A 41185-nucleotide genomic window follows, 5' to 3' on the forward strand; every position below is an offset into this window, starting at 1 on the left:
CGGCGCCGTGCCCCGCGGGCCCGGACGGCGGCGGCGCACCGGGATGCGCGGAGGACGGCCCGGGGGGCGGGGCCGATGCGGCAACCCGGCGCTCGCGCTCCTCCTGCGCCTCCCGTGCTTCCCGCTGGAGCTGCCGCTCGGCCTCGCGCGCGGTCTCGACCCAGCGTTCGGCGACGCGGACGATCGCCTCCGTCGCCGCCTCCCAGGACGCCTCCTGCTGACGGTGCGGCCCCGTCGCGAGGGACAGGACCACGCCGGCCGCGCGCAGGGCGAGCTCGGTCGGATCGACGCGGCGGGCGAAGACCCGATGCCACGTGCCGATCGCCTCCTCGACCTTCGCCTGCGTCGAGGCGGAGATGCGGCCGCTGCTGCCGTAGTCCGCGAGGACGCTCAGATGCGCGAGCAGGCAGGCGAGGTCGTCGGCCCGCCGGCCCGGCCCCACGGTGTCGATGTCCAGGACGCCGACGACCGCTCCCTCGTGCACGAACAGCTGCGCCTCGTAGAAGTCGCCGTGGACCACGTCGTGCGGACGCAGGTCCACGCGTCGCCCCACGGCGGCGAGACCGTCGCGGATCCCGCGCACCAGGGTCTCGATGCGCGGTCCGAGCGCCGGCACGGAGGAGCTCACGACCCCGGCGTAGAAGTCCGCGGACTCGGTCCACGGGGCACGCAGAGGGAGCGTGTAGAGAGAGGCCGGGAGCCGGTCGAGGGTGGCCACGAGCTCCTCGGCCCGGCAGGCCTCGGATCCCTCCTCGACCACCGCATGGGCGAGCGGCCGGCCCGGGAGCTCCTCCATGACGACGAGCCCCTGGGAGTGGGCGATGACCTGCGGGACGGGCACGCCGGCGGCGAGCAGCCTCTCGTGCCGGTCGACGATCTCGCCGCTCTTGTGCGGCTGCATGATCTTGAGGAACACGGCCCGGTCGGCCAGGCGCGCTCGCAGGACCGCGCGGCGTCCGGGACGGTAGGAGACGACCTCGATCGGCACCGGGAGGGACGGGTCCGTGCCGGTGTCGACCCCGAGCTCGGCGAGGGTCGTGCCGAGGACGTCGGGGTAGCACACGCGCGGCAGCATCGGCAGCCACGGATCGTGGGGGTAGCGCCAGACCCGCACGTTGATGTCGCCGTCGGTCATCACGAGGGACTGCTCGGCCCCGGCGACGTGGCGCTCGGCCTCGCCGATGTGGGCGCTCGCGCCGAACAGCTCCTCGCGGGCGGGAGCGGCGGGCCCGTCCAGCTCAGGCCAGGCGACCGTGGTCCGGTACAGCGCCTTCGTGGAGCGGCCGGGCCGATGGTCGACGTGGTCCAGCTCCCACGAGCGCAGCACGCCCCCGGCATTGCTGACAGCGGAGTTCAGCAGGCCGCCGGCATCGGGCCCCGTGAGCAGCTCGGAGCCGTCCCGTGAAACAGACATGCGACGTTTCTACCAGCTGGCGGCGCTCGCGGCGAGGCGGACGCGGGACCCGTAGCATGCCGTCATGGCTGAGAACACCCTGCCCGTCGCCGCGAACAATCTGCTGGGGATCCCCCCGACCCTCCTCCCGGAGGACCACCCGGACACCGAGGTCTCCTCCGGCCTCGAGGCCGGGACGGATCTCCGCGAGCTGGCGGCGCGCTTCCCCTCCTCGTCCCTGGTCTGGGCGGAGCTCGCCCGGGAGGCGCTCGAGGACGAGGACGTCATCGCCGCCTACGCCTTCGCGCGCACCGGCTACCACCGCGGCCTCGACGCGCTGCGCCGCGCGGGCTGGCGCGGCCAGGGCCCGATCCCCGCCTCGCACGCCCCGAACCGCGGCTTCCTCCACGCGCTGGCCCTGCTCGGGGAGACCTCCTCGCGGATCGGCGACGAGGAGGAGGCTGAGCGCGTGCGCTCCTTCCTCGCCGAGGCGGACCCCACGCTGCTCGCCTGAGCGAGCATCCCGCGCCGGCCCGGGCGGGGACAGCGGTCGGCCCTCCCGGTCTGGACGCGGCGCGGAGACGCGCTTGGTAGGATCGCGCCGGTCTCCTGCTTCCAGGAGGTCGGCCGGCGCCCCGGACGCCGACCCGTCCGGCCGGCGGCTCGCGCCCGCTCGTCCCCGTTCTTCCTAGGAGTCGCCATGCCTGCCGTCGTGATCGTCGGAGCCCAGTGGGGCGACGAGGGGAAGGGCAAGGCCACGGATCTTCTGGGCGAGAGGGTCGACTACGTCGTCAAGCCCAATGGCGGCAACAACGCCGGGCACACCGTGGTGGTGCACGGCGAGAAGTTCGAGCTCAAGCTCCTCCCCGCCGGCATCCTGTCCCCGCAGGTCACCCCGGTGATCGGCAACGGCGTCGTGGTCAACCTCGAGGCGCTCTTCGACGAGATCGGCGTGCTCGAGTCCCGCGGCGTGGACACGGCGCGGCTGCGCGTGAGCGCGAACGCCCACGTCGTCGCCCCGTACCACCAGACCCTCGACAAGGTCACCGAGCGCTTCCTGGGCAAGCGGGCCATCGGCACGACCGGCCGCGGCATCGGCCCGGCGTACATGGACAAGATCGGCCGCCTCGGCATCCGTGTCCAGGACCTCTTCGACGAGTCGATCCTGCGGCAGAAGGTCGAGGCCTCCCTGCGGCAGAAGAACGAGCTGCTGGTCAAGGTGTACAACCGTCGCACCGTCGAGGTGGAGGAGATCACGCAGATCCTGCTCTCCTACGCGGAGCGCCTGCGGCCGATGGTCGTGGACACGACCGAGCTGCTGAACTCTGCCCTGGATCGCGGCGAGGTCGTCCTCATGGAGGGCGGCCAGGCCACCTACCTGGACGTCGACCACGGCACCTACCCGTTCGTCACGAGCTCGAACCCGACCGCGGGCGGTGCCTGCACGGGCACGGGGATCGGCCCCACCCGCATCGACCGCGTGATCGGGATCGTCAAGGCGTACACCACCCGTGTGGGCGCGGGCCCCTTCCCCTCCGAGCTGTTCGACAAATGGGGCGAGTTCCTGCAGACCACCGGCCATGAGGTGGGCGTGAACACGGGCCGCCCGCGCCGCTGCGGCTGGTACGACGCGCTCATGATCCGTCATGCCGTGCGGATCAACGGCTTCACGGACATCGTGCTGACCAAGCTCGACGTGCTCACCGGCATCGAGGAGGTGCCGATCTGCACCGCCTACGACGTGGACGGCGTGCTCCACCGCGAGATGCCGATGACGCAGACCGAGTTCCATCACGCCGTCCCCGTGTACGAGACCCTGCCCGGCTGGACCGAGGACATCTCGACCTGCCGACGCGTCGAGGACCTCCCGGAGAACGCGCGCCGCTACGTCGAGCGGCTCGAGGAGCTCGCCGGCTGCCGGATCAGCGCGATCGGCGTGGGCCCGGACCGCGAGGACACCATCGCGGTGCATGACCTCCTGCCGGAGACCGTCTGATCGTGTCGCCCACCCGCCGCACCGATCCCGTCGCAGGCCAGGAGGCGCTCGAGGCCTGGGCGCGGGACCCTGCCGCCGCCGCGTCCGCGGGCCGCCGCGTCCTCGCACCGGCCGTGCGCCACACGCTCGAGCTGCTCGCGGAGGAGAACCCGGGCGGCGCGGTCGAGCTGCGCGTTCCCCCCTATGCCGCCGTGCAGGCGATCGCCGGGACCCGCCACACCCGCGGCACCCCTCCCGCGGTCGTCGAGACGGATCCGCTGACCTGGCTGGGCCTCGTCTGCGGCGACGTGACCTTCGCGCAGGCGCGCGCATCCGGCGCCCTGCACGCGAGCGGGGAGCGCTCGGACATCTCCGCGCTGCTGCCGCTTCCTGGCCCGCGCCGCCTCGCCGCGGCCGCCCGGGCCGCCGCAGGCACCCCCGACCCGGAGGAGGGCCGATGAGCCTCGCCGTCGAGATCACCGTCGAGGACCTGGCGGGCCTCGAGATCGCCGCCCGTGCGGGCGCCGACCGCATCGAGCTCGCGAGCGACCTCGACCACGGCGGCATCACCCCGGGCCCGGCCCTGGTCGAGGAGGCCGTGTCCCGCAGCCGTGCGCTCGTGGGCGCGCACGAGGCGAGAGCCCACTTCGGCGTGCACGCCCTGATCCGTCCGACGGCGAGCACCGGGGACTTCCTGGGGCGCCCGGAGGAGTTCGCGGCCGACCCCCGCCTCGTGGAGCGGATGGCCCGCGAAGCCGCCGCCGTCGTCGAGGCCGGTGCCGCCGGCGTCGTGATCGGCGTGCTCACCGAGGACGGGGAGCTCGACGTCCCCGCGCTCACGCAGATCCGCGACGCCGCGCTGGGCGCCGCCTCCCGCGCGATGCGCGGCATCGACGTGACCCTGCACCGCGCGGTCGATGCGATGGCCGGCCGCGAGCAGCGCGTCGAGGCGACTCGGCTCGCGCTCACCCTCGGCTTCGCCCGCATCCTGACCTCCGGCGGGGCCGCCCGCGCCCTCGACGGGGCGGAGGACCTCGCGGCGATGGTCGAGGCTGCCGAGGGCGTCGTCGAGATCATGGCGGGCTCCGGCGTCCGTCCCGTGGACATCCCCGACCTCGCACGGCGCGCCCGCGTCGATGCCGTGCACACCTCGGCCCGCAGCCGCGCGCAGGATCCCCAGGCGCCGGCCCTCACCCGCACGGACGCCGCGATCGCGCAGGCGGCCGTCGACGCAGCAGGAGCACTGTGATCACCCCGCCCGAGAACGACCAGCCGACCCCGTCTGCGCCGGCCGACGACGCCGCACCCCTCGAGGCCGACCCCTCCCCGGCAGGGTCGGCCCCAGATGCCGAGGACCCCGCGGCGGATCCGGTCCCGGTCCCCGAGGGCACCGTCCTGCTGGTGCGTCGCGAGCGCGCGCCCACCCTCGGCTTCTGGGTCGTCCTGGCCATGATGGTCGCCGCCGGGATCGGCGTGATCGCCGCGGTCGTGACCGACACCCTCTTCGTGTCGGGGATCCTGCGCTTCGCCGCCACGAGCGCGGTGTTCATCGGCCTCCCGCTCGCGGCGATCGCCGCCGTGGCCGACTCCGTGCGCCATCGCCGCCGGGAGCGTCGCCGCTGAGCGGATCGGGACCGCCCATGCCTCCTTCACCGGCTCCCGCGGCCGCCCGGAACGCCCGGCCCGGCCCACCGGTGCTGTGGCATGATGAACCGGTGGCACGCGGCGGACGACTCACCCCCGACCTCCCGCCTCGCCGGGACGCTCCCCAGGACCCGCGCGGCGGCCTCGCCCGCGGCACGAGCGCCCTCCCGCCGGCTCCCGGCCCGCCCCGGACGCGGCGGCGTCGCCCCCGCGGCGCCGAAGGACCCGCCTCCCCGAGCAGCCTGCGCCACCGCAGAGCGCCCGCCCTGTCGCACCCCGTCGTGCCCCACCCCGAGAAGAACGAGGTCCCCGCGTGAGCGCACCCGCCCCCCAGCCGATCACCTACGCCTCCGCCGGCGTCGACACCCATGCCGGCGACAAGGCCGTCGAGCTCATGAAGGAGGCCGTCGCCGCGACCCACGGCCCTGAGATCCTGGGCGGGGTCGGCGCCTTCGCGGGCCTGCTGGACGTGTCCGCCCTCAAGGACTACGAGCGCCCCCTGCTGGCCTCGAGCACGGACGGCGTCGGCACCAAGATCGCGATCGCGCAGGCGCTCGACGTGCACGACACGATCGGCCAGGACCTCGTGGCCATGGTCGTGGACGACATCGTCGTGCTGGGCGCGAAGCCGCTCGCGATGACGGACTACATCGCCTGCGGGAAGGTGGTCCCCGAGCGCATCGCCGACATCGTCCGCGGCATCGCCGAGGGCTGCCGCCTGGCGGGCTGCGCCCTCGTGGGCGGGGAGACCGCCGAGCACCCCGGGCTCATGGGCGAGCACGACTACGACGTCGCCGGAGCGGCCGTCGGCGTCGTCGAGGCCTCGCGCGTCCTGGGCCCGGAGCGCGTCCGTGCGGGCGACGTCGTGATCGGCATGGACTCCTCCGGGCTGCATTCCAACGGATACTCCCTCGTGCGCGCCGTGATCGCGAACGCGGGTCTGGGCTGGGACGCGCACGTCGAGGAGCTGGGCCGCACCCTGGGCGAGGAGGCCCTCGAGCCCACCCGCATCTACACCCGCGACCTGCTGGACCTGCTCGAGACCCCGGCCGGCGAGGGCGTCCACGCCCTGTGCCATGTGACCGGGGGAGGGCTCGCCGCCAACCTCGCGCGCGTCGTTCCCGGCGGGCTCGGGGTGCGCGTGGACCGCGGGACCTGGGAGCCCGCGCCGATCTTCGAGCGCGTCCGCAGCTGGGGCGCTGTCCCGCTGTCGGACCTCGAGGCGACCCTGAACATGGGCCTGGGCATGGTGGCGGTCGTCGCGGCGGAGGCGGCGGAGGCGGTCATCGCGCAGCTGAGCGGCTCCGGCCTGCCCGCGCGCGCCATCGGCGAGGTGCTCGCGGCCGATGCGCTGCCGCAGCCGCGGGTCGGCTCCGCGGATGTGCTCGTGGCCGGGACCAAGGGCGTCGACGGCGGCGCCGTCCTCATGACCGGCATGCACCCCGGCTGGAGCGCCTGACCGGGGCCCGGACATGACGAAGGCGGCCCCTGCAGGGGCCGCCTTCGTCATGCGGTGCCTGTGCGGCGGATGTCGCCTCCGCCGTGCGGTGCGCCGGGAGCCGTGGGCGAGGAGGCGCGGGCGTCAGCGCCGGTGCGCCTTCGCGGGCTCGTCGTCGGCCCAGTCGTCGCTCGCCTCGTCGTCCCAGTCGCCGGGCGCCTCGTCGGCGGAGGCCTGCGACTGGAGCTCCCGCTGGAGGGCGGAGAGGTCGGTGGGCGGACTGTAGTACTTCAGGTCTCGAGCCACCTTGGTCTGCTTGGCTTTCTGTCGGCCACGACCCATGGATCTGACCCCCTGTGCGTCGGGTACGGGCGATTCGGGCCCGGAAGATGGCAGTGTTTTCGGATCCCGATCCTACATCGATCCCGCGAGAGGGCGGTAACCGGCCCGGCGTGAGGTCGCGCTCACGTCCACGGTGCGGGACGGGATCGTCTCAGCGGAGTGCTGGGCGTCGAACCCGCTGCGACCAGGCCCCTCCCCGCCGCAGGACGGGCGTGCAGATCGGACCCGCGGCCGGTCGCCGCGCCCGTCGGCAAGCGTCATCCCGAGGCGTAGACGCCCTCTCTCCGACGCGGCCCCCTGTGGCTAGGCTGAACCGGAACCCAGGCTGCGAACAGAGAGAGGGGTCCACCCCGATGGCTGCACCCGTGGAACGACGCACCGTGGAGACGGCGACGGCCGGGGGTCTCATGACCCCGGCGGAGGTCGCGAAGCTCTTCCGCGTGGACCCCAAGACGGTCACCCGCTGGGCGCAGTCCGGGAAGCTGTCCTCGCTGCGCACCCTCGGCGGGCACCGCCGCTACCGCCGTGACGAGGTCGAGCGGCTCCTGCGCGCGAACCTGCAGGCAGAAAGCGTCTGACATCCCTGTGGTCCGGCGCCCGGCGCCGCCTGCGCGATGAGCACCCGGCGCTGGCATCCGGACGTCCTGGGGGAGGGGTTCCGGGGCCGGATCCTCGACCTCGGACGTGACGAGGAGGGGCCGGTGCGGGCGGTCGCGATCCGCTGCGTCCCGGGGCCTCCCTCGGAGCCGGTCCCGGCGGAGCTGGACCGGCGCGTGCCGCTCCTGCTCGTCCACGGCTGGTCCGACTACGTCCTCGACGGCGATGTGATGCGGCGCTTCTTCGCGCTCGGACTGGATGTCTGGGGCGTCGACCTGCGCAAGCACGGACGCAGCATGCTGCCGGGGCAGACTCCCACCGCCGTGCGGGACCTCGACGAGTACGACGCGGAGATCACCGCCATGCTCGAGCTGATCGGCCCCCGCCGGAAGCCGATCATCCTCGCTCACTCCACCGGCGGCCTGACCGCGGTCCGCTGGGCCCAGCGGAGGCCGGGAACCGTCCGCGCGCTCGTGCTGAACTCCCCCTGGCTCGAGTTCCAGGGCGGCGCGGCCCTGCGCCGGGCGCTCGCGCCCGCGGTGCGCGGGCGCGCCGAGCGGGCCCCGACCTCGCGCATCCTCCCGCATGGCCAGGACCACTATGCGCGCACGACGCATGCCCTCTACGGAGGCGAGGCGGACTACTCGCTGCGCTGGAAGCCGCCGGGCGGCCATGCGTTCCCGGCCTGCACGATGCACGCCGTGCTCGAGGCGCAGGCGAAGCTGCGCAGCGGCGGGCTGCTCACCGTCCCCACTCTCGTCCTGCACTCCGACCGCACCCGCTTCTCGCTGCTGCGCTTCCATCCGGGCATGGCGCGCGCGGACACGGTGCTGAGCGTCCGCTCGATCGCCTCCGCGGCCCGCCGCCTGGGGCCGATGGTCCGCGACGTGGCGGTCCCCGGCGCCCGCCACGACGTGTTCCTGTCCGAGGCCCCCGCCCGCACGCGCGCTCTCGCGCTGGTCACGGACTGGTTGAGGCAGCTCCCGGACGTGGGCCCTACCATGGCCGCGCAGGGCCCCGAGGACGAGAGGGCCACGGCGCAGGACGGTGCGGAGCGTACCGGGCGGGACCCGGCGCAGGGCGACGAGGTGAGGAGCGACGGCGATGGGCGCTGGAGGGCCGGAGACGGCGCTGCGTGAGCTCGCCGCCGCCCAGGGACGGGCGGCGGACCGCATCACCCTGCTCCGCCTGCGGCTCGCGCGGGTGCTGTCCTCCGCGGCGGCGACCGGGCCGGAGGGCGGTCGTCTCCAGGCGGACTGGCTGCATCGCGTGTACCCGCGCCTCGGGGAGCTGTCGCGGGCTCTGCGGGTCTCGCAGGAGGACCTGCGCCGTCATGCGGACCGCCTCGAGCGGGGCCGGGGGCGGCGACTGGGCGGGTACGCCGGGGCCGGGTTCCTGGGACGCGGGGACCGAGCGCGGGAGCAGGTGCGGCAGGTCGCCGCGGACGGCGGATTCCGCGGGCACAGCCTCGGGGCGAGCATCGGCGGCTACCCGCTGGGGGCCGCGCGCGTCCGCCCGGCTCTGCCGCACCCCTCGGAGGCCCTCGGCGTGGGCACCCCCGTCTACGAGGACGAGGACGGCCCGTCCGAGGAGCGCTGAGGCCGCAGAGCTCCCGCCGCCGCGGCGATCCCTCCGCCGAGCACGGGGACGAGCAGCGTCGAGACCATGAGCAGGAGGGTGGCGGCGGCGGCATCGGCCCCCGGCACGCCCAGGGCGACGAGGCCTGCGGCGCTCACGGCCTCGGTGATCCCGGCACCGCCCGGGGTGAGCGGCACGAGCGCGAGCATCCGCCCGAGCGCGAAGACCGCGACCACCACGGCGAGGGGGACGTCCGCGCCCAGGGACCGCAGCGCGGCGAGGAGCACGAGGAGCTGCAGGAGCCGGGACGCGACGAGCAGGCCCAGCAGACCGGCGCCGCGGCGGCGCAGCAGGCCCATCAGCGCGTCCCGGATCCCCAGGGCGGAGGCGGCGGCGGGGATGAGCGGGGCGAGGCGCTCGATGACCGAGGCCAGCACCGGACGGGAGAGCACGAGCGCGATCCCGCCGACGACCGCGGCCGCTCCCAGCACCGCGACCGCACCCGCCGCCAGGGTCCCGGGCAGCTCGAGCCGCGCGCCGGCGAGGACGTAGGCGACCAGGCCCGCGAGCGGCACGAGCACGGAGGAGACCGCCATGTCGGCGAGGGAGAAGCCCAGCAGCCCGATGATGATCGTGCTCGCGGCGAGACCCTCCCGCCGCAGCCACCAGCCCAGCAGGCCGGTGCCCAGCAGACCGCCGCCGGGGACGGCGAGGCCGAGCGCGGTCGCCGCGGCGCCGGCCGGGGCGATGCGGAGCAGGCGGCTGCCCGGGAGCATGAGGTGGAGCCCGGCCGCCTCGGCGGCGAGGGACAGGAGCCCGAGCAGCACGGCGAGCAGCACGAGGGGTGCGCCCAGACGCGAGAGCGCGGCGAGGATCTGGGCCCAGTCCGCGCCGGCGAGCAGCGGCAGCCCCGCGCCGATGAGGACGAGCAGCAGGACGAGGGACGCGAGGGCCCCGGCGATGCGACGCCGGCCCGGCCGCGGCCGGCTCTCGAGCCGACGGGCGAGGTCCTCGGGGAGCGCGGGCTCCGCGGGACGGGCGGGTTCGGGCATGCCTGTGATTCTCGCACGCGGATGCGCCGGGAGCCGGCCCGGGACCGTGATCCTCCAGCTCCGGCACGTAAGCTGACACCATGTCAGCTCTGATCGGGATCCTCGTCGTCCTCCACATCCTCTGCTGGGCCACCACCTTCGGCGTGTGGGTCGCGGCCGCCAAGACCAAGGAGCCCAGCAAGGGCATCTTCCACGCCGCCGCGGGCGCCGTCGTGATCGGCCTCGTCCTCATGGGCCTGGGCATGGCGACCGGAGGGGGCGGCCACCTCTGGTACACCCTCAAGCTCGTCTTCGCCCTCGTCGTCGCGGCCGCGTCCTTCATCGCGATGCGCAAGGGCCCGCATACCCCGGCGGCGGTCTGGTACGCGATCCCCGCGGGCATCGCGATCAACGTGGTCGTGGCCGTCTTCGGCATCGGATTCTGATCCCTCGCACCGGGCCCGGCGGACGCCGCTCCGCCGGGACCCGCGCCTCGCGGACGTCCTCGCGGGGCCTCGTCCGTCCCTCGCCCCGCGTACCCTGAGGGGGCCATGAACACGCTGTTCGACGATTTCTCGCTGCCCGATGCCTTCCGCCGTCTGGACGGTGTCCGCGCCGACCCCTCCGACCCCCGTCCGGGCGCCGCCCTCGCCGCGGACGAGCTCCCTCCGCCCGAGGACGACCTCGCCCCGCCGGAGGACCATCTGGCCCCGCCCCCGGAGGACGAGCTGCCCCCGCCGCCCGAGGACGCGTGGGATCGGCCTGCGCCGAAGGACGTCGCCTTCCCGTCCGGCGCGCGGCAGGGCTCGTGGGCCGGCGGTCCGTCCGGACCGCGCGGGGCATCGGCCGCGGACCTCGCCGGACTCGCGGAGCTGGTCGACGGTCTGAACCCGCCCCAGCGCGAGGCGGTCGAGCACCGCGGCAGCCCGCTGCTCATCGTCGCCGGCGCCGGCTCCGGCAAGACCCGCGTCCTCACCCGGCGCATCGCGCACCTGCTGCGCTCGCGGGAGGCGCTGCCCGGCGAGATCCTCGCGATCACCTTCACCAACAAGGCCGCGGCGGAGATGAAGGAGCGCGTGGGCGAGCTGGTGGGTCCCGTCGCCCGCAGCATGTGGGTCTCGACGTTCCACTCGGCCTGCGTGCGGATCCTGCGCCGCGACGCCCAGGCCGCCGGGCTGAAGAGCTCCTTCACGATCTACGACTCCGCGGACTCGCTGCGTCTGATCACGAACATCGCCAAGGACTTCGAGCTCGACGTCAAGAAGAATCCGCCGCGCGGCATCGCCAGCCGGATCTCGACGCTCAAGAACGAGCTCACCGACCCGATCGACTTCGCCGATCAGGCGGAGACCTCGAAGAACCCGTGGGACCGCTCGATCGCCCAGATCTACACCGCCTACACGGAGCGCCTGCGCCAGGCCAACGCCGTCGACTTCGACGACATCATCGGCCTCACCGTGGCCCTGCTGCGTGAGAACCCGGCGATCCGCGAAGGCTACCGGCGTCGCTTCCGCCACGTGCTCGTGGACGAGTACCAGGACACCAACCCCGCCCAGTACGCGCTCGTGCAGGAGCTGGTGGGCGAGGACCCGCATGCGGACCTCACCGTCGTGGGCGACTCCGACCAGTCGATCTATGCCTTCCGCGGCGCGACCATCCGCAACATCGTCGAGTTCGAGCAGGACTTCCCGACCGCGCGGACCATCGTCCTCGAGCAGAACTACCGCTCGACCCAGAACATCCTCACGGCAGCGAACGCCGTCATCGAGGAGAACCAGGGGCGGCGCAGGAAGAACCTGTGGACCGACCACGGCGAGGGCGAGAAGATCACCCTCTACGTCGCGGATGACGAGCAGTCCGAGGCCCGATACATCGGCCGGCAGATCGACGCGCTCGTGGACGCGGGCCGCACGGCCGGGGACATCGCGATCTTCTACCGCGCCAACGCCCAGTCCCGGGCGCTCGAGGACCAGCTGATCCGCGTGGGGCTGCCCTACCGGGTCATCGGAGGGACCCGCTTCTACGAGCGGCGCGAGATCAAGGACGCGATCGCCTACCTCCGGGTGCTCACCAACCCGGCCGACGAGATCAACCTGCGCCGCATCCTCAACGTGCCCAAGCGCGGGATCGGCGACCGGGCGGAGGCGGCGATCGCGCTGCTGGCCGAGCAGGACCGGATCAGCTTCGGCGAGGCGCTGCGCCGGGCCGAGGACGCTCCCGGCATCGCCACCCGCTCGCTGTCGGCGGTGCGCCGCTTCGTGGACATGCTCGAGGAGCTGGGTGCGGTCCTCGCCGGCGGCGCCGGTCCCGCCGAGGTCATCGAGGCCATCCTGCAGAAGTCCGGATACTACGAGGAGCTGCAGAAGAGCGACGACCCGCAGGACGAGTCGCGGCTGGAGAACCTCGCGGAGCTCGTGAGCGTCGCCGCCGAGTTCGAGGCCCAGATGGAGGCCGTCGCCGCCGCGGGCAGCGAGTTCGAGGACGTGGAGGCGGACCGGATCGAGGACCCCGATGCGCCCGGGAGGCCCGCGCAGGCGGATCGGCCCGGGACCGCTGCCGGGACGGCGACGGGAGGGTCCGCGGCTCCGCCTGCTGCAGGCAGCGACATCGCCGCCGATGCCGCGCTGCTCGCGGACGACGACCCCGAGGGCACCCTCGTGGACCAGTTCCTCGAGAAGGTGTCGCTGGTCGCCGACGCCGATCAGCTCCCCGACGGGGAGGACCAGTTCGTGACGCTCATGACCCTCCACACCGCCAAGGGCCTCGAGTTCCCGGTCGTGTTCCTCACCGGTCTCGAGGACGGGACGTTCCCGCATCAGCGGACCCTCACCGATCCCGAGCAGCTCGAGGAGGAGCGGCGCCTGGCGTACGTGGGGATCACGCGCGCCCGCGAGAAGCTGTACATCACACGGGCGCAGATGCGCGCGACCTGGGGTGCTCCGCAGTTCTTCCCCGGCAGCCGCTTCCTGGACGAGATCCCGGAGCAGACCCTCGACGTGGCGCGCGCGGGGTCGACCCTCTCCGGCGCCGGGTACTCCGGCAGCGGCGGCGGGTATGGGGGCTCGGGCTACGGGGGCTCCGGGTACGGGGGCGGTCGGCGCGGTCCCTCGGTCACCGGGATCGGCGTCGGCGGGGGCCGGCGGGATGTCAACCGCCCCTCCCTCGGCTCCGGCCGGACGCCGACGCCCACCGCGAAGCTGCCCTCCCTGGCCGTGGGAGACCGCGTCACCCACGACTCCTTCGGCCTGGGCACCGTCACCGAGGTCTCCGGGAGCGAGGAGAAGACTCAGGTCGAGGTGCAGTTCAAGGAGCCGCACGGCCGCAAGCGCCTGCTCCTGCGCTACGCCCCGATCACCAAGCTCTGATCCTCGTCGGCTCCTCCCCGGCCGCCGCGGGTCCGGCACGCGGCGGCCCGGGCGGGGCGTGCCCGGCGGCGCCTCGGCCGGCACGTCCCCGGCCGCCGAAGACGTCGGGAGCCTGAGGGGCGACACGCCGATCCTGCTCCGGCAGACGTCCCTGAGGCTCCGGAAGTCTTCGCTCCACAACCGGCGGGCTGCCGGGGCTGCTGCGCCTGCCGGGGGATTCCACGTCCGTCGGGGCCGCCGGGATCAGACGGAAGCGACGACCTCGACCTCGAAGCCCTCCGCGTTCTCGGCGTACCAGGCGATGTGCTCCGGCCCGCCGGCATGGGGGTAGGCGGCGGGGAACAGCTCGGACCAGCCGTGTGCCGCGCCATCCTGACGAAGCCGGTCCAGCGCCTCCCGGTCCGTGCAGGTCAGCGCCACATGGTTCATGCCCGGCGCGAGCCGGTCATGCCGGTCGCCGTGCCCGTCCGCGGACTGCTCGAGCACCAGGTAGAGCCCGCTGCCATGGCGCCAGATGCGTCCCAGCGGCCAGCCGTCGACGCGCTCAGCCGACCAGCCCAGCTCGCCGAGCAGCCAGCCGAAGGACGGCTCGGAGACGGCGAGGTCATGGGTCCACAGCTCGAGGTGATGGATACCGGTGCCGGTGGACGCCCTGCCCGGGGCCGGGGGCGTCATCGGCGGCGGCTCCGCCGAGAGCCGTCCGCCCGGGTCCCCGCGTGCTCGCCCGCAGCCCGGTGCTCGCCGGCATCCTCGACCTCGGCGACCTCGTCCTGCGTCCCGTTCTCGTCGCGGTTCTCGTCGCGCAGGGCCCGGAGGTCCTCGAGCAGCACCCAGCCGAAGCGGACCGCCATCACCACGAGCACCACCACCAGCACGGCCTGCACCGGGATCTTCACGCCGGTGGCCGAGACGATCATCCAGATCACGAAGATCGACAGACCCATGAGCAGCGCGTCGCGCAGCGCGGCGAGCAGGCGCCGCCCCAGGTTCGCACCGCGGATCCGCCGCTGCGCGACCACCGCGTAGGCGGCGGCATCCCGGCGCGCGTTCGTGCGGGACTCCCGGGTCCCCTCGTCGAGCGCTCGACCGGCGGCCCGGGCATAGTCGCCCGCGCGTGCGGTGCTGCGGCGCGTGGACTCCTTCGCCTGCCGCGCCAGATCAGGCGCCTGCTTCCGAGCGGTGTTCTGCGCCGCCTTGACGTAGGTCTTCCAGTCAGCCATGGTCTCCTCCGGGGCCTGCGGCGATGCCGGGAATCGGCTCAGCGGCGCGCATCGTCGTCACGCCAGCGGATGTCCCCGCCGCCGCGCGGAGGCGGGACGGGCCGGGAGGCCTTGTGGTCGGCGTAGTACGACAGCGCCACGTTCAGGCCGATCGTGATGACGAGCGAGAGGACGAAGCCCGGGATCGTCGCCTTGAGCCCGACCAGCTTCAGCAGCATGAACACGACCAGCAGCGTGACGAGGCTGAAGCCGATCTGGTCACGGATGCGCTGGGCGAGGCTGCGGGGTCGTCGGGGCACCCGCACATGGTAGCCGTGCCGGATCGGGTGCGCCTGGGCGCCCGCCGCGGACACCGCCCGCCGGTGCCCGGCCGATCAGGGGGCGACGACCAGCAGCGCCATCGCCCCGCGCTCCATCGCGGCCATGTCGTGGTCCACGATCGTGTACGTGCCCGGCTCCGGGAGCACCATCTCCACGAAACCGCCCTGGGCGGGGGAGAGCGACAGGGCCTGGGCGCCGCCGGCGGTGACTGCATCGGGCCGCAGCAGGTGCTCTCCCTCACGGAACACGGTGTCGAACACGGCCCCGACCACATGCAGCGACAGAGGCCGCGAGGGGCCCGCGGCCACCGCCCAGATCCGCACCCGATCACCGGCCCGCGCCGTGAGCGGCGCGTGACGGTACTGGGTGGCGTGACCGTTGAACACCGTGAAGTCGGGGCTGCCCGCCGCGATCTTCTCGCCGCTGACGGCATGCGCCGCGGTCCCGTCGCCGGGCTCGAGGTGGATGTCGGAGGCGACCAGGACGTACTCCCGCTGCACGGGCGCGAGGTCCGGGGGCGGCACGATCAGGGCCCCGAACATGCCGGCGCTCAGATGGTGCGTCATGGGCATGGTCGAGCAGTGGTACAGCCAGGCCCCGGCATGGTCGGTCGTGATCTCGTAGTCGAGGCTCTGCCCGGGAGCGATGGTGCGCATCGCCCGGTCCGGGGAGACCTGCCCGGCATGCAGATCCAGGGAATGCCCCATCGAGGCGTCGTTGACCAGGTGCACGCGCAGGCGCCCGCCCAGCTCGCTGCGCAGGATCGGCCCCATCACGGCGCCTCCGTAGGTCATCGCCGCCATGGTCACGCCCGGGGCGACCTCGAGCTCGGGCTCGGTGACCGTGAGCGTGATCTGCTGGTCGAGGGGCGGGGCCGGGGGAAGCTGCGCATCGCGCACGAGGACGCCGTCCCCGGGCGGAGCCTGCAGATCCGCGGTGACGCGGGACAGCGGATCGGCGGGAGAGGCGGCCCCGTCCTGAGCGGTCGCGCCGTCCTGCTCCGTCCCGCCGCCCTGCCCGGCCGCCCCGAGCACGCGGACGTGCAGGACCATCCCCATCGCCCGATGCCCCACGATCGAGCACCAGCCGTCGACATCGCTCGTGATCACGCCCGCGTCGACCCGGGCGCTCGCCCCGGGGGAGAGCCGCCCCGAGGACGGGCCAGTCGCGAGGACGAGGTCGTGGACGTCGGCGTCGTCCGCATTGGTCAGCGCGATGACGAGCCGGTCCCCGGCCGGGACCTCGAGGGTCTCCGGGGTGAAGCGCATATCGGCCATCGACACGGCGATGGTGGTGGTGCGTCCGGTCGTGGGGACGTCGGCGGCGCCGGATCCCGCCGTCGTGCCCGCTGCGGGAGCTCCGGAGAGCGAGCGGTCGACGGCGCTGCCCGCCGCCGTGACCGACAGCATCGTGCCCAGCCCCAGCAGCACGCCGGTGAGATGCCGACGGTCCAGCCCCGGGGGCGCGATGCCGGGCGCGGTCCGCGGAGCGGCCGATGCCGGTATCCCCAGCTCCGCGGGACGCCGTGTCACGGCCGCCGTCTGCTCCGTCGGCGAGGGGATCGGAGCGGGGCCGACCGGAGCGGAGCTGGCCGCGGCGGCGCGCCGGGCGCGCACCCCGACCGCGACGGCGCGCCCGAGCAGCACGATGTCGGCGATCATCACGCCGAGCCCCAGCACGGACACGAGCACGCGGGTGATGCTGCCGACCGCCTCGAGGTCCGTGGTGCCGAGCGTGAGCGCGGCGAAGAGGGCCCGGGCGGCGGTCGAGCCCTCGGGGGCGAGGGTGAAGACGGCGACGACGACGTTCCAGATCGTCACCCGCAGGACGGCGGCGCGGGACGTCTCCGCGAGCGCGGCCCGCAGCGCCGCCGGCCCGCCGCCCAGCATGGTCGGCATGAGGTAGCTCATCGCTCCGAACAGGAGCTGGATCAGGAATCCCGCGATGAGAGGCACGGTGAGGGTCGTCGTCGCGTCGCCGCCCCACAGAGCGATCATCCCCAGCACGCTGATCGCGAACCAGACGAGCGCGCTGCCCATCGAGGCGATCGCGAAGACGGGTCGGGGCACCGGGGACGGCAGGGCGGTCCGCGGACGCGCCGCCCTGGCCAGACGCGCGAACTCGGCGAGCAGCGTGCCGAGCGCGGCCGCATACACGAGCAGGGAGCCCCTGCCGAGCCAGGGCCAGCCCGCGAGAGCGCCCGCGCTCGCGCCGAGCACCCCGATCAGCAGGGCGATCATGACCGTGCCGATGCGCCTCTGCATCCCGGGCCGGATCCTGGTGCGCAGCAGCGTCGGCCACAGGGTGACGAGCGTGGCGCAGGCGGTGATCCCCGCGAACCCGAGGACGTTCACGAGCTGGTGGGCCAGCAGGAGACGGCCGTGCCACGGCTCGGGCGGGCTGAAGGCGAGCACCGCCCCGAAGCCCGCGCCGAGGGGCAGCAGACAGGCGGCCACGAGATAGGACCGCACGACGACCGCGAAACGGGGCGCGATCGCGGCCCGCAGCTGCGCCCCGAGAGCCTGGGCGTACCACAGCAGCATCGCGCCCACGAGGACCGTCCCGCCCACGACCACCCAGGGCGCATCCAGCAGCATCCCCGCGCAGACCGTGACGATCCCCCCGGTCAGCAGGCGGATCCGCAGCACCTGCCGGGGCCGGGACTCCTCGCCCAGCCGGGTCTTCAGCAGCGCCTCGGTGAAGTGCTGGCCCCAGATCATGATGGAGGTGGTCACCAGCCCCAGGGTGACCATGTGCACCAGCAGCCATCGCCACTGCGGGACCACGGGGTGCACGGCCGAGAGCACCAGCAGAGCCAGGATCCAGCCGGTCACGGGCCGGGAGGCCCGCCGATGCCAGGACCTCCGGCCCATCGCGCCGGAACGGGAGGGGGCGGAGGCGGGCAGGTCCATGATCCGAGGGTAGTGAGCGGCTGGGGGGACGTGCAGGGGCGAAGGTCCCGGGCGGCTAGAGTGGAGGCGTACCCAGGGACGGCTCCCCGGGCCGAAGGCGGCCCGCCGTCCGCTGTCGACAGCGAGAGGACGAGAATCCCGTGGACCTGTTCGAATACCAGGCCCGCGACCTCTTCGAGAAGCACGGGGTCCCTGTGCTCGGAGGAGTCGTCGCGGAGGATCCTGCACGCGCCAAGGCTGCAGCGCAGCAGCTCGGCACCCCGGTGGTGGTGGTCAAGGCGCAGGTCAAGACCGGAGGCCGCGGCAAGGCCGGCGGCGTGAAGGTCGCGAAGTCGCCGGAGGAGGCGGAGGCGAAGGCCGCCGAGATCCTCGGCATGGACATCAAGGGCCACACCGTGCACCGCGTGATGATCGCGGCCGGTGCGGACATCGCCGAGGAGTACTACTTCTCGCTGCTGCTGGACCGGGCGAACCGTCGCTACCTGGCCATGTGCTCCGTCGAGGGCGGCATGGAGATCGAGCAGCTCGCCGTCGAGCGCCCCGAGGCCCTGGCGCGCGTGGCCGTGGACCCGAACACGGGCATCGACGAGGCGAAGGCGCAGGAGATCGTGGAGGCCGCCGGCTTCGACGCGGAGACCGGCGCGAAGGTCGCCCCCGTGCTGCAGAAGCTCTGGGACGTCTACCGCGAGGAGGACGCCACCCTCGTCGAGGTCAACCCGCTGGTCAAGACCGGGTCCGGGGAGATCGTGGCGCTGGACGGCAAGGTCACCCTCGACGAGAACGCAGAGTTCCGCCACGAGGACCATGCGGCCCTGGTCGACACCGCCTCCGAGGATCCGCTCGAGGCGAAGGCCAAGGTCCTGGACCTCAACTACGTCAAGCTCGACGGCGAGGTCGGCATCATCGGCAACGGCGCGGGCCTGGTCATGTCCACCCTCGACGTCGTCGCCTACGCGGGCGAGGCTCACGGCGTGAAGCCCGCGAACTTCCTGGACATCGGCGGCGGCGCCTCGGCGGAGGTCATGGCCAACGGCCTCGACGTGATCCTCGGCGACGAGCAGGTCTCCGCGGTCTTCGTGAACGTGTTCGGCGGCATCACCGCCTGCGACGCGGTCGCCAACGGCATCGTCGGCGCGCTGAAGAAGCTCGGCGACGCCGCGACGAAGCCGCTCGTGGTCCGTCTCGACGGGAACAACGTCGAGGAGGGCCGCGCCATCCTCGCGGACTTCGCCCACCCCCTCGTCACCCAGGCCGACACGATGGACGGCGGCGCGGCCAAGGTCGCCGAGCTCGCCGCCGCAGGAAAGTGAGCAGCACCCGACATGTCTATCTTCCTTGATGAGAACAGCAAGGTCATCGTCCAGGGCATGACGGGCTCGGAGGGTATGAAGCACTCCCAGCGCATGCTCGCCTCGGGCACCAACGTCGTCGGGGGAGTGAACCCCCGCAAGGCCGGCACGAGCGTCGAGTTCGAGGGCGGCGCGTCCGTGCCCGTCTTCGGCACCGTCGCGGAGGCCATGGAGAAGACCGGTGCGACCGTCTCCGTCGTCTTCGTGCCGCCGAGGTTCGCCAAGGCCGCCGCGATCGAGGCGATCGACGCCGGCATCGAGCTGCTGATCGTGATCACCGAGGGCATCCCGGTCAAGGACTCCGCGGAGTTCTTCACCTACGCCCAGGCCAAGGGCACCACCCGCATCATCGGCCCCAACTGCCCCGGCATCATCAGCCCCGGGAAGTCGAACGCCGGCATCATCCCCGCGAACATCACGGGCGCCGGGAAGCTGGGCCTCGTGTCGAAGTCGGGGACGCTGACCTACCAGATGATGTACGAGCTGTCGGACATCGGCTTCACCACCGCGATCGGCATCGGCGGCGACCCGGTCATCGGCACCACTCATATCGACGCGCTCGAGGCCTTCGAGAAGGACCCGGACACCGTCGCCGTGGTGATGATCGGCGAGATCGGCGGCGACGCCGAGGAGCGTGCCGCGGCGTACATCGCGGAGAACATGACCAAGCCGGTCGTCGGCTACGTCGCGGGCTTCACGGCCCCCGAGGGCAAGACGATGGGCCACGCGGGCGCGATCGTCTCCGGCTCCGCCGGCACCGCGCAGGCGAAGAAGGAGGCCCTCGAGGCCGCCGGCGTCAAGGTCGGCAAGACCCCGACCGAGGCCGCCGAGCTCATGCGGGAGATCGTCGCCGGGCTCTGACCCGGTCCGTATCGCGGAAGACGCCTGCACGGCGCCCCGGCAGCAGCTGCCGGGGCGCCGTGCTCGTCCCCGGAGCGCCGCGCAGATCTCCTCCCTTCGGAGGGCGTGCGCGTCGTCGTGCCCTGGAAGCGTGGAGGCATGACCGGACCCCGTCGCCCCGCTCCCGCCCCGCCCGCTTCTCCCGCCGTCGCGGGACCGGCCCGCCGCGGCCGTGACCGTCCCGTGGTCGTGGCGGTGCTCGCCGCGATCTTCGCGGCCTCGATCGCGGCCACGATGCTGCGCAGCCCTCACGGCGTCATCGGCTCCGCGGATCCCGGCTACGCGCCGACGCCGGTGCCGCTGCTGCTGGTCCCGGCCCTGCTGTGCATCGGCCTCGTCCTGCTGCTGCCGCGGGGGAGCGGAGACGGATCCGTCGCGGTGGTGCGGCCGGACCGGGCACGGGCGGAGGCCGGGGCGCTGCTCGCCCTCGTCCTCGCCTTCCCCCTGCTGGTGCCGCTGCTGCCGCTGCCCGAGGACTACGTCCTGCTCAAGCTGCTCCTGTTCCTGCTGCTGCCCTGCCTGGGGCTGTGGCTGTCCGGGCGGCGCGAGGGCCCCGCCGTCCGCGCGGACCGGCCCCGCATCGGACCCTGGGCGCTGGTGCCCGCTCTCGTGCTCGGCGTGCTGAGCACCGTCGGACCCTTCTCCGGAGGGCTGCCCTCGAGCTGGCCGCCGCCGGCGACGCTCCTCGTGGCGGCGACGGCGACCGCGATCACCGCGAGCTTCGGGGAGGAGCTCATGTACCGCCGCTTCCTGCAGACCCGCCTCGAGGCGCTCACCGGGCCGTGGACCGGCATCCTCCTCACCTCGCTGGTCTTCGCGCTCATGCACGTGCCCACCCACGGGGAGGGGCCGCTGCCGGCCGTCCTCGCGCAGGCGATCGCCCTGCAGGGGACGTTCGGCCTCGCCGTGGGGGTGCTGTGGGCGCGCTATCGCCGCCTCGAGCTGTGCGTGCTCGCGCATCTGCTCGTCAACGGCCTCGGGGTGGCGCTGCACCTGGTGGGGCTTGTCTGAATCCCGCAGCAGTCGGCCCCGGTCCGGGAGAGCGCCGGGCCGAGGGTCGGTGCGGCGACGTAGGATCGGATCGACGAGCTCCCTGCGGGGAGCGGCGGAGCGGCGAGGCAGGCAGGTGGGAGAGCACACGTGAGCAACGATCTGATCGACACGACGGAGATGTACCTCAAGGCGGTCTTCGAGCTCGAGGAGGCGCACATCCCGCCGATGCGGGCCCGCATCGCCGAGCGTCTGGGCCACAGCGGGCCGACGGTCTCGCAGACGGTCGCGCGCATGGAGCGCGACGGGCTGCTGCACCTGGACGAGGAGCGCCATATCCGCCTGACGCAGCTGGGCTGGTCGAAGGCGACCTCCGTGATGCGCAAGCACCGCCTCGCCGAGCGGCACCTCCTGGACCATCTGGGGCTGGAGTACGCGCTCGTGCACGAGGAGGCATGCCGCTGGGAGCACGTCATGAGCCTCGAGGTCGAGCGTCGCATCGCCGAGCGCCTCGAGCCCCCGTACATCGACCCCTACGGGAACCCGATCCCCGGCCTCGCCGAGCTGGGCGTGGACGGGGTGAGCGTGGAGACGGGGGTCACGGACGAGGGTAAAGACCATCCCAAGCGCCTGAACGTGCTGCTGGCCGATGCCCCCGACGGCGCGACCCTCGATGCGTCACTGGTGCGGATCGGCGAATGGGCGCAGAGCGAAGCCGATGTCCTGGGCGAGCTCGCACGTCACGGGCTCCGGCCGGGCGCCGAGGTGCATGTCGAGCGGATCGGCGACATCTACGCGCTCACGGCGCAGGACGGCGCGACCCTCGAGATCTCCGAACGCATCGCAGGTCAGCTCGCTGTGAGGCCGCTCACACAGGGGTAAAGGGTGGGTCAAGCTCTTCTCCAGACCCTGTAGCGCAGGCAGGTTCCCGCGACCGTGCCGCATAGTCTCGTGGGCGTGCCCGGGCTCCGTCCCGGTCATCCCCGCCGGAAGCCCACCGCGCACCGGGCCGGGGTCCACCTCGGTATCAGCGCGGGAGCGGATCGCTCGGGCAGGGGAGCACATAGCGTGTCGAACACTGCGAAGAACACCCACCGCCGCCAGATGCGGACGGTCACTCCGGCCGTGCGCGCCGGACGCGCCGCCGCCGGGGCTGCCATCGCGGCGGGCATGCTGTTCGGCGGTGCCGCCGCGGCGACCGCCGACGGCGATTCCGCGACCGAGAACCTGCAGGCCGACGCCGCCGCCGCCCCCGCCGTGATCGCCCCTGCCGCCGCTCCGGCCGTCGGCATCCCCGCGGTCGCCGGAGCCGAGGACGCAGCCGCCACCCCGCTCGCATCGCTCTCCGCCCCGGGCCTGTCCGCCTCCGTGCCGGAGCCCGAGCCCGAGGTCGTCCCGGAGACCCCGGTCGAGGCCGACGCCTCCTCCGCCTCCGAGGAGACCGACGAGGACTCCAGCTCGAGCCGCACCGAGACCCGCGAGGACGACTCCCGCGCCGATCGCTCGCAGGAGCGCTCCTCCTCGGACGAGTCCTCCTCGGAGGAGTCCTCCTCGTCCTCCTCCGAGGACGATTCCACGGAGTCGAGCTCCTCCTCGAAGAAGGAGAAGAAGAAGGAGTCCTCGGACGAGGACTCCTCGAAGGACGAGTCCTCGGAGGAGTCCTCCTCTGCTCCCTCGTCCTCGAACGGCAGCAGCATCCTGGCCACCGCCCGCTCCGGGATCGGCGTCCCCTACGTGTACGGCGGTTCGGACCGCAGCGGCTGGGACTGCTCCGGCTTCGTGGCCTGGGTCTACGCCCAGCACGGTGTCTCGATGCCGCATTCGGCCGGTGCACAGGCCGATATGGGGACCCGCATCTCCCGCTCCGAGGCCCGCCCCGGTGACCTCGTCTACAAGCCCGGCCACATCGGCATCTACGCCGGCAACGGCAAGTTCGTCGACGCCGGCAACTCCCGCGTCGACACCTCCGAGCGCAAGATCTACTCCGGCGACTGGTCGTTCTACCGCATCGGCGGCTGACCCGCTCGCCCCCAGCGGCCCTGCACCGAGCACGGTGCGGGGCCGCTGTGCATCCGCGGAGGGGCGTGGTGCCCGCGGCCGGGTGAGGGCGCTACCGTTCTTCCATGAGTTCACTGCGTGACGTGCTCGCGACGGTCCTGCTGATCGCCGCCACCGTGCTGGGGGCGCTCTGGCTGCCCTCGATCTGGGTCGCGGACAACGTCGTCGACCAGGACGGGTTCCTCGCGATCACGGACCCGCTCTCCGACGATCACGAGTTCCAGAGCTCCATCACGGATTCCGCCATCGAGGCGCTGCTCGCGGACGACCGCATCCCGGAGTGGCTCGCCGACCGCATCGAGCCCCTCGCGAAGGACCAGGCATCCCGCTTCGCGCAGACCGATGCCTACGCCGAGATCTGGCGGGCCACGATGCTCGACATCCACACGGGCCTGCTCGAACCGGGCCCCTCGGAGGTGGTCGTGGACGTGGCGCCCGCAGGAGCGGCGCTGCTCGGCTGGGTCGAGGAGCTGATCCCGCTCCCGGGCATCGAGGCCCCCGCCTCCCTTCCCATCACGGTCGCCACCATGCCGGCGGTCGGAGCGCTCGAGAAAGCCGCGGCCCTCGCGCCGTGGGCGGGGCGCCTCGCCGTGATCGCACTCGTCCTGGTGGCCGCGGCGCTCCTGGTAGCCGCGCATCGCCGGGCGGTCCTCGTGGGCGCCGGCGTCGGCATCATCGTCGCGGGAGCCGTCGCGCTCCTGCTGAGCTGGCTGATCGAGCCGCTGATCCCCGATGTGCTGGACCGCATGGACTTCGTGGGTCCGCTGCTGCAGGTGTTCGAGCAGCAGTTCAGCGCCGATCTCGCGCCGCAGGGGCTGATCCTCGCAGGCGTCGGGGCCGCGGTCGTCGTCGCGGGGATCCTCGCGCTCGCGCTGCGTCCGGCCGCGCGCGAGGGCGTCTCCGCCGGATCTGATCACCTCGACACCCTGGCGGCGGGGAACTAGGCTCGGCCTGCGAACGAGCTGCCGCATGCGCAGTCCGAGAAGGAGCGCACCATGGCAGAGGAACGCAGGCTCACCTACTTCGTCGCGGCGACCGTGGACGGCTTCATCGCCGGACCCGACGGGAGCGACCCGTCCGGTCCCGGCGGGTTCTGGCCGGTCACCGATGACTACATCGCATTCCTCGCCTCGGCGTATCCGGAGACGCTGCCGGTCGCCGCCCGGGAGGCCCTCGGCATCTCCGGGGAACCCGAGCAGTTCGACACCGTGCTGGAGGGGCGCAGATCCTACGAGATCGGGCTCGCAGCCGGGGTCGCGGATGCCTATCCGCATCTGCGCCACCTGGTGTTCTCGACCTCGCTCGAGCAGCTCCCGAGCGCGGAGGTCGAGCTGGTCCGCACCGATCCGGTCCAGCGGGTCCGTGCCCTGAAGGCGGAGGCGGGGCGCGGGATCTGGCTCGTCGGGGGAGGGACGCTCGCGTCCGCGCTCCGAGCCGAGATCGACGAGCTCATCGTGAAGCTGAGCCCCATCACGATCGGCGCGGGGATCCCGCTGTGGGGAGGTGGCGCGGCATTCGGCGTCGAAGCCTGGACGAGGAGCGATGTCACCGCTCTTCCTGGCGGAACCACCGTCCTCCGCTACGCACGCACGCGCGAAGAGTGAGGTCCGCTCCGTCGTCTGGGCAACGTCTGCGGGCAGCGGACCGCCCGAGCGGCGGTCGGGACAGCGTCTATCGGCGGCGGACCGCGCCTGTGGCGGACGGCCGCTCCACCGGACAGTGCCCCCGGGCAGATTCGAACTGCCGACACCCGCTTTAGGAGAGCGGTGCTCTATCCCCTGAGCTACGGAGGCGCGGCTCGCGCGGGGAGACCCGCGGCGCACCGTGGACCATCGTAATGCACCGGCGCCGGGGCCGATGCCGCCGAGGTCCCGGTCGGGACCGGGGGAGGGGTGGTAGAACTCTCGGCATGGATCGCGCACGGCACGTCCCGGCTCCGCCCCCCGCGGGCGGGCCACATCCGCGGACGGCCACCATCGTGCTCGCGGGCGGCCGATCGCGCCGGATGGGCGGTGTGGACAAGACCCGCCTCGCGGTGGGCGGGGCGTCCTCGCTCGAGCGGGTGCTCGCCGCGGCTCCGCTCGGTCCGCGGATCATCGTCGGGCCCGGGGACGGGGTGCCCGCCGGGGTCGTGGCGGTGCGCGAGGACCCGCCGTTCAGCGGGCCCGTCGCCGCCCTCGAGCGCGGGGTCCGCGAAGCCGAGGCGCTGCTCGGCGCCGCGGTGGCCCCGGCCTCCGAGGTCGATGTGCTGGTCCTGGGCGGGGACATGCCGCTGCTGGAACGCGGGGCGCTCGAGATGCTGCTCGGGGCCGCCGGGCCTCCGGATCCCGCCGCCGCAGCGGCCGAGCGCTCGATACGGCCTCTCGCCGCCGCGCCTCCGATGCGGCCGGTCCGCGTGGCCGTCGTCGAGGACGGCCACCGCGAGTTCCTGTGCGCCGCCTGGCCGCTGCCGCTGCTGCGCGCCTGCCTCGACGAGGTGCGCGGCGGGGAGGGGGACTGGCGTGATCTGAGCCTGCGCCGGCTGTACGCGCGGATCCCGGACGAGCTCCTGTGCGAGGTGCCCCTGCCAGGGCATGTCACGGCCGACATCGACACACCGGAGACCCTCGCCACGGCCCGGGCCCGCGCGGCCGCCCACGACCCGGAGTTCCCCAGCTCCGGGATCTAGAGTGCAGAGCCGTGAGCACCGCGAACCTCTCCGTCTTCCGTCGTCTCCTCGCCGCCCTGGGCCTGGCCGTCCTCGTGCTCGCCGCGCTGCTCGGCGTCGCGAGCCCCGCGCTCGCCCATGACCACCTGGTCTCCTCCGACCCGGCCGACGGCGCCCAGCTCGAGACGAGTCCCGAGCAGATCACGCTGACCTACTCGGCGGAGCTGATGGACGTCTCCCCCCTCGTGCGGATCCTCGACGGCACGGGAGAGACGGTCCTCGAGCAGGCCCCGACGATCGAGGGGATCACGGCGACGGTCCCGCTCGAGGAGCCCCTCATCGCCGGGGACTACACGGTCCAGTGGCGCGTGGTCTCCTCGGACGGCCATCCGATCGAGGACTCGTTCACGTTCTCCGTCGCCGAGGGCGCCGGCGCCCCGGCGACCGGCGGGCCCGATGCCGAGGATCCCGCCTCCGCGGAGGCGACGACCGCCGCGCCGGAGCAGACCTCGGCTCCCGCGGCGACGCCGGAACCCGCCTCGACCGACACCTCCAACGCGCTCCTTCCGGTGTTCGTCGGCATCGGCGCGATCGTCGTGATCGGCGTGGTCATCGCGCTGCGCGCCGGCCGTCGCGACCCGAACGGGCCCTCCGGCCAGCACTGAGCCCGTCCGGCGGTCCCGCCCCGGGCACGAGCGGGCATGAGACGGCCCCCGATGCGAGCGCATCGGGGGCCGTTCCTCTGCTCGGGGCGGCTCAGTTGCCGCCCAGGCCGAGCTGGTCGCGCGCGGCGTCCGCGCCCTGGTCGACGAGGCCGTCGACCTGATCGGGGGTCTTCTCCTGGATCTTCTCGGTCGCGGTCTCGATGACCGCCTCGACCTGCTCGGAGTTCTCGGAGGCGAGGTCCTTGGCCTTGTTCAGTGCATCGTCGAACTTCATGGGCTTCTCCTTCGTCGGAAGTGACCGGTCGGTATCGACCGCCGTGACCACCGTAGGTCACGATCCGGTCTCGAACAACAGTGGGGCGCCCGCGTCCTCGATCCCGCATACTGGAGGATCGGAGGGCACGCCGGCGGAAGGACGCGGAATGCTGGACAAGAGCTCGAGGTGGGATCACGTGCTCGCCATGCTCGCGCGGGACAAGCGGCTGGGCGTCAGCGAGGTCGCCGAGGAGCTGTCGATCAGCGAGTCCACGGTCCGCCGGGACTTCGTCGAGATGGAGCGCGCCCAGCTCGCACGCCGCACCCACGGCGGGATCGTGGCGATCGATGTGGCCTACTCCCTGGCGATCAACAGCCGAGCCGGGGACGAGGGCGCCGATGCGCGCGAGCGAGTCTCCGACTTCGCCGCGACCCTCGTCCAGCCCGGCCAGATCGTCGGCTTCAACGGCGGCCGCTCGACGACCGCGACGGCCCGCACCGTCGTCGCCCGCCCCGACATGGACTCGCGCGACGGCCGACCCGGCCTGACCGTGGTCTGCGCCGCCCTCAACATCGCCATCGATGCCGTGCTGCGCCCCGCGATCCGCACGGTCGTGCTGGGCGGCGTGGCCGAGCCGCACTCCTTCGAGCTCACCGGGCCGATGGCCACCGCGACGATGCGCGACCTGTGGCTGGACATCATGTTCGTCGGCATGATCGGCCTGGACGTCCAGGCCGGGCTGACCTGTCACTCCGATGCGGAGGCCGGGGTGACCCGGACGATGATCGGCCATTCCCGCCGCGTCGTGGGTCTCGCGACCGCGGACAAGATCGGCCAGCGCGCGCTCGCGGGGATCTGCCCCGTCGGAGCGCTCACGGATCTGGTGATCGCCGGGGAGCTCGATCCCGGCATGCGCCGCCACCTCTCCGACACCTCGGTGCGGCTGCACGAGGTGTGAGCTCGGCGTCGGTCGTGCCTGACGCGGGGACGGCGCCGGGAACGGTACCGTCGAGCCATGTGGAAGAAGCGGCGCGCGAGGAAGCTGACGGGGCGGTCCGCCCCCTCGGCCCGGTCGGACGGTCAGAGCAGCTCGGGCTCCGCGCCCGCCCCGGCGGAGGGCGGTGCGCCGCACCGCGCTGAGAGCCCCGCGAGCTCGATCTCCGCAGGGACCCCCGCCTCCCCGGCGTCCCCCGCATCGCCGTCCCCCACGGACTCCGGCACGGCCGCCTCCCCGCCTTCGCCCGCGGAGCCGGGGACCCGCCGCGCCGTCCCCGCACGACCCGAGGCCGACGTCGAGTACGCCGTCCGCCACCGCAGCGGACCCGCCCTCCCGCACATCGCCCCGGAGCAGGAGGAGGACGACGTCCCCCCGCGTCTGCGTCACTTCGCCCCGCTGAGCCGCGCCGACCGGGTCGGCGACGCCCTGGACCGCTGGTCGCTCGAGATCACGGGCACCACCCGCGGCCCGTCCTTCCTCACGCACATGCGCGCCGGCGACCACGTCCTGGACCTCTCCCACTCGCATCCCTCGGGCCTCGCCCAGCTGCTCGCCGGGCGCGGCCCCACGCGACTGTCCTCCCTGGTGCGGGAGGTCGGCGCGCTCGCCGACGCCCGCGCCCACGCGCGGGCGATCCGGGAGACCGCGGAGCGCCAGGCCGAGGAGATCGGCCTGACGACCTGCCATCTGGGCATCGGCGAGGCGACCTGGGTGCCGGTCGAGGGCGGACGTCCCCTGCACGCCCCCGTGCTCGTGCGCCCCATCACGCTGCGGCTGCGCGGCAACGCCCGCGAGGACGTCGACCTCGACCTCGACGCGACCGTCGAGCTGAACCCGGTCCTGCTGCGCGCCCTGCGCGAGTCCGGGGTCGCGGTCGACAGCCGCGCCCTGCTCGCCACCACCGACGGGCCCTACGGCTTCGATCCCAACCCGGTCCTGGACGCCTTCCGCGCCCTCGGCGAGCCCCTGCCGGGCTTCCGCGTCAGCCATGCCCTCGTCGTCGGCAACCTCATGGACGCCGCAGGCCCGCTCGCCGAGGACCTCGCCGCCGATCGCGCCGAATGGACCGACCACGACCTCGTCGCCGCCCTCGCCGGCGATCCCGAGGCGCAGAAGGCGCTCGTGGCCGCGGACTCCCAGCCCGTTCCCGTCCCCGAGGACGAGCTCGTCGCCGCGGTCGACCCGGACCGCCACGAGGTCCTCGAGCATGTCCTCGGCGGTGCGCATCTGGCGCTGACCACGCCGCCGGGCGCGGAGGTCCTCGACCTCGTCGTCGACCTCGCCGCGGAGCTCAACTCCCGCGGGCGCACCGTCCTGATCGTCTCCCAGCGGCGGCGCCATCTCTCCCGCCTGGTGGCCGATGCGGAGGCCCGCGGGCTCGGCGACCTGCTCTTCGACCTGTCGCCGGATCCCTCCCTGCAGCGCAACGCCTCCGCCGCGCTGCTGCAGAGCCTGCGGGGTGCCGGCAGCGTCCTGGCCCCCGTGGAGCCGGAGGAGCCCGAGGAGCTGGCCGCCGCCCGCGAGACCCTCACCGGGCACGTCGAGGCGATGCACCGCATCCAGGAGCCGTGGGGGGTCTCTGCCCACGACGCCATGTCGGAGCTCGCCCGGCTCACCCGGATGCGCCCTATGCCCCGCACGACCGTGAAGCTCCCGGCCGAGGTCGCCGCACGCATGATCGGCTCCGCTCGGGCCGACTTCGTGCGGGCCCTGCAGGAGTCCGCCGAGGTCGGACTGCTCAGCATCGGCCCCGAGGACACCACCTGGTTCGGCGCCTCCATCAGCTCCGACACCCAGGCGCAGCGCGCACTCGCCCTCGTCGAGCACCTGCGCGACACGCTCCTGCCGGCCGTGCGCGAGGCGATCGCCGCGACCGGATCCGAGCTCGGCCTCGAGGACGCGCGGACCCTCGAGGAGCTGGCCGGGCGCATCCGCGTCCTGGAACGGGTCCGGCAGGTCCTCGCCGTCTTCCACGTCGACGTGTTCGACGCGCAGCTCGAGGACATGATCGCCGCGACCGGCACCAAGCAGTGGCGCCTCGAGCACGGCGTCGAGCTGGGCTGGCGGACCCGCCGGGCGCTGCGGCGACGCGCCGCCTCCCTGCAGCGGCCGGCCTCGCTGTCCCCGGACCTGCACGCCGCCCTGCAGGACGTGCAGACGGTGCGCGACCGCTGGCGCCGCGCCGCGGCCAGCCCGGACGCGGTGCCCGCCGCCCCGAGCGCGCTCGCCCAGGCGCATCGGGCCGCGGAATCCCTCGAGACCGCGCTCGACGAGCTGGCCGTGCTGCTCGAGGGCACCCCGGAGGGCACCGACCTCCCCGTCACCGACGTCGACGCCCTCGCGGACCGCCTGGAGCGGCTCCACGCCGACCGCGACGACCTGGAGGACCTGCCGCGGCGCACGACCCTCGAGCGCCGTCTGCGCTTCGACGGCCTCGGCGAGCTGCTCGAGGACCTGCGCGAGCGCGGAGTCCGGGCGAGCTCGGTCGAATCGGAGCTCGAGCTGTCCTGGTGGTCGAGCGTCCTCGAGCTCATCGCCGCCGCGGAGCCCACGATCTCGCAGTACGACGGCGCCTCCCTGTCGCAGGTCGCGGACCGTTTCCGGCGCCTGGACATCGAGCATCTCTCCACGGCCCCCCAGCGGGTGCGCGCCGCCGCCGACGCCGCCCTCGTCGAGACCATGAAGGCCTTCCCGGACACCTCGCGGGCCGCGATCGCGGAGCTCGCCCGCTCGGCGACCATCTCCGTGCGCGATCTGGCCGCGAAGTACGAGGACATCCTGTTCCAGGCGCGGCCCACCTGGCTGGCCTCCCCGTACCTGGTCCCGCAGATCGTGCCGCGCGGCCGGCACTTCGACGTCGTCATCGTCGCCGACGGCGGGCGCCTCCCCACGGCGGCGGCGCTCAGCGCGATCGGCCGTGCCCGGCAGACCGTGGTCATCGGCGATCCGCTGGAGTATGCGGGCCATGACGGTCCCGTGCTGCTGGACGACATGCTCCGGATCGCCGCGCACCGGCCCCTGCGCCGCGACACCCGCCCCGCGACCGAGGGCCTGCGCGCCTTCGCCCAGCGGCGCAGCCCCATGCCCGCGATCCTCGCGGTCCCCAGCCCCTTCGGGATCGAACCGGACCGCCTGGTCCTCGTGGAGAACGGGCGCGGTCCCGTGACCGCGGGCTCCGAGTACGTGGAGAGCACCGAGGCGGAGCTGCGGCGCGTGACCGATCTCGTGATCGAGCACGCCCGCACCCGCCCCGAGCGCTCCCTCGCGGTGCTGACCCTCACCGCCGAGCACGCCCGGCGGGTGATGGAGCGGGTCATGTCCACCGTCTCCGTCGTCCCCGAGCTGCGCTCCTTCTTCGACGCGAGCGCCCGGGAGTTCTTCGCCGTGCTGCCGGCCTCGCAGGCCACCGGCATCGTCCGGGACGACGTGATCGTGTCGATCGGCTTCGGGAAGACGCCGCACGGCCGGCTGCTGCACCGCTTCGGGCCCCTGTCGGGCCCGGACGGCCGCAAGGCCCTCGCCTCCGTCATCACCCGGGCCCGCGGCCGCACGAGCGTGGTCTCCTCGATCACCTCCGAGGATCTCGACCCGGTCCGGCTGCGCACCGACGGCGCGCGGGATCTCCGCTCCCTGCTGCGGGTGCTGCGCGGGCTTCCCGATGACATGGTCGAGGCCGCCGGCGATGCCGAGCAGGCCGAGCCCGGGCGCACCTGGGTCGGCGCGAGCCGCGGCGGATCCGCAGCGGATGCGGACGATGCGCAGGAGCCGCGCCAGCTCACCGACGAGGAGCTGGACGCCCAGATCGAAGCGGCGCTCGCCTCCGAGGACACCGACGACGACACCGACGACGCGGAGGACACGGCGACCCCGGAGCCGGGGAGCGCGGAGGGCGCCGAGCCGGAGGAATCGGACGAGCCGCCGACCGAGCGCGCCGACGAGCCCCACGACGAGGACGGATCCGAGGACGCGGGGGAGGCCGCGGGCACACCGGACGACGCAGAAGCCGCGGAGGCCGGAGATGACGCCGATGCCGGCGATGACGCGGAGGCCGATGCCGCGGAGTCCGGGGATGCCGCGGAGTCCGAGCCCGTGCAGGATGTCGCCGCCCCGGTGCGCCGAGTCCTCGAGACCGACGCCCTGCTCGGCGACCTCGCCGACCGGCTGTGGCGCCTGGGCGTCAACGTCGAGGCGGACTTCGGCCTCACCGAGGACCGCATCGAGCTCGTGCTGGGCCACAAGGACCTGCCGGGCCGGTTCCTCGTCGCCGTCGACACCGACGGCGACCGCTACGTGAGCACCCGCAGCCAGCGCGAGCGGGACCGCCTGCGGGCCGAGCGGCTCGAGGCCGGGGGATGGGCGACCGAGCGCGTCTGGTCCTGGGCCATGTTCATCGACCCCGAGGGGGAGGCTGAGCGGATCCGCAGGTCCGTCGACCGGACCCTCGCCCAGCTGCGCGCGGACGGGGACCGCACCACCTCGCAGGGGGCCGCGACCGTGCGGCACCGGCTCCCGCGTCCGCAGATCGTGGCCGGGCATCCGCTGTCCTTCTACGCGAGCGAGGACTTCGACCAGGTCGTCGAGTACATCTGCTCCGATGGGCGCGCCCGTCTCGAGGACCAGCTGGCCGCGGAGGTGCGCGGCTTCCTCGGCTTCGAGCAGCGATCGGTGCTGCTGGACGTGTCCGTCTCCAGCGCCATCCGCCGCTTCCAGGAGCGCCAGTGAGCACGAGGCGGGGCCGCGTGGTCATCTCCTCTCTCACGGGCGAGCCGATCCCCTGGGACGAGGAGTCGCAGGCCCCGGTGCCCGGCCCGGGCGCGGTGGATCGCCCCCTCATCCCCGACTGCGCGGAGGCCGACTCCCGCGACGTCGAGACCTCCGGGTCCTCCGACGACGCCCGCATCACCCGTGACGTCCCCCCGCACTGGGGAAACGGACGCTGACCTGCGCCGCCCAGCTGTGCGCCGTACTGTGACCCCATGGATTCCCCGACCGACCGTGACCTCAGCTCCCTGACCCTCGTGATGCTCGGCGCGGGCAGCATGGGCGGCGCCTTCGCCGCCGCCGCCCGCGCCGCCGGCGTCCCGGGAGCGAACATCCTGCTCATCAACTCCACCCCCGCCTCCTCGCAGCGCGCCGCCGAGAAGCTCGGCGCCCGCGCCGGCTCCCTCGAGGACCTCGCGCGCGCGGACGTCCTCGTCCTGGGGGTCAAGCCGTACCAGGTCGCGTCCGCGCTGCCCGGTGTGCGCGAGCACCTCACGGACCGCACCCTCGTGATCTCGCTGATCACCGGGCTCACTCTCGCCGCCCTCGCCGAGGAGCTCCCCGGGATCCCGCTGCTGACCCGCGCCATGCCGAACACGCCGATGGCCGTGGGGGAGGGGGTCACCGCCCTCATGCACGCCGACACCGTCCCGGACGAGCAGCGAGAGCTCGCCCGGCAGCTGCTCGCCGCCTCCGGCCTCGTCGAGGAGGTCCGCGAGGACCAGGTCCACGCCGTCATCGGTGCCGCCGGCAGCAACACCGCCTTCGTGCTCTACGTGATGGAGGCGATGATCGACGAGGCCGTGCGCCAGGGCCTGACCCGCGATCTCGCCACCCGCATGGTCGAGCAGACCGTGCGCGGCGCCGCGACCCTCGTGCAGAGCACGGGCGAGCATCCCGCGCTCGCCCGCGCCGCCGTCTCCAGCCCGGGCGGCACCACGGCCGAAGGGGTGGCGGCCCTCGACCGCGCCGGCGTCCGCGCCGGCATCGCCGCGGCGATGGACGCCGCGGCCGCCAAGTCCCGCGCCATGACCGGCGCGTGAACGAGAGGACCTCAGCCGCCATGACCTTCCGCGACCAGCCCGGCAGCCGCATCATCGGCACCGGCTTCTTCCAGCCCGAGCGCGTCCTGACCAACCAGGAGCTCGAGGCGATGGTGGAGACCAGCGATGAGTGGATCCGCCAGCGCACTGGCATCGTCACCCGCCGGATCGCCGGGGAGGACGACACCGTCGCCAGCATGTCCGCGCAGGCCGCGCGGATGGCGCTGGCCGATGCCGGAGTCGACGCCTCCGAGGTCACCCAGGTGATCGTCGCGACCTGCTCGAACGATGAGCGCTCCCCGAGCGCGGCCGGACGCGTCGCCGAGGCCCTCGGCATGAGCAGCCCCGTCGCCTTCGAGGTCGGAGCGGCCTGCTCCGGCTTCGAGCATGCCCTCGCGATCGCGGACCAGTCCCTGCGCACCGGTGCCTCGAGCACGAGCCTCGTGATCGGCGCGGAGAAGCTCTCCGCCGTCACCGACTACACCGATCGCACCACGTGCATCCTCGTCGGCGACGGGGCGGGGGCGGCGGTGCTTCGCCCGGCCGAGCGCTCGGGCGTGTCCCCGGTCGTGTGGGGCACCGAGCCGAGCCTCGCCGACGCGGTGCGCATCGGCCCGCCCAGCGGGAGCTTCTCCCAGGAGGGGCGCAAGGTGCTGGGCTGGGGGCTGCGCCAGGCCCCGGTGATCGCCCGGCGCGTCGTGGCCGATGCGGGCCTGGACATGTCCGACATCGACGTGTTCATCCCGCACCAGGCGAACCTGCGGATGATCGAGCCGCTCGCCGCCGCACTCGACCTGCGCGAGGACGCCGTCGTGGCCGACGACGTGATCGTCTCCGGCAACACCTCCGCGGCGACGATCCCCCTCGCCATGGCGAAGCTGCGGGCCGAGGGGCGTGTGAGCAGCGGGGACACGGCGCTGCTGCTGGGCTTCGGCGGCGGGTTCAGCTGGGCCGGACAGGTCGTCGACCTGCCCTGAACGGGCCCGCCGGTCGGCGCATGGTCGTTGCGCGATGCCCGTGGATGACGCAGCCCCGCACGGTTCTGCGTCATCCGCGGGCAGGGCGGGTCGGGCTGCTGGGGCGGTGACCGTGGATGGTGCAGACGCTCGTGGTTCTGCCTCATCCGCGGGCAGGGGCCCCGGGTGTTCTGACATCTGCCTCAGGTACGGGCAGCGGCGGGGCGGCGGGGGCCGGTAGCCGGCTCTGCGTCAGCCGTGCGGGCGGACGGTGCGCCGCGGAGGGGATGGACGCGTTCGGGAACGGCTGCCCTCAGGGACGGTTGGAGAAGCGCTCGATCAGCTCGGTGTGCCCGGAGACGATGAGCAGGTCGTGGGCGGTCACCATCGTCTTCGGGGTCGCATAGGTGAAGTCGCGGCCCGGCGACTTCACGCCGACCACGGTGACGCCGTACTTCGCGCGGATGTCGGACTCCTCGAGCGTGAAGCCCTGCGTCTCCCGAGGCGGGTGCATCTTCACGATCGCGAAGCCGTCGTCGAACTCGATGTAGTCGATGAGTCGGCCGTTGACCAGATGCGCGACTCGCTGCCCGGCATCGGCCTCGGGGAACACCACGTGATGCGCGCCGATGCGCTCGAGGATCTTCCCGTGCGGCGCGCTGATCGCCTTCGCCCAGATCACCGGCTTGCCGAGGTCGACGAGGTTCGCGGTGATGAGCACGCTGTCCTCGAGGGAGGAGCCGACCCCGACGACGGCGACCGAGAAGTCCGCGGCCCCCACCTGCGCGAGGGCGTCCATCTGCGTGGCGTCCGCCTCGACGACGTGGGTGAGCCGACCCGAGAACTCCTGGACCAGGTCACGACGGGTGTCCATCGCCAGGACGTCGGTGCCCAGGGACTCGAGGGTCAGCGCGATCGAGGCGCCGAAGCGGCCCAGGCCGATGACGAGCACGCCGCTGCGCCCGACGCTGCGATCTCCCACGTGTCCTCCTCCGTCCGGTCCGCTACGGAACGGTACACCAGGGCAGGGATCAGCCGACGATCGGACGCTCCTCGGGGAGGTGCACCATCCGGGTCCGGGAGCGCAGGGCGAGAGCGGCGCCCAGGGACATCGGACCGATCCGTCCCACATACATACAGGCGACGAGCACGTACTTGCCGGCCGTGCCCAGGTCGCCGGTGATCCCCATGCTCAGCCCCACCGTGCCGAAGGCCGACAGCACCTCGAACAGCACCGATTCGAGGGCGAAGGGCGTGATCCGGAGCATCACGAAGGTCGCCACGAACACGACCGCGGCGCTCATGAACAGCACGCCGATCGCCTGCCGGATCGTCTCCTGCGGGATGCTGCGCCGGAACACCTCGACATCCCGGTCGCCGCGCGCCTCCGCGACCAGCGCGAGGATCAGCAGCGCGAAGGTCGTCACCTTGATGCCGCCGCCGGTCGAGCCGGAGCCGCCCCCGATGAACATGAGCAGGTCCGTGAACAGCTGCGTCTCGTTGTGCAGGGCGCCGATGTCGAGGGTCGAGAGTCCGCCCGAGCGGGGCATGACGGCGGCGAAGGCGGAGGCGAGGACCTTCGTGCCGATGTCGTGGGGTCCCAGCGTCGCCGGGTTCGACCACTCCATCACCAGGTGGACCACGAAGCCGGCGAGGAACAGGATCCCCGATGTCGCGAGCGTCAGCTTCGCATGCAGCGACCACTTCCGCGGCGTGCGCCACTTGCCGACCAGCACGAGGATCACGGGGAAGCCGAGGGAGCCGACGAAGACCGCGGTCGCGATCGGGACCGAGAAGTACGGGTCGGCCAGATACTGCGCCGTGCCCGCCGCCTCCGGGACGAAGCCCCCGTTGTTGAAGGCGCTGACTGCATAGAACATGCCGAAGAACAGCGATTCCCCGAGGGGGTGCTCGTTCGCGATCATGAACGGGGTCAGCGCCAGGAAGGTCAGCAGCTCGAAGGACGTCGAGGTGATGACGATGGTGCGCAGCACCGAGCCGACCTCCGCGAGCTTCTCCGCGCGCGTCTCCGAGGCCGTGATGACCCTCTGCGCCAGACCCATCTGCCGGCTCACCGACAGCCCCAGCAGGGAGGCGAGGGTCAGCACGCCCAGACCGCCCACCTTCATCGAGATCATGATCACGACCAGCCCGAAGGTCGACCAGTGCGTGCCCGTGTCGACGGTGACCAGCCCGGTCACCGTGGTCGCGGAGACGGCGGTGAACAGCGCGTCGACGAAGGGGGTGCGCGTGCCGTCCGTGGTCGCGACGGGCAGGGACAGCAGCGCCGTGAACAGGCCGATGATCGCGGTGAACACCAGCAGCGCCAGCCGCGAGGAGGAGGAGCGCGCCGCCGAGCCGACCATCCGGCGGATCCGCGCCCGGGCCGCGGTCCCGGCCCGCGTCAGCAGGCGCGCCGTGCGCGCGAACGGGCCCCCGGGGGCCTCGCGCGTCTGGTGCTCGCTCATGCCTCGCCTTCCTCGGGGGCCGGCGGCTCCCTGTGCTCCGCGCGAAGTCTACGAGGTCCCGGTGCGCGGGAGGAGGCGGCGTCCCGCAGGCGGGTCCGATGAGCGGCCCGGTCGACGGCTGGGTACGCTCGGCCCATGAGCTCCGACGCGCTGGCCCCCGTCCCCGACGGCACCGCGGTGGTATGGGACCCGTCCCTGCTGGCTTACGACTTCGGCCCCCTGCACCCCATGTCGCCGATCCGGTTGCAGCTCACGGAGCTGCTGGCCCGCAGCACCGGCGTGCTGGACCGTCCCGGGGTGCGCCTGCTCGTCCCCGGCGTCGCCTCCGACGAGGAGCTGGGGCTGGTCCACGACCGCGCGTACATCGCGGCCGTGCGGCGCGCCTCGAGCCCGGAGGCGCTCCCCGCGGCCGATGAGCTGATCGGCTTCGGGATCGGCGGGGAGGACGTGCCCGCCTTCCCGGGCATGCACGAGGCGAGCGCCCGGATCGTCGGCGGCTCGATCGAGGCCGTCGACGCGATCCGCGCGGGTCTCGTGACGCGGGCCGTCAACTTCGCGGGCGGCATGCATCACGCCCGCCCCTCGCAGGCCGCGGGATTCTGCGTCTACAACGATGCGGCCGTCGCGATCACGCATGCCCTGCGGGCCGGGGAGGAGCGCGTCCTCTACATCGATCTGGACGTCCACCACGGCGACGGCGTCGAGCGGGCCCTGTGGGACGAGCCGCGGGCCGTCACCCTGTCGGTCCACGAGTCCGGGGAGCACCTGTTCCCGGGCACCGGCTTCGTGCAGGACCAGGGCGGGGCAGGAGCGCTCGGCACGGCCGTGAACCTGCCGCTTCCGCCGCGCACCGACGCGGACGGCTGGCTGCGCGCCCTCGGCGCCGTGATCCCGCCGCTGGTCGCGGCGGTGCGGCCCACGCTGCTGGTCACCCAGCACGGGGCGGACACGCACCGGAGCGATCCGCTGGCGGACCTGCGCGTGAGCCTCGAGGCGCAGCGGGAGGCCATGATCCTCATGCGCGAGATGGCCGATGCCCACACCGGTGGACGCTGGCTCGCGCTGGGCGGCGGGGGCTACTCGGTCTTCGACGTGGTGCCCCGCTCCTGGACGCATCTGCTCGCGGTCGCGACCGGCGAGCCCCTCGACCCGGCGGCACCGCTGCCGCCGGAGTATCTCGCCGGGGCGCGGCGGCTGCTGGGGACGATGGGGCTGGGGGAGGCGCGGATCGGCGAGACCTTCGGCGACGGACGGGCGCTCGCGCCGCGTCCCTGGATCGGCGGCTACGATCCGCAGGACGATCTGGACCGGGCCGTGCAGGCCGCCCGTCGCAGCGCCTTCCCCGAATGGGGCCTCGACCCGTTCCTGGACTGATCGTCTCCGCTCCGGCCGGAGGTGTTTCGAGGCACGAGAGCCCCCGCAGGCGGGTGCGGTGGCGATCGGTCGACGCTGACGGGACTGATCGTCTCCGCTCCGGCCGGAGGTGGTTCGAGGCACGAGAGCCCCCGCAGGCGGGTGCGGTGGCGATCGGTCGACGCTGACGGGACTGATCGTCTCCGCTCCGGCCGCCGGTGCGGGGTGGGGCTGTCACAATGACGCCATGACCACCGATGACCCCTCGGCCCCGGACCCGACCGCGCTCGACGCTCTCGCGGACGATCTGCGCGGCGTGCGGCTGCCATTCCCGCTCGACGGGGCGCAGGAGGGTCGCGGGGACGTCGACGCGGCCCTGTCCCAGCTTGCGGACCATGTGCGCCCGCGCCTGGAGTCGCTCCATGCCCCGCTGCTGGTGGTGATCGGCGGCTCGACGGGCGCCGGCAAGTCCACCCTCGTCAACTCGCTCGTGGGACGGGCCGTCAGCCGGGCGGGCGCGATCCGCCCCACCACCCGGCGCCCGGTGCTGATGCACCACCCCGAGGATGCGGCGTGGTTCGAGGGGCCCCGGATCCTGCCGGGGCTCGCGCGGGTGAGCGAGGGCTCCGCGGACGCTGTCGCGGGCGCGGACGCCTCCGCGCCCGTCCCCGCGGCCGCCGGGGACGAGGCGGCCGCGACCAGCCTCGCCCTCGCGCCCAGCACGGCCATCGGCCGCGGCATCGCGCTGCTGGACGCCCCGGACATCGACTCGGTCTCGAGCGGCAACCGCGAGCTCGCCCGGCAGCTGCTGCGCGCCGCGGACCTGTGGCTGTTCGTCACCACCGCCAACCGCTACGCCGATGCCGTGCCCTGGGAGGTGCTGCGGACGGCGGCCGCCCGGGACGTGACCGTCGCCGTGGTCATGAACCGGATCCCGCCGCGCCCCGGGGTCGCCGAGGAGCTCGCCGCGGATCTGCGGACCCTCCTCGCCGCCGATGGCCTCGAGGACTCGCCGCTGTTCCTCGTCGAGGAGTCCGCGCTGGACGCCGACGGCATGCTTCCCCCCGCCGCCTCCGCGGAGATCCGCGGCTTCATCGACGATCTCGCCCGGGACTCGGTCTCCCGCGTCGTGATCGCGCGGCGCACTCTCGCCGGGGCGATCGGCGCTCTCGCCGTGTCCGCCCGGCAGATCGCGGAGCAGGTCGCCGCCCAGGAGGAGCAGCGGGCGCGCCTCGGGGAGGAGGTCGCCGTGGCCTTCGCCGCGGCCCGCGAGCGCATCGACCAGGTGATGGGGGACGGCTCCCTGCTGCGCGGCGAGGTGCTCGCCCGCTGGCAGGACGTGGTCGGCACCGGTGAGCTGATCCGCGGTCTGGAGACGGCGGTGGGGCGGGTGCGGGATCGGGTGGTGCGGATGCTGCGCAGCGAGCCGGCGCCGGCGATCGCGGCGGAGAACGCCCTCGAGTCCGGTCTCGTGCAGGTCGTCCTCGACGAGACCGGGCGCGCGGCGGAGCAGGCCGAGGCCGCCTGGCGCGCGACCGCCTCGGGGAGGATGCTCCTCGAGGGCCGCGATCTCGCCCGTCTGCCCGATGATCTCGCCGCCCGCGCCTCCGCCGCGGTCCGCGCCTGGCAGGGCGATGTGCTCGAGCTGGTCCGCGCGGAGGGCGCGGACCGGCGTGCCAAGGCGCGCATCCTCTCGCTCGGCGTGAACGCGGTCGGCGTGGCGCTCATGGTCGTCGTCTTCGCCTCCACGGCCTTCATCCCCACGGGCCTGGAGGTCGGAGCAGGGGCGGCGACCGCCGTGCTGGGCCAGAAGCTGCTCGAGACGATCTTCGGGGACGAGGCCGTACGGCGCCTGGCCCGCACCGCGAGGGAGAGCCTGGCATCCCGGCTGGACGAGCTCATCGGCTCTCGGGCGGAGGTGTTCCGCGATCGCCTCGCGGAGGAGCCCGCGGGCACGGGCGCCGAGCAGCTGCGCACCGATGCCGCGCGCCTGGAGGCGCTCGCCGCCCGTCTGGGCGACCCGCGGACGTCGCAGGGGGAGAGCCGATGAGCCGGCGCCGCGCCGCCCCCGCCCTCCCGGAGCTCGCCGCGGCCCTCGGGCGGGCGGCGGAGTCGATGGATCAGATCGCTCCTGCCTCGGCCCTGGCCCATGCCCGCGACGTCCTCGCCCGCGGACGGCGCCGACGGACGCTCTCGGCCGAGCACACCGTGGTCGGCGTCTTCGGTGCGACCGGATCCGGCAAGTCCTCTCTGGTCAACGCCCTGGTGGGTCAGCAGATCACCCGCGCCGCGGTGCGGCGCCCGACGACAGCGGCCCCGGTGGCCGCGATCGTCGGCGAGGACGGCGCGGAGGAGCTCCTGGACTGGCTGGAGGTCGGGGACCGCCATGTGCTGGTTGGGGAGAGCTCGCTGGCGGGCGAGGCGGAGGGCGGCGGGATCATCCTGCTGGACCTCCCGGACCTCGACTCGGTCGAGCGGGGGAACCGGGCGGTCGCCGAGCGGATGACCGGCCTCGTCGACGTGATCGTCTGGGTCACCGATCCGCAGAAGTACGCCGATGCCGTCCTGCACCGCGACTTCGTCGCGCCCTTCGCCGGCCATGAGGCCGTGACCCTCGCGGTCCTCAACCAGGTCGACCTGATCCGTCCTGGCGAGCGGGCCGGCGTCCTCGCCTCCTTCGCGGCGATCCTGCGCCGTGACGGGCTCGCGGACGTCGAGGTCCTCGGTGTCTCCGCGCAGACGGGGGAGGGGATCGAGGAGCTGCGCTCCCGGCTGCGGAGGATCGCGCGCGCCCGGGACGCGGCGACGCTGCGAGGCCGCGCCGACGTGCAGCAGGCGGCCCGCCGTCTGCGCGAGGCCGCCGACCCCGCAGGTCTCCCTGCCCGGGTCCTCCCGGCCGATGCCGCCGCCGTCGACGCGGCCGTCA

At 73.7% G+C, this 41185-nt stretch carries 38 protein-coding genes and 1 tRNA gene; 28 read left to right on the forward strand and 11 right to left on the reverse strand.

Annotation, left to right across the window (positions count from 1 at the left end; genetic code table 11):
- Window positions 1–1414 (reverse strand): phosphotransferase (locus ACFFF6_RS17950; protein ID WP_376982872.1); only part of this gene is annotated, 1414 nt, incomplete at its 3' end.
- A gap of 64 nt (window positions 1415–1478) precedes the next feature.
- On the opposite strand from ACFFF6_RS17950, the gene ACFFF6_RS17955 reads away from it, so the two are divergent.
- From ACFFF6_RS17955 to purM, 6 genes are all read left to right on the forward strand, one after another.
- Window positions 1479–1907: a DUF3151 domain-containing protein gene (locus tag ACFFF6_RS17955; RefSeq protein ID WP_376982873.1), complete on the forward strand. Its 429-nt coding sequence runs from the start codon at window positions 1479–1481 to the stop codon at window positions 1905–1907.
- Between the two features lie 186 nt (window positions 1908–2093).
- Window positions 2094–3389, forward strand: coding sequence for an adenylosuccinate synthase (locus ACFFF6_RS17960; RefSeq protein WP_376982874.1), 1296 nt, complete (start codon window positions 2094–2096; stop codon window positions 3387–3389).
- Window positions 3390–3391: 2 nt separating this feature from the next.
- The gene (locus ACFFF6_RS17965; RefSeq protein WP_376982875.1) at window positions 3392–3829 is read left to right on the forward strand and encodes a sterol carrier family protein; all 438 of its coding nucleotides are present in this window, start codon (window positions 3392–3394) and stop codon (window positions 3827–3829) included.
- Window positions 3826–4617 carry a copper homeostasis protein CutC gene (locus ACFFF6_RS17970; protein WP_376982876.1) on the forward strand — a complete coding sequence of 264 codons (792 nt, stop codon included), beginning with the start codon at window positions 3826–3828 and terminating at the stop codon, window positions 4615–4617. The genes ACFFF6_RS17965 and ACFFF6_RS17970 overlap by 4 nt, the downstream gene beginning before the upstream one ends.
- Window positions 4614–4991, forward strand: coding sequence for a hypothetical protein (locus tag ACFFF6_RS17975; protein WP_376982877.1), 378 nt, complete (start codon window positions 4614–4616; stop codon window positions 4989–4991). The genes ACFFF6_RS17970 and ACFFF6_RS17975 overlap by 4 nt, the downstream gene beginning before the upstream one ends.
- Before the next feature lie 334 nt (window positions 4992–5325).
- Window positions 5326–6471 (forward strand): phosphoribosylformylglycinamidine cyclo-ligase, encoded by a 1146-nt coding sequence (gene purM / locus ACFFF6_RS17980; protein WP_376982878.1) that lies wholly within the window; start codon window positions 5326–5328, stop codon window positions 6469–6471.
- Between the two features lie 123 nt (window positions 6472–6594).
- On the opposite strand, the gene ACFFF6_RS17985 is transcribed toward purM, so the two are convergent.
- Window positions 6595–6792, reverse strand: coding sequence for a DUF3073 domain-containing protein (locus ACFFF6_RS17985; RefSeq protein ID WP_376982879.1), 198 nt, complete (start codon window positions 6790–6792; stop codon window positions 6595–6597).
- A gap of 353 nt (window positions 6793–7145) precedes the next feature.
- Here ACFFF6_RS17985 and ACFFF6_RS17990 point away from each other — a divergent pair, with 353 nt between their 5' ends.
- From ACFFF6_RS17990 to ACFFF6_RS18000, 3 genes are read left to right on the forward strand one after another with little or no spacing between them, the layout of a single operon-like run.
- Window positions 7146–7370 (forward strand): BldC family transcriptional regulator, encoded by a 225-nt coding sequence (locus ACFFF6_RS17990; RefSeq protein WP_376982880.1) that lies wholly within the window; start codon window positions 7146–7148, stop codon window positions 7368–7370.
- A 36-nt stretch (window positions 7371–7406) separates the two neighbouring features.
- The gene (locus ACFFF6_RS17995; protein ID WP_376982881.1) at window positions 7407–8528 is read left to right on the forward strand and encodes an alpha/beta hydrolase; all 1122 of its coding nucleotides are present in this window, start codon (window positions 7407–7409) and stop codon (window positions 8526–8528) included.
- Window positions 8494–8988, forward strand: a complete 495-nt coding sequence (locus ACFFF6_RS18000; RefSeq protein WP_376982882.1) for a hypothetical protein — start codon at window positions 8494–8496, stop codon at window positions 8986–8988. The genes ACFFF6_RS17995 and ACFFF6_RS18000 overlap by 35 nt, the downstream gene beginning before the upstream one ends.
- Here ACFFF6_RS18000 and ACFFF6_RS18005 read toward each other — a convergent pair.
- Window positions 8952–10019, reverse strand: coding sequence for a lysylphosphatidylglycerol synthase domain-containing protein (locus ACFFF6_RS18005; protein ID WP_376982883.1), 1068 nt, complete (start codon window positions 10017–10019; stop codon window positions 8952–8954). The two genes, ACFFF6_RS18000 and ACFFF6_RS18005, sit on opposite strands and share 37 nt — an antisense overlap.
- An 80-nt stretch (window positions 10020–10099) precedes the next feature.
- On the opposite strand from ACFFF6_RS18005, the gene ACFFF6_RS18010 reads away from it, so the two are divergent.
- Both ACFFF6_RS18010 and ACFFF6_RS18015 read left to right on the forward strand, forming a co-directional pair.
- Window positions 10100–10444 (forward strand): hypothetical protein, encoded by a 345-nt coding sequence (locus tag ACFFF6_RS18010; protein ID WP_376982884.1) that lies wholly within the window; start codon window positions 10100–10102, stop codon window positions 10442–10444.
- Between the two features lie 105 nt (window positions 10445–10549).
- A complete protein-coding gene (locus ACFFF6_RS18015) occupies window positions 10550–13363 on the forward strand; it encodes a UvrD-helicase domain-containing protein (protein ID WP_376982885.1) in 2814 nt (937 codons plus the stop codon).
- A gap of 243 nt (window positions 13364–13606) precedes the next feature.
- Here ACFFF6_RS18015 and ACFFF6_RS18020 read toward each other — a convergent pair whose 3' ends face one another.
- The 4 genes from ACFFF6_RS18020 to ACFFF6_RS18035 form a co-directional block, all read right to left on the reverse strand.
- Window positions 13607–14038 (reverse strand): VOC family protein, encoded by a 432-nt coding sequence (locus ACFFF6_RS18020; RefSeq protein WP_376982886.1) that lies wholly within the window; start codon window positions 14036–14038, stop codon window positions 13607–13609.
- Complete coding sequence (locus tag ACFFF6_RS18025) at window positions 14035–14583, reverse strand: hypothetical protein (protein WP_376982887.1); 549 nt, start codon at window positions 14581–14583, stop codon at window positions 14035–14037. Before ACFFF6_RS18025 ends, ACFFF6_RS18020 begins: the two co-directional genes overlap by 4 nt.
- A gap of 38 nt (window positions 14584–14621) precedes the next feature.
- On the reverse strand, window positions 14622–14882 hold the full coding sequence (locus ACFFF6_RS18030; protein WP_376982888.1) for a hypothetical protein: 261 nt from the start codon (window positions 14880–14882) through the stop codon (window positions 14622–14624).
- 75 nt (window positions 14883–14957) lie between these two features.
- The gene (locus ACFFF6_RS18035) at window positions 14958–17816 is read right to left on the reverse strand and encodes a multicopper oxidase domain-containing protein (protein ID WP_376982889.1); all 2859 of its coding nucleotides are present in this window, start codon (window positions 17814–17816) and stop codon (window positions 14958–14960) included.
- 140 nt (window positions 17817–17956) lie between these two features.
- On the opposite strand from ACFFF6_RS18035, the gene sucC reads away from it, so the two are divergent.
- From sucC to ACFFF6_RS18070, 7 genes are all read left to right on the forward strand, one after another.
- Window positions 17957–19126 (forward strand): ADP-forming succinate--CoA ligase subunit beta, encoded by a 1170-nt coding sequence (gene sucC, locus ACFFF6_RS18040; RefSeq protein WP_376982890.1) that lies wholly within the window; start codon window positions 17957–17959, stop codon window positions 19124–19126.
- Window positions 19127–19138: 12 nt separating this feature from the next.
- Window positions 19139–20026: a succinate--CoA ligase subunit alpha gene (gene sucD, locus ACFFF6_RS18045; RefSeq protein ID WP_376982891.1), complete on the forward strand. Its 888-nt coding sequence runs from the start codon at window positions 19139–19141 to the stop codon at window positions 20024–20026.
- A 138-nt stretch (window positions 20027–20164) separates the two neighbouring features.
- Window positions 20165–21076 carry a CPBP family intramembrane glutamic endopeptidase gene (locus ACFFF6_RS18050; RefSeq protein WP_376982892.1) on the forward strand — a complete coding sequence of 304 codons (912 nt, stop codon included), beginning with the start codon at window positions 20165–20167 and terminating at the stop codon, window positions 21074–21076.
- 129 nt (window positions 21077–21205) lie between these two features.
- On the forward strand, window positions 21206–21937 hold the full coding sequence (locus tag ACFFF6_RS18055; RefSeq protein WP_376982893.1) for a metal-dependent transcriptional regulator: 732 nt from the start codon (window positions 21206–21208) through the stop codon (window positions 21935–21937).
- A gap of 186 nt (window positions 21938–22123) precedes the next feature.
- Entirely contained in the window at window positions 22124–23074 is a 951-nt protein-coding gene (locus ACFFF6_RS18060; RefSeq protein ID WP_376982894.1) for a C40 family peptidase, read from the forward strand.
- 104 nt (window positions 23075–23178) lie between these two features.
- Window positions 23179–24057: a hypothetical protein gene (locus ACFFF6_RS18065; RefSeq protein ID WP_376982896.1), complete on the forward strand. Its 879-nt coding sequence runs from the start codon at window positions 23179–23181 to the stop codon at window positions 24055–24057.
- A 51-nt stretch (window positions 24058–24108) separates the two neighbouring features.
- Window positions 24109–24717 (forward strand): dihydrofolate reductase family protein, encoded by a 609-nt coding sequence (locus ACFFF6_RS18070; RefSeq protein WP_376982897.1) that lies wholly within the window; start codon window positions 24109–24111, stop codon window positions 24715–24717.
- A 116-nt stretch (window positions 24718–24833) separates the two neighbouring features.
- Here ACFFF6_RS18070 and ACFFF6_RS18075 read toward each other — a convergent pair.
- Window positions 24834–24906: transfer RNA gene (locus ACFFF6_RS18075), tRNA-Arg, on the reverse strand.
- Window positions 24907–25022: 116 nt separating this feature from the next.
- Between ACFFF6_RS18075 and mobA the strand changes: the two genes are divergently transcribed.
- Window positions 25023–25781 carry a molybdenum cofactor guanylyltransferase gene (gene mobA, locus ACFFF6_RS18080; RefSeq protein WP_376982898.1) on the forward strand — a complete coding sequence of 253 codons (759 nt, stop codon included), beginning with the start codon at window positions 25023–25025 and terminating at the stop codon, window positions 25779–25781.
- Window positions 25782–25792: 11 nt separating this feature from the next.
- A complete protein-coding gene (locus tag ACFFF6_RS18085; RefSeq protein ID WP_376982899.1) occupies window positions 25793–26425 on the forward strand; it encodes a copper resistance CopC family protein in 633 nt (210 codons plus the stop codon).
- A 91-nt stretch (window positions 26426–26516) separates the two neighbouring features.
- Here ACFFF6_RS18085 and ACFFF6_RS18090 read toward each other — a convergent pair whose 3' ends face one another.
- Complete coding sequence (locus ACFFF6_RS18090) at window positions 26517–26699, reverse strand: antitoxin (RefSeq protein WP_376982900.1); 183 nt, start codon at window positions 26697–26699, stop codon at window positions 26517–26519.
- Window positions 26700–26847: 148 nt separating this feature from the next.
- On the opposite strand from ACFFF6_RS18090, the gene ACFFF6_RS18095 reads away from it, so the two are divergent.
- The 5 genes from ACFFF6_RS18095 to ACFFF6_RS18115 are packed head-to-tail and all read left to right on the forward strand — an operon-like array spanning window position 26848 to window position 34459.
- A complete protein-coding gene (locus ACFFF6_RS18095) occupies window positions 26848–27639 on the forward strand; it encodes a DeoR/GlpR family DNA-binding transcription regulator (protein WP_376982901.1) in 792 nt (263 codons plus the stop codon).
- A gap of 57 nt (window positions 27640–27696) precedes the next feature.
- Window positions 27697–32400 carry a PDDEXK-like endonuclease domain-containing protein gene (locus ACFFF6_RS18100; RefSeq protein WP_376982902.1) on the forward strand — a complete coding sequence of 1568 codons (4704 nt, stop codon included), beginning with the start codon at window positions 27697–27699 and terminating at the stop codon, window positions 32398–32400.
- The gene (locus ACFFF6_RS18105) at window positions 32397–32618 is read left to right on the forward strand and encodes a hypothetical protein (RefSeq protein WP_376982903.1); all 222 of its coding nucleotides are present in this window, start codon (window positions 32397–32399) and stop codon (window positions 32616–32618) included. Before ACFFF6_RS18100 ends, ACFFF6_RS18105 begins: the two co-directional genes overlap by 4 nt.
- 36 nt (window positions 32619–32654) lie before the next feature.
- The gene (gene proC, locus ACFFF6_RS18110; RefSeq protein WP_376982904.1) at window positions 32655–33482 is read left to right on the forward strand and encodes a pyrroline-5-carboxylate reductase; all 828 of its coding nucleotides are present in this window, start codon (window positions 32655–32657) and stop codon (window positions 33480–33482) included.
- Between the two features lie 20 nt (window positions 33483–33502).
- Complete coding sequence (locus ACFFF6_RS18115) at window positions 33503–34459, forward strand: beta-ketoacyl-ACP synthase III (protein ID WP_376982905.1); 957 nt, start codon at window positions 33503–33505, stop codon at window positions 34457–34459.
- Window positions 34460–34751: 292 nt separating this feature from the next.
- Here the strand turns inward: ACFFF6_RS18115 and ACFFF6_RS18120 are convergent, their stop codons facing one another.
- Both ACFFF6_RS18120 and ACFFF6_RS18125 read right to left on the reverse strand, forming a co-directional pair.
- On the reverse strand, window positions 34752–35420 hold the full coding sequence (locus ACFFF6_RS18120; RefSeq protein WP_376982906.1) for a potassium channel family protein: 669 nt from the start codon (window positions 35418–35420) through the stop codon (window positions 34752–34754).
- Window positions 35421–35469: 49 nt separating this feature from the next.
- Window positions 35470–36804, reverse strand: a complete 1335-nt coding sequence (locus ACFFF6_RS18125; protein ID WP_376982911.1) for a TrkH family potassium uptake protein — start codon at window positions 36802–36804, stop codon at window positions 35470–35472.
- Between the two features lie 237 nt (window positions 36805–37041).
- On the opposite strand from ACFFF6_RS18125, the gene ACFFF6_RS18130 reads away from it, so the two are divergent.
- From ACFFF6_RS18130 to ACFFF6_RS18140, 3 genes are all read left to right on the forward strand, one after another.
- Window positions 37042–38280, forward strand: coding sequence for an acetoin utilization protein AcuC (locus ACFFF6_RS18130; protein ID WP_376982907.1), 1239 nt, complete (start codon window positions 37042–37044; stop codon window positions 38278–38280).
- A 226-nt stretch (window positions 38281–38506) separates the two neighbouring features.
- Complete coding sequence (locus ACFFF6_RS18135; protein ID WP_376982908.1) at window positions 38507–40309, forward strand: dynamin family protein; 1803 nt, start codon at window positions 38507–38509, stop codon at window positions 40307–40309.
- The coding region (locus tag ACFFF6_RS18140; RefSeq protein WP_376982909.1) for a GTPase family protein at window positions 40306–41185 on the forward strand (880 nt) is incomplete at its 3' end. The genes ACFFF6_RS18135 and ACFFF6_RS18140, both read left to right, overlap by 4 nt.

This window comes from Brachybacterium hainanense (assembly GCF_042434575.1).
Lineage (GTDB): Bacteria > Actinomycetota > Actinomycetes > Actinomycetales > Dermabacteraceae > Brachybacterium > Brachybacterium hainanense.

Coding starts and splice junctions, on each gene's coding strand:
- ACFFF6_RS18090 (WP_376982900.1), bottom strand. CDS start 26,699: ATGAAGTTCGACGATGCACTGAACAAGGCCAAGGACCTCGCCTCCGAG.
- ACFFF6_RS18010 (WP_376982884.1), top strand. CDS start 10,100: ATGTCAGCTCTGATCGGGATCCTCGTCGTCCTCCACATCCTCTGCTGG.
- ACFFF6_RS17985 (WP_376982879.1), bottom strand. CDS start 6,792: ATGGGTCGTGGCCGACAGAAAGCCAAGCAGACCAAGGTGGCTCGAGAC.
- ACFFF6_RS17995 (WP_376982881.1), top strand. CDS start 7,407: ATGAGCACCCGGCGCTGGCATCCGGACGTCCTGGGGGAGGGGTTCCGG.
- ACFFF6_RS18035 (WP_376982889.1), bottom strand. CDS start 17,816: ATGGACCTGCCCGCCTCCGCCCCCTCCCGTTCCGGCGCGATGGGCCGG.
- ACFFF6_RS18050 (WP_376982892.1), top strand. CDS start 20,165: ATGACCGGACCCCGTCGCCCCGCTCCCGCCCCGCCCGCTTCTCCCGCC.
- ACFFF6_RS17970 (WP_376982876.1), top strand. CDS start 3,826: ATGAGCCTCGCCGTCGAGATCACCGTCGAGGACCTGGCGGGCCTCGAG.
- ACFFF6_RS18065 (WP_376982896.1), top strand. CDS start 23,179: ATGAGTTCACTGCGTGACGTGCTCGCGACGGTCCTGCTGATCGCCGCC.
- ACFFF6_RS18005 (WP_376982883.1), bottom strand. CDS start 10,019: ATGCCCGAACCCGCCCGTCCCGCGGAGCCCGCGCTCCCCGAGGACCTC.
- ACFFF6_RS18130 (WP_376982907.1), top strand. CDS start 37,042: ATGAGCTCCGACGCGCTGGCCCCCGTCCCCGACGGCACCGCGGTGGTA.
- ACFFF6_RS18015 (WP_376982885.1), top strand. CDS start 10,550: ATGAACACGCTGTTCGACGATTTCTCGCTGCCCGATGCCTTCCGCCGT.
- sucD (WP_376982891.1), top strand. CDS start 19,139: ATGTCTATCTTCCTTGATGAGAACAGCAAGGTCATCGTCCAGGGCATG.
- ACFFF6_RS18115 (WP_376982905.1), top strand. CDS start 33,503: ATGACCTTCCGCGACCAGCCCGGCAGCCGCATCATCGGCACCGGCTTC.
- ACFFF6_RS18135 (WP_376982908.1), top strand. CDS start 38,507: ATGACCACCGATGACCCCTCGGCCCCGGACCCGACCGCGCTCGACGCT.
- ACFFF6_RS18125 (WP_376982911.1), bottom strand. CDS start 36,804: ATGGTCGGCTCGGCGGCGCGCTCCTCCTCCTCGCGGCTGGCGCTGCTG.
- ACFFF6_RS18025 (WP_376982887.1), bottom strand. CDS start 14,583: ATGGCTGACTGGAAGACCTACGTCAAGGCGGCGCAGAACACCGCTCGG.
- ACFFF6_RS18100 (WP_376982902.1), top strand. CDS start 27,697: ATGTGGAAGAAGCGGCGCGCGAGGAAGCTGACGGGGCGGTCCGCCCCC.
- proC (WP_376982904.1), top strand. CDS start 32,655: ATGGATTCCCCGACCGACCGTGACCTCAGCTCCCTGACCCTCGTGATG.
- ACFFF6_RS17990 (WP_376982880.1), top strand. CDS start 7,146: ATGGCTGCACCCGTGGAACGACGCACCGTGGAGACGGCGACGGCCGGG.
- ACFFF6_RS17955 (WP_376982873.1), top strand. CDS start 1,479: ATGGCTGAGAACACCCTGCCCGTCGCCGCGAACAATCTGCTGGGGATC.
- ACFFF6_RS17960 (WP_376982874.1), top strand. CDS start 2,094: ATGCCTGCCGTCGTGATCGTCGGAGCCCAGTGGGGCGACGAGGGGAAG.
- mobA (WP_376982898.1), top strand. CDS start 25,023: ATGGATCGCGCACGGCACGTCCCGGCTCCGCCCCCCGCGGGCGGGCCA.
- ACFFF6_RS18000 (WP_376982882.1), top strand. CDS start 8,494: ATGGGCGCTGGAGGGCCGGAGACGGCGCTGCGTGAGCTCGCCGCCGCC.
- ACFFF6_RS18095 (WP_376982901.1), top strand. CDS start 26,848: ATGCTGGACAAGAGCTCGAGGTGGGATCACGTGCTCGCCATGCTCGCG.
- ACFFF6_RS18020 (WP_376982886.1), bottom strand. CDS start 14,038: ATGACGCCCCCGGCCCCGGGCAGGGCGTCCACCGGCACCGGTATCCAT.
- ACFFF6_RS18070 (WP_376982897.1), top strand. CDS start 24,109: ATGGCAGAGGAACGCAGGCTCACCTACTTCGTCGCGGCGACCGTGGAC.